The following is a 49002-nucleotide window of genomic DNA, read 5'->3' on the forward strand; positions in this document are numbered from 1 at the left end:
CCGCGTCCGTGCCGTACGCGTACCAGCGGTGGGCCCACAGGGCGTCGCCGCCCTGGACGCCGCCGCCCGCCGACTCGTCCTCGCCCGCGTGGACGATCTGGAAGTGGTCGATGTAGCCGTCGGCCTCGTTGAAGTTGCCGTCGGCGTCGAAGTCGTAGCGGTCCCACTGGTCGTACTGCGCCAGGTCGGCCTTGATCTGGGCGTCGGTGCGGCCCTTGGCCTTCTGGCCGGCGGTCCACGCGGTGACACCGTCGCGGACGGCGTCCCAGACGTTGGCGCAGTTGCTGTTGCCGCAGTAGTTCGAGCCGTAACGGGCCTCGTTGTACTCGACCTTCACCCAGTCCGAGACACCGCCCTCGACCGAGTAGCGGCCCGAGGAGGTCTTCTCGTAGTACGTCTTCAGGGACTGCTTCGGCTGGCCCTTCTTGTCCGTGCCGGTGCCGAAGTACAGGTCCTGGAAGTGCTGCTGGTTGTAGTCCTTCTTCCAGTCCGTCGAGTTGTCCGTCGAACGGTCCGGCTCGGCTATCTGGTTGTGCAGCGGGCCGGGCGTGCCGCCGAACTTCGGCTTCGGCTCGGCGGTGTCGTCGTCGGCGCGGTCGACCAGCGTCGTGTTGTCGACCTTGTCGCCGAACTCGACCAGGATCGTGAAGATCTTGTCGGTCTTCTCCCGGCCCAGCTCGACGTACTTCTTGCTGTCGAGCTTGACGACCTGGGAGCCCCCGCGGCGCTCGACCTTGGTCTCGCCGCTCAGCACCTGCTCCAGAGCGGCCTTGCGCTGCTGCTCCTGCTGCTTGCTGTACGGACCTTCGAGGTCGTGGTCCACCGCCGTCTTGTCCACACCGGCGCCCGGAGCGGGGTCCTGGCGGACCTGCGCGGGATTCATGGTCGAGTGGCTGTCGGCCGAAGCGGTGAAGGTCGAGGCGGTCGCGGCGGTGGCCGCGAGCGCCACGACGACTGCGGACGCTCTGATCGCCCGTCGTCTGCTGGTCACTTGATGTTGTCCTCCCCGGCGCCCGCGACCGCGGACCGGAGGTGGGGTGCTGTCCGCAGGTGGGTACGCGCGTCACAAGTGACGACATTCGACCGGAGTTACTCCTGAAAAGACAGTCCTTGACTTGAACAGACCAACTGCACTATGCAGTAGTCGCTTTCCGGTATCCGGACGGTCACCAGCGCACCGGAGGGGGACATCCGGGGAAACGATGACTCCATGCGCCCCCCGTGCACCCACACCGTGGGTTAGGTCACGCTTACCACCCGTTTCGCCCGGGCATCCACCGTCGTAGAGTCGCTCGGGCGGGGCCCGCCCGGCGCCGGCCAGGGGAGCGACCAGCCGATGCATCGAGGGACGGTAACCGTCATGCCGCGTCCGAACGCCGCACCACTCGCCTATGGCTCGGCCACCGTCGTCGTCTCGACCGTCGCCCTGCTGCTGCTGTCCCGCACCACCAACACGCTGGGCGTCGTCGTGATCTGCGCCGTCGGGCTGCTGCTCGGCGTGCTCGTCGCGAGGACGGTGCCGGCCCGCCGCAAGGCACCCGCCGCGCCCGTGCCGGCCCGCCCCCGGACGGACGAGATCCGGGTACCGACCGTCCGCGTGGGCGCGGGGGCCGATACCCGGATCGGTTCGAACTCGTAGCGCTCCCGGGCTCGTAGCGCTCTCGAACTCGTCGCGCTCCCGGGCTCGTAGCGCTCTCGAACTCGTCGCGCTCCCGGGCTCGTAGCGCCTCTTCTACGGCTGCGCGGAGACCACCACGGTCTTGGCCGCCTTGTCGTGCAGGCCCTGCTTGTAGGGCTTGTCGACCAGGATCAGGATGAGCAGGAGCAGCGGCCACAGGCAGGCGCAGCAGATCAGCGCGGGCAGCCAGAGCACGACGGCGCGGATCAGCGAGGCGTTCATCGGCGGCGTGGAGCCGTCGTTGAGCATCGCGACCCGCAGCTTCATCCACTTCTTGCCGAGCGTCCGGCCCTTCTTGGCCGTCATCAGGGTGTCGTAGGCGACGTACGCGACGATGGTGATGAGCTGGAAGACGAGCCCGCTGCCGGTGCTGGTCGCGCTGATCGCGTCACCGAAGTCGTCGTTGTCGGTCGCCCGGTCGTAGACGTCGAACGGGATGCCGATGATCGCCAGCGGGATGGCGACGAGCAGCCAGTCGATGATCCTCGCGAGGATGCGCTTGCCGGAGTCGGCGAGCGGCGGCATCCCGGCGAGCGGATCCACCCCGCCGTAACCACCGCCGCCGTAGGGCTGCGAGCCGTACGGCGGGGGCGGCGGGGCGTTGCCGTACGGCGACCCGCCCGGCGGGGGCGGCGGGGGCGGCGGAGGTCCACCGGGGGGCGGGCCGCCCGGCGGCGGGCCTTCCGGCGGAGGCGGCTCACTGCCGTACGGAGAGCCCGCCGACGGCGGCGTGGGCTCCTGCGGCTTCTTGAGGAACGGATCGTCCTCGGGCGGCTGGCCGGGCGTCGGCTGGTCGTTGCTCATGGGGGCAGTGCATCCCGGGCGGCAGTCGCCCGCAAGGAATCGCCCCCCGTTCGAGGGACCGCCGTACGGGACGTCCGCCGGTCGGGTCAGCCCGCCACGAAGGTGTGGGCCGCCTTGTCGTGCCAGCACTGGCGCCAGGGCCGGTCGAAGAGACACCACAGGACGTTGACCACGCCCAGCACCAGGAGGCCGAGGACGCTGTAGACGAGCCAGCGGCGCAGGGCCGCGCCGAACGTCGGCGGCTCGTGCGCCTCGATGTCCCGCACCTGGAGACCGCAGAGCTTCTTGCCGAGCGTACGGCCCCACTTGGCGGTGGGCACCGCTTCGTACAGGACGCCGAGGACGAGGAGGGCGGCGAGCGTGATCCCGAAGTTGAGGGAGGTCGTGCCGTCCAGGAGATAGACCTGAACGGTCACACCGGACTGCTTCGCCGCCTCGATCTTGGCGTCGATGTGGTCGAGCGCGGTGGTGACGAAGGGGAACGCCGCCGCGCCCGCGAGGGCGCCGAGAACGAGGGTGTCGATCAGCCGGGCGACCAGCCGCTTCCCCGGTCCGGCGGGCCGCGCGGCGGCCTGGGCCCGGGCGGCCTGCAGGAACGGGTCCTCGACGGGCGGCTTCCAGGGCACGACGGGCGGCTGGTCGGCCTCGCCGGGAGCGGCCGACGCGGCGGACGGACCGGCCGGCCCGGACGTGGTGGCCGGCTGCGCGAGCTGCTGCACCTGCTGCGGCCAGGACGCGGCCCCACCGCCGGGCCCGGCGGCCAGCGGGGCAGGGGCCGGTGCGGGGGCCGGAGTCTGTGCGGGGCCTGGTGCCGGGGCGGGCGCGGGGGCCGACGCGGGGGTCTGCCCGGGAACGTGCGCGAGCGGCGCGGCCTGCGCGGCGGACAGCCCGGGCTGCGGGGCGACGGGGGCCTGCGCGCCGTGGGAACTCTGCGGGGCCTGGGCGCTCTGAGGGCCGTGGGAACTCTGCGGGACCTGGGCGCTCTGAGCGCCGTGGGAGCCCTGTGGGGCGACGGGCGCATGAGAGCTGTGGGACGCGGCGGCGGCCTGCGCGCCGTGCAGCCCCGGCAGGGCCTGCGGGCCCTGCGCCGCAGAGGGCCCGTGGGGGCCGAAGCCGCCCTGCGGGCCTTGGGGTGCGGTCTGCGTGCCCTGGGCGCGGATGGTCATCGTGCCCTCGGGGGTGGGCGACTGGGGCCGGCGTACACCCGGAAGCGCGCCGCCCGTGGGGTCGGCGGACTGCGACGCCGGGGTCACGGGCATCCCGCCCAGCCGGGCCTGCGGCCCGAGGTCGGCGGACAGCCGGGGATCACGCGCCCCGGGCACGGGCCCCGCGGACGAACCAGCACCCGGCACGGGACCCGCAGACGAGCCGGAGCCCGAGCCGGTGCCGAGCGACGAGCCGGGCCCGGAGTCGGAGCCGGAGCCGGAGCCGGTTCCGAACGACGGACCCTGCCCGGGGCCGTGCCCGGGGCCGTATCCCTGGCCCTGGCCCCGGCTCTGCCCCTGGTCCTGGCTCCCGCCCTGCCCCTGGCCGGTCGGCGGTGCGGTCCGGGTCGGGTCCTGTTCCGGTTCCGGCGCGCCCCAGGAGACCTTGCGGTCGCGCTCGCCGCCGAAGCCCGTCTGCCGGGCGACGTCGGCCTGCCAGGCCGACGCCGGCTCGGGTTCGGTCGCGGCGGGCTCCTCGTCGAAGAAGTGCGGTCCGGTCTCCTCCACGGCGGGCACCACCGGCGCGGGCGCCGGGTTGGGGGCGAGCGCGGGACCGGCGGGCGGCGCCGTGACGGGCGCGGCGGGCGGGAGTTCGCCCTCCTTGGGCGCGGGCCGGCTCGTCCCGGGTACCCAGGCGCCCCCGTTCCAGTACCGGATGTATCCGGGAATGGAGGGGTCCGGGTAGTACCCGGCCTGCGGTACCTCCCCGCCGGCTCCAGGAGGAGTAGCCACTGCCCCGACTCCGTTCCGTGACGACGCTCGACGACGCTTCGACGACGCTTGTACGACTCAAGGGCCCCTCGGCCCAAGGAGGACAGTAACGAAGAACGGCGCCGCAAGAAGAAAGAGGCGGCGAGAAACCCGCCTTCGAGCGACATACCCACAGAACCCGCGACTCACCGTCACGTTCAGGCCGACGATCCTCGCTCGGCCGCCCCTCCGGAAAAAAACCTTCCCGAAGTCGCGTCATGGCCGGCGACCACCGCGCTCTCTCCCTGCGCGGGCCCACCCGGGCCCCGTACCGGCACCGGAGAGGACGTCAGGCCATGCGGAACACCGAGAACACCGTCGTCGAGCGCGAGCTGGAGCTGAAGCTGGTGCTCTCCCCCGAGCGCTCCATCCCCGTCCCGGCCCGCCTCGCCTACCGCACCGACGACCCGTACGCCGTCCACATCACCTTCCACGTCGGCTCGGAGTACCCGGTCGAGTGGACCTTCGCCCGCGAACTGCTCGTCGAGGGCGTCTTCCGGGCGTGCGGTCACGGCGACGTCCGGATCTGGCCCACGAAGGTCGACGGCCACGACGTCGTCCTGATGGCGCTCTCCTCCCCCGACGGCGACGCGCTCCTGGAGACGCCCGCCGCGCAGGTGTCCGCCTGGCTGGAGCGGACCCTGCGGGCCGTCCCGCCGGGCACCGAGTCCGAGCAGCTCTCCCTCGACGACGGTCTGGCCGAACTGCTCGCGATCACCTCGGTCGCCGACGACCTCTGGCCGCACGACCCGTGGCCCTCGGACGACTCGCAGGACGGTGAGGCGTGAGCCGGGCCCCGGCGGGTCGGCGGCGCCCGGCTCAGAGCACTTTTCCCGGTTCAGGATCCCCGGCGGGTCGGCGGCGTCCGGCTCAGAACACCTTTCCGGGGTTCAGGATCCCCAGCGGGTCGAAGGTCCGCTTGATGCCCCGCTGCATCTCCAGCCCCACCGGTCCCAACTCCCGCGCCAGCCACTCCTTCTTCAGGACACCCACCCCGTGCTCGCCGGTGATCGTGCCTCCCAGCTCCAGGCCGAGCGCCATGATCTCGTCGAAGGACTCCCGCGCCCTCCGCGACTCGTCCTCGTCCTCGTGGTCGAAGCAGACGACGGGGTGGGTGTTGCCGTCGCCCGCGTGCGCGCAGACGCCGATGGTCAGGCCGTACTTCGTCGCGATGGCGGCCGTCCCGTCGAGCATCGCGGCCAGCTTCGTCCGGGGTACGCACACGTCGTCGATCATCGTCGCGGTCTTGACCGTCTCCAGCGCGGTGAGCGACAGCCGGCGGGCCTGGAGCAGCAGTTCGGACTCGGCCGCGTCCTCGGCGGGTACGACCTGGGTGGCCCCGGCCGCCACGCACAGCTCCCCGACGGCGGCCAGGTCGGCGGCCGGGTCGGGGGTGTCGAAGGCGCACAGGAGCAGCGCCTCGGTGGTGGTGGGCAGACCCATGTTCGCCAGCTGGTTGACGGCACGGATCGTGGTGCCGTCCATCAGCTCCAGCAGGGACGGCGTATGGCCGCGCTCCATGATCGCGCAGACGGCTTCGCAGGCGGCCGCCGAAGAGGGGAACTCGGCGGCGAGCACGAGCTGCCGGGGCGGTCGCGGCCGGAGCGCGAGGGTCGCTCCGACGATGACGCCGAGGCTGCCCTCCGAGCCGACGAAGAGCCGGGTCAGGTCGTATCCGGCGACGCCCTTGGCGGTGCGCCGGCCGGTGGAGAGCAGCCGCCCGTCGGCGAGGACGACGTCCAGGCCGAGGACGTACTCCGCCGTCACGCCGTACTTCACGCAGCACAGCCCGCCGGACGCGGTGCCGATGTTGCCGCCGATCGTGCACATCTCCCAGCTGGAGGGGTCCGGCGGGTAGGAGAGGCCGTGGGCGTCGACGGCGCGGGACAGGACGGCGTTGACGACGCCCGGTTCGACGACGGCGATCCGGTCGACCGGGCTGATCTCCAGGATCCGGTCCATCTTGACCAGGGACAGCACGATGCAGCCGTCGGAGGCGTTGGCGGCGCCGGACAGACCGGTGCGCGCGCCCTGCGGGACGACGGGGACGCGCAGCGCGGTCGCGGTGCGCATGACGTGCTGGACCTGTTCGACGGTGCGGGGGAGCACGACGACCGCGGGGGTGCCGGCCGCGCAGAAGCTCGCCATGTCGCTCGCGTAGGAGGCGGTGACGTCCGGGTCGGTGATCAGCGCCTCGGCGGGAAGGCCCGTACGCAGGTCCGCGTGGAGCCTCGTCAGAAGATCGTCCATGCGTCCAGCGTGGCACCCGGGGCCATCGGTGTGAACCCGCCCGCCGTGCCCGTTCGTGTGCTCTTCGTACAGGCGTGTACGGGCGCAGAGTGAGCGGCATGAAGACGGAGAACGTGTCGCGGTCGGTCCTGGCCGCCGGCGTGGGTGCGGTGCTCGCGGCGACGGCGCTGCTCTACGCCCCCGATCTCGCGCCCGGCCTGTTCGACCAGGGGCCGCCGCGCCCGCCCGGCCCGGCGGACCGCGCGGTGCTGGCGGCGAACGCGGGGGCGCAGGCCTCGCTGCCCGATCTGGCCGCGCTGATCGGCGACCGGGAGAAGTGGCTCAAGGACCATCCGGCGGACGAGGCGTCATGGGCGGTGCTGGGGACGGCGTACGCGGAGCGGGGCGTACGGCTCGCCGACACCGCGGACTTCCCGCGGGCCGAGCGCGCCCTGAAGCGCTCGCTGGAGGTGCGGCCCGCCGCGCGCGGGAACCTCGACGCCCAGCTGGGGCTCGCCGCCCTGGCGAACGCGCGGGGCGACTGGCGGACGGCCCGAACCTGGGGTGAGGCGGTCCGCAAGGAGGACCCGAAGCGCTGGTCGGCGTACCCGCCGCTGATCGACGCGTACAACGGGCTCGGCGACTACAAGGCGGCCCAGAAGGCGGTCGCCTCCCTGGAGGAGCTGCACTCGGGCGCGGCGGTGAGCGCGCGGACGGCGCAGATGTACCGCAACCGGGGCTGGCGCGAGGACGCGTCGGCGGCGGCGTTCGCCTCGGTGGGGCACGCCGAGCCCGGCGCGGACAAGGCGGCGGCCTACGCACGGCTCGGAGACCTCGCGTGGGAGCGGGGCGAACCGGCGGACGCGGTGACGCAGTACGGCTCGGCGCTGCGGCTCGTCCCGGACCACGGTCCGTCGCTGGCCGGGCGGGCCAGGGCGCTGGCGGCGCTCGGCCGCACGGACGAGGCACTGGTCGACCACCGGGCGGCGCTGGCCGGGCTGCCGCGCCCGGAGTACGTCCTGGAGGCGGGCGAACTCTACGAGTCGCTGGGCCTGGACGGGGACGCGCGGAGCCAGTACGAGCTGCTGCGGACGCGGACGTGGGTGGGCGCGGAGGTCGTCCTCGGCCTCTTCGAGGCGGACCACGGCGACCCGGCGGCGGCGGTGCGGCGGCTGAAGGCGGAGTGGGCGCGCGGGCACCACTCGGTGCAGGCGGCGGACGCGCTGGGGTGGGCGCTGTTCCGGTCCGGGGAGCCGAAGGAGGCGCTGGAGTACGCGAAGAGGGCGACGGACGAGGGCCTGCGCAGTGCGCTCTTCTCGTACCACCGGGGCGAGATCGAGCGGGCGTTGGAGATGGACGGTCCGGCGCGCCGGCATCTGGCGGAGGCGCTGCGGATCAACCCGGACTTCTCGCCCCTGCTGGCCCCGAAGGCCCGCGAGGCGGTGCGGGCGCTCGGCGACCCGCCGGACGAGCTCCCGGAGGAACTCCGTCCGGAGCCGACCCCGCCGCCGGAGACGGCCGCGCCGGCTCAGGTCCGCACGCCCGCGACGAGCCCCCCGAAGAAGCAGCCCGCCACGAAACCGGAGCAGAGCAAGAAGCCCTGAACCGGGAGCAGAGCAAGGCGCCCTGAGCCGGAGCAGAGCAAGAAGCCCTGAGCCGGGACCAGTCCAAGGCGCCCTGAGGCGCGGGCTCGCGCCTCAGGAAACCCTGAGGCGCGGGGCGCACGCATGCCGAGGGCCCCGGGCGGCCCGCCCGAGGCCCTCGGCCGACGCGTCCCCTTTACAGGTTGCCGCGCTTCTCCTGCTCGCGCTCGATCGCCTCGAACAGCGCCTTGAAGTTCCCCTTGCCGAAGCCCATCGACCCGTGCCGCTCGATCATCTCGAAGAAGACCGTCGGCCGGTCCTGGACCGGCTTCGTGAAGATCTGCAGCAGGTACCCGTCCTCGTCGCGGTCGACCAGGATCTTCAGCTCGCGCAGCGTCTCCACCGGCACGCGCGTCTCGCCCGCCCACTCGCCGAGCGTGTCGTAGTACGAGTCCGGCGTGTCGAGGAACTGGACGCCCGCCGCCCGCATCGAGCGCACGGTCGCGACGATGTCGTTGGTCGCCAGCGCGATGTGCTGGACACCCGCGCCGCCGTAGAACTCCAGGTACTCGTCGATCTGCGACTTCTTCTTCGCGATCGCCGGCTCGTTGATCGGGAACTTCACCTTCAGGGTGCCGTCGGCGACCACCTTCGACATCAGCGCCGAGTACTCGGTCGCGATGTCGTCGCCCACGAACTCCTTCATGTTCGTGAAGCCCATGACCTTGTTGTAGAAGCCGACCCAGTCGTTCATCCTGCCGAGCTCGACGTTGCCGACGCAGTGGTCGATGGCCTGGAAGGTGCGCTTGGCCGGCGGCTCGACGATCGGTGCGGCGGCGGTGAAGCCCGGCAGGTACGGCCCGTCGTAGCCCGAGCGCTCGACGAGGGTGTGGCGGGTCTTGCCGTAGGTGGCGATGGCGGCGAGGACGACGGTGCCGTGCTCGTCCTTGACCTCGTGCGGCTCGGTGACGCCCGTGGCGCCGTGCTCGACGGCGTAGGCGTACGCGGCACGGGCGTCGGGCACCTCGATCGCCAGGTCGACGACGCCGTCACCGTGCTCGGCGACGTGCTCGGCGAGGAAGCGGCCCCGGTCGGTGGAGGCCTTGATGACGGAGGTGAACACGAAGCGGGCGGCGCCGTTCGTCAGGACGTAACTGGCCGTCTCCCGGCTGCCGTTCTCCGGTCCGGAGTACGCGACGAGCTTCATGCCGAAGGCCGTGGAGTAGTAGTGCGCGGCCTGCTTGGCGTTGCCGACGGCGAAGACGACCGCGTCCATTCCCTTCACGGGGAAGGGGTCGGCCTGCCGCGCGGTGGAGGGGGAGGGATCGATGATCATCGAGTTGTCTGCCATGACGGCAGAGTCCCGCCGATCGGCAAGCTGCGCAATAGTTCGCCGGAGCACTGGGCAATCTGTGCAGCGACGGGCCACCATGGCCGGAAGACTTGTACAGGATGACCATGGGGAGAACGCTGTGGCGATCGATCATCTGGACGGCCGGCTGATCGTGCTCCTGGCACGGGAGCCGAGGATCGGGGTCCTGGAGGCCTCCCGTCGGCTCGGGGTGGCGCGCGGCACGGTGCAGGCGCGCCTGGACCGGCTCCAGGCGAACGGGGTGATCCGCGGATTCGGCCCGCAGGTGGACCCGGCGGCGCTGGGCTACCCGGTGACGGCGTTCGCGACCCTGGAGATCAAGCAGGGGCAGGGGCCGGACGTACGGGGGCACCTGGCGACCGTCCCCGAGGTGCTCGAACTGCACACCACGACCGGCCACGGCGACATGCTCTGCCGACTGGTGGCCCGCTCCAACGCCGATCTCCAGCGGGTCATCGACCGGGTCGTCGGCTTCGAGGGGATCGTGCGGGCGTCGACGGCGATCGTGATGGAGAACCCGGTGCCGCTCCGGATCATCCCGCTGGTGGAGCAGGCGGCGGAGGACGGAGCGGAGTAGCCGACCGGAGGCACCGGTGACAGAGATACAAAGAAGTAGTTGCAAAGAATCCTTGCAACTACTTCTTTGCACGCCTACGCTCCTGCCATGCCCGCCCCCGAGAAGCAGCCGCGCCGGCCCCAGCGGCAATCCACCCCGCAATCCATCCCGCAGCCCGACCCGCAGCCCGACCCGCGGCTGAGCCGCCCGCTCGACCCGCGCTCCCTGCGCGGACTCGCCCACCCCCTGCGCATCCAGCTGCTGCGCGCCCTGCGCCACCACGGGCCCGCCACCGCCTCCCAACTGGCCCAGCGGCTGGGCGAGTCCAGCGGCGCGACCAGCTACCACCTGCGCCAACTGGCCGTCCACGGCTTCGTCGAGGACGACCCGAGCCGGGGCAAGGGCAGGGAGCGGTGGTGGAAGTCGGCCCAGGAGGGCACGACGTTCGACGAGTCCCTGCACCACAACCGGGACCCCGAGGTGCAGGGCGCCGTGGAGGTCTATCTGCACGAGATCGCGACCATCCACACCCAGGAGCTGAACACCTACATCGGCACCCGGCACGACTGGGACGAGACCTGGCTCGGCGCCTCCGACATGAGCGACTTCACGCTGCGGCTCACCCCGGCGGCGCTGCGCGAACTCGACGAGAAGCTCCACGAACTCATCGACAGCTACCGGGACTCCCCCGCCGCGCAGGAGCCGGACGCCAACCGCGTACGCGTCCATCTGCACGCGTTCCCGCAGGCCGAGGACTGACAAGCACGACGATCCCATCGCCACCCACCCGCCACCGGAAGGGTCACGAAGCCATGCACGCCGACGTCCACCTCATCCTCCACGACCTGAGGGCCGCCGAACTCCACGGCCTCGCCACCGACACCCGCGCCCACACCGTCCCCCGCAACCCGGTCCGGGCCCAACTCGGCTGGGCGCTGGTCACCTTGGGCCTGCGGCTCGCGCTCCCGGGCAGGGGAAGCGGCACCGCCCGGCCGGTCACCCTCGCCGCGTGAACGCGCCGGGGGGACGCGTACCGCGAAGGCCCGCACGGTCGGCGCGCGGTCCGCTGGCCACCGTCCTGGCCGCCAACGCCATCTCCGTCACCGGCAATTCGCTCACACTCATCGGGGTCCCGTGGTTCGCGCTGGACACCACGGGCAGCCCCGGCAAGGCGGGGCTGGTCGCGTTCTGCGCCGCCGCCCCCGTCGTCGTCTCCGCGATCGTCGGCGGCCCGGTCATCGACCGGATCGGGCGCCGGCGAATCAGCGTCGCCTCCGACCTCGTCTGCGCGCTCGCGCTGGCCGCGATCCCGTTCCTGCACGACGCGGGCCTGCTGGAGTTCTGGATGCTGTGCGCGCTGATGGCGGTGACCGGCCTCTTCCACGCGCCCGGCGAGACCGCCCGTTCCGTCCTGATCCCCGACCTGGCGAGCCACGCCCGGACCCCGCTCGCCCGGGCCGCGAGCCTCTACGACGCGGTCTCCCGGGGCGCCCGGATGACCGGCGCCGCCCTCGCGGGCGTCCTCGTCGCGGTCCTCGGCGCGGACACCGTCCTGTACCTCGACGCCGGCACCTTCGGGCTCTCCGCCCTGCTGGTGCTCGTCGGCCTCCGGGGGCTGCCGGCCGCCGCGCCCAGCAAGGACCCGGCCCCGTTCTCCCTCCCCGCCTACCGGGCCGAACTCCGCGAGGGCTACACCTTCGTGCTCCGCTCCCGGCTGATCCTCGGCATCATCCTGCTGGTGATGGTCACCAACGGCCTCAGCCAGGGCTGGAGTTCGGTCCTGCTGCCGGTCCACGCCCGGGAACACCTCGGCGGCCCGGCCGCCCTCGGCCTGTTGGTCTCCGTCTTCGGCGGCTGCGCGCTGCTCGGAGCGCTCACGTACGGAGTCGTGGGGCACCGCTTCCCGCGCCGGGCGGTCCTCGCGGGCGGCTTCCTGCTCTGCGGCGCGCCACCGTACGTCGTCGCCGCCGTCACCGACACCACGGCGCCGCTGCTCGTGGTCATGGCGGCGGGCGGCTTCGGGGCGGGGGTGCTGAACCCGATCCTGACGACGGTGAAGTACGAGATCGTCCCGGCCGAGCTGCGCAGCCGGGTCTCGGGGGTGTCCACGGCCGGGGTGCTCCTGGCCACCCCGCTGGGCGGCCTCGCCGCCGGGCAGCTGGTCGAGCGGGCCGGCCTGACGGCGGCGTTGCTCGGGTTCGGCGGGGTCTACTTCCTGGCCACCCTCGCGCCGATGGTCTTCCCGTCCTGGCGCACGATGGAGCCACCGACACCGCCGGGACCGCACGGCCGGACGGGCCGGGCGGGAGCGGGCGGGACCGGCCGGGCGGGCCAGGCGGGCCTGGCGGCGGCGGGCGGGACAGGCCGGCCGGGCCGGCCGGACCAGGCGGGCCGACCGGGCCCTTCGAGCCGTTCGAGCCGTTCGGGTCGTTCGAGTCGTTCGGAACGGGCCGATCAGCCGCTCAGCAGCTCGGAACCTTCGCCTCCTGACCCTGCTCCAGCGCCCGGAGGGAGTCCACCGCGGCGCTGAGCGTGGTGACCGGGATCAGCCGCATCCCCTTCGGCAGCTCCGCCTGCGCGTCGGAGCACTCCGCCTTCGGTACGAGGAAGACGCTCGCCCCGTCCCGCGCGGCGGCCTGGGTCTTCAGCGAGACCCCGCCGACGGCGCCGATCGTGCCGTCCGGTTCGATCGTGCCCGTACCGGCGATGGTCCGCCCCCCGGTGAGATCGCCGCCGCCGTTTCCGCCGCCGCTGCCGTCGTCGCTGCCGCCGCCGTCGAGCTTGTCGACGATCCCGAGCGAGAACAGGAATCCGGCGCTGGGCCCGCCGATGTCGGCGAGGTGCAGCGTGACCTTCACGTCCTTCGGGTCGAGCTTCAGATAGCCGAGGGCGGCCAGGGTGGCGGCGTCCTGCGACTCCTTCATCTCGCCGAGGTTGTGCTTCTCGACCTCGGCGTCCGACTTGCCGGGCGGGTAGACGGAGTCGCGCGGCAGCACGGCCTGGTCGGTACGGAACCAGGCGTCGGCGATGTCACCGAAGTCGTTGTCCACGCTCGGCCCGGTCGCCACGATGGTGGTCATGAGCAGCTTGCCCTCCGTCGCCTGGACGGGCGCGCCGCTGATCGTGATCACCGGCTTCCCGTCGACGGCGCCGAGGACGTCGGCGGTCGTACCGGGCGAGGCGATGGCGAACGGCAACGGCGCGAGCCCGACGACGGCGAAGAGCGCGGCGACGGGCAGGGCGCAGAGCGCGAGCGCACGGTGACGCGAGAGACTGGAGAGCACGCCCCCAATCTACTGGTCGCCCCCGGCGGGCCGCCGGGGGCGGCGTGGTCGACGGCTCGCTCCCCGCAGGCCGCAGACGGCGGCTCGCTCCCCGCAGGCCGCAGACGGCGGCCTGGTCGGCGGCTCGCTCCCAAGGGCCGCAGACGGCGGCGTGGTCGGCGCCCTGGATCTCCGTAACCGCGACGCCGCCGCCTAGCGCAGGGCGTCGGCCACCTCGCGGGCCGCGTCGACGACCCTCGGGCCGACCCGCTCCGGGACCGCGTCGGCGAGCATGACGACGCCCACGCTGCCCTCGATGCCGGTGATGCCGACCAGCGGGGCGGCGGCGCCGCTCGCGCCCGCCTCCAGTTCGCCGTGGGTCAGCGTGAAGCCGGGCTCGATGAGGCTGCCCTGCCGGGCCGCGAGGATGGCGCGGCCGGCCGCGCCCCGGTCCAGCGGGTGGCGGAAACCGGCCCGGTAGGCCACGTGGTAGTCCGTCCACGTCGGTTCGACGACGGCGACCGCCAGCGCGTCCGCGCCGTCGACGAGGGTCAGATGGGCGGTGGCGCCTATGTCCTCGGCCAGCGAACGCAGCGCGGGCAGCGCGGCCTCCCGTACGAGCGGGTGGACCTGGCGGCCCAGCCGCAGCACGCCGAGGCCCACCCGGGCGCGACCGCCCAGGTCGCGTCGGACGAGCGCGTGCTGTTCGAGTGTGGCGAGCAGACGGTAGACGACGGTCCTGTTGACCCCGAGTCGGTTGGACAACTCGGTGACGGTCAGGCCGTGGTCGGTGTCGGCGAGCAGTTTGAGGACCCTGAGGCCCCGGTCGAGCGTCTGGGAGGTTTCCGCGGTCACGACGCCCTCTCCTTCGGAGTGAGTGACGGCGGACCTTCAAACGACAGCAGCGGCGCCGGTCCCGCGGCGACACACGTCAGAGGCCGCCGGCAGGCCATGCGCACCGGCTGCGCTCCGCGGCGGCGCTGCCACGGGGCGATTACATGTGCGGGGACATTAGCGAGCCACTCCGCTCAGCGGAAGACCTCGTCCAGAATCCGGGCGCGGGTGACCCGATACGGCCGGTTCGGGTCGTAAGTCGGCCGGTCGCGGGAGATCACGGGACAAGCTCGGCTTTGTCGTACGAACGATTCAGGCCATGGAGGTCGGGACCTTCAGGGCCTCACCGCATCCGCGTGGCCCACTCCTGCACCTTCTTGATCCGTTCGCGGATCTGCCCGGCCGTCGCCTCCGCGCTCGGCGGACCGCCGCAGACCCGGCGCAGCTCGGTGTGGATCACGCCGTGGGGCTTGCCGCTCTGGTGGACGTACGCACCGACCATCGTGTTGAGCTGCTTCCGCAGCTCCAGCAGCTCCTTGTGGGAAACAACGGGCCGACGCTCCGCAGGAAGCTCCAGCAGGTCCGCCTCACCGTCCGGCTTCTTGCGGCTGTGGGCGATCTGGCGGGACTGCCGCTTCTGGAGGAGGAGCTGGACCTGGTCGGGTTCAAGGAGCCCGGGAATGCCGAGGTAGTCCTGCTCCTCCTCGCTGCCCGGGTGCGCCTGCATGCCGAATTCGGCGCCGTCGTAGAGGACGCGGTCGAAGACGGCGTCGGACTCCAGCGCCTCGAAGGACAGCTGGTCCTGCTCGCCGGTGTCCTCGTCCTGCTGCCGCTCGGCCTCCGCCATCTCCTTCTCGGACTCGGCGTACGGGTCCTCCTCGCCGTTCTTCTTCGGCTTGTCGAGGACGTGGTCGCGCTCGACCTCCATCTCGTTGGCGAAGCCGAGGAGGTTGGGGATGGTGGGAAGGAACACGGAGGCGGTCTCGCCGCGCCTGCGCGAACGTACGAAACGTCCGACGGCCTGGGCGAAGAAGAGAGGGGTCGAGATGGTCGTCGCGTACACGCCGACGGCGAGGCGGGGGACGTCGACGCCCTCGGACACCATGCGGACGGCGACCATCCAGCGGTCGTTGTTCTCGCTGAACTCGTCGATCCGCTTGGAGGCGGCCGCCTCGTCGGAGAGTACGACCGTGGCCTTGGTGCCGGTGATCTCCCGGATCAGCTTGGCGTAGGCACGGGCGGATTCCTGGTCGGAGGCGATGACGAGCCCGCCGGCGTCCGGGATGCCCTTCCTGACTTCCGTCAGACGCTGGTCGGCGGCGCGCAGGACGTTCGGCATCCAGTCGCCGCGCGGGTCGAGGGCGGTGCGCCAGGCCTGGGAGATGGCGTCCTTGGTCATGGGCTCGCCGAGGCGGGCGGCGATCTCGTCGCCGGCCTTGGTGCGCCAGCGCATGTTGCCGCTGTAGGAGAGGAAGATGACGGGCCGCACGACGCCGTCGCCCAGGGCGTTCCCGTACCCGTACGTGTAGTCCGCGGAGGACCGCCGGATGCCGTCGTTGCCCTCCTCGTACGTGACGAAGGGGATGGGGTTGGTGTCGGAGCGGAAGGGCGTACCGGTCAGGGCGAGGCGGCGGGTCGCCGGGTCGAAGGCCTCCAGGCAGGCCTCGCCCCAGGACTTGGAGTCACCGGCGTGGTGGATCTCGTCGAGGATGACGAGGGTCTTGCGCTGCTCGCAGCGGTTGCGGTGGAGCATGGGTCGCACGCCGACACCGGCGTAGGTGATGGCGACGCCGTGGTACTCCTTGCTGAGCGGCCCGGCGCTGTAGTCGGGGTCGAGCTTGATCCCTATCCGCGCGGCGGCGGCGGCCCACTGCTTCTTCAGGTGCTCGGTGGGCGCGACGACGGTGACCTGCTGCACGACGTGGTGGTGCAGCAGCCAGGACGCGAGCGTCAGCGCGAAGGTGGTCTTTCCGGCGCCGGGCGTCGCGACCGCGAGGAAGTCGCGGGGCTGCTCCTGGATGTATCTCTCCATGGCGCCCTGCTGCCAGGCACGCAGCTTGTTGGCGGTGCCCCAGGGAGCCCGGCCGGGGAAGGCGGGAGAGAGGTGATGGGAGGAGGTGGCGGTGGTAGTCACGGTCTCCGGTTCGACGCTCGTCCAGATATGACAACCGGGCCACCCTACCGGTGCGGCCACCGCGGATCGGGCGGGACAAGGCCGTGCGGGGGTGCCGTGAGACGGTCCTCACAACCCCGACGGCAGGCCGACGGCCCCCGGAACGTCGGCGAGGACACCGTCGGCCACGTCGCCGACCAGGCCGTCACGCACCCTTCGACCTCTCTACGGCGACCCCGGCCCCTATGGTCTCCCTCCTCGCCTACGCTCCCGCGCTCCGCAGCCGCGTAGCCACCCACGCCCCGGCGAGGGCCACGCCGGCCATCGGGAGGAAGACGGCGGCGAAGGCGGCGGGGTGGGCGCTTCCGGTGGACGCGGTCGTGGCGTGGCCGACGGCTCCTCCACCGAGCGCCGCGAACGCCGCGCCGCCGGCCGCGAGCAGCAGGACGTTCGACAGGCCGTCCGAGATCTGCAGCGCCGCCGAGTTCGCGCCCGCCTCCTCCGGTGCCGAGAGCTTGAGCAGCAGCACGCTCGTCGAGGAGATCACCAGGCCCATGCCCAGACAGCCCCACGCCCAGGCGCAGGCGACGATCCAGGCGGGTACCCAGGCGATCAGGACGGTCGGCGCGGTCGCGATCGCCGCGGCGACGAGCAGCATCCCGATGACGACGAGCCGTTCGCGGTACGGCTCGGTCCACGGCCGGGACTGGACCCAGGACCCGAGCGCCCAGGTCGCGCCACCGACCGCGAGCGAGAGACCGGCGAGGGTGGGGCTCAGGCCGCGCTGGGTGACGAGCATGAGGGGGACGAAGGACTCGGCGGCGATGAACGAGCCCGCCGCGATCCCCCGCAGCAGCACCACCGACGGCAGGCCGCGGGCGGCCCGGTAGGTCCCGCGGGGCAGCAGCCCGAGCATGGCGGGCACGAGCAGCGCCACGCCGACGGCGGCGGGCAGCAGCGAGAGCCAGCGCAGCTCCTGCCCGGCGAACTGGAGGAGCCCGGCGCCGGCGGAGAGGGCGAGCGCGAGCCGGATGCGGCGCCGGTCGTACGGCGGGAGGGGCGCGCCGGCGTCGGCGGCGCCGGAGGCGGTACGGCGGATCGCGGGCAGCGCGAGCGCGAGCGGGAAGACGACGAGGACGGGGATCCCGACGAAGACCCACCGCCACCCCAGGTGCTCGGTGATGGTCCCGGAGGCGAGCGGCCCGACGACGGAGGGGACGACCCAGCTGGCGGCGAAGGCGGCCATGATCGCGGGCCGCAGCTGTTCGGAGTAGGCCCGGCTCACGACCACGTACAGCGCCACGATCACCAGCCCGCCCCCGAGCCCCTGCACGGCCCGCCCGAGGATGAAGAGCCACATCGTGCCGGCGGTCCCGGAGAGCAGCAGCCCGGCGGCGAAGGAGCTGATGCCGACGGCGAGCGGGGCGAGGGGCCCGCCGCGGTCGGACCACTGCCCGGACAGGACCATGGCGAAGAGGCTGGTGGTGAAGTACGCGGAGAAGGCGAAGGCGTAGAGCGGGATGCCGTTCAGCTCGCGCGCGGCGACGGGCATGGCGGTCCCGACGGCGGTCGCCTCGAAGGCGATGAGCAGCACGACGGAGACGATCCCGACGCTGAGCGCCCGATGCTCCCGATCGAGCACGGACCCGCCGCCCGGGGCGGGGGCGGCGGCGGTCGGCGGCGCGAGGTGGGTGTCGCGGGGTTCGAGGGCGCTCATGCCCCCAGAGTAAGAGGCATACCCCTGGATGACCCCTGTCCGAAGTCGTACGGCGTCCTGATCCTTCGGCCGTACGACCATGAACGCGCCGTGTCAGTCATGTTGCACGCCCCGGCATTTCCTTGAGCCCCGGCCCCACCCCGCCTACGGTCGTACTCGTGCACAACACGGCCGTGTGCCCGAGTGGTTCAGGGGCTCGCCTGCAAAGCGAGTTACGCGGGTTCAATTCCCGCCACGGCCTCCACAGGATCTTCACAACGCCGCGCAGGTGTGCCAGAGTCCGGCCATGACGGACACGGGCACAAGACGCCGCCTGGGCGCCCTCGTCGGAGCCGCCCTCGCCGGCGCCCTGCTCCCGGGGGTGACCCTGGGCGCGGACACGGCGGACGCGATCCTCTCGGTCGTGATCGCGGGCGTGGTGATCGCCGTCCTCACCCAGCTCATCCACGTCGGCCCGTCGGCCCCGGTCCCGCCCCTCGCCCTGTTGGCCTTCGCGGCGGCGGGCTTCGTCCAGGACGCCTTGATCTGGTGGCTGCTGTCCTGGCTGGGGGGCAGGATCGCCCCGTTCGAGATCACGGGCGTCACGACCATCCTCCTGGCGGCCCTGATCACCCGCGCCTCGATCCTCACCCTCTCCCTGGCGGGCGCCTCCCGCGCGACCGAGGACGCGTAGGCACGGACGTCCTCGTGTCACGACCCGTCAGGACCCGCCGCTCTCCGGCACGCTGACCGGGAGACGGGGGTCCTGACAACCAAGCTGTGCGGCCACCTTGCGCGCCGCGGCGTTGACCAGGGTGATCTGGTCGTCCCGCAGACCCTCGTGGTCCGCTCCGTTCTCGTCCGCGCGCTCGAGCTCGGCGGCGACGACGATCTCGTGGGCGGGCGGCTGCATCCTGCAAGGGAAGTAGATCGCGGCGTACGAGTCGGAGGACGTGGCCAGGGCACCGGTGGCGTAGCCGGTGACGCCGTCCGCGGCGGCCTGGCCCGACGGAAGGGCGAGCGCCTCACGGAAGGTGAGGGAGAGAACGTTCCGCTCGTCGCCTGCTGTCTCCAGCGTGCAGAAGGGGATGCCCGGAGTCCGCGACTTGCCCGACTGGGGCTTCAGGCCGGCAGCCTTGAGATCGCGGAGGACCCTCTCGGGCTCGGCGCCGCTGCTCGACAGAGCGACGCCTTGCCCGGCGATCGCCTCCAACGCCGATGCCACGACGGGCTGTCCGGCGAAGCCGTCGCAGACTTCCGCCGCAACCTCTCCCCGGCCCTCGGCCGCGTCCTCGCCGCCGGAGCACGCTGTCGTCGTGACGAGCAGGACCACCGCCACGGGCAGCCAGAGCCCTCGCCCGGCGCTTCTCATGTCACCTTCCCCGATTTCTTCAGCACCGCCCGGTCCGGCAGCCCCGCGTTGTTCCCGCAGCCGAGCCGCTTCACGAGAGCAAGGGTCGCCGCATGGAGCGCCGTGAGGTTCGCCTCGCGGATCGCCACGGTGTCCGGCGGCCAGGGCGGGTCGAGGTCCAGTGTTCCCGCGACACGGACGGGCACCTCCTGGGAGCCCTCGATCCGGGGGCTCACACAGTCGACGTAGAGGAACGCGGTCCTGAACCCGGCGTGCACCTCACGGCACATCCCCTCGTACGGATGCAGGTGGGCCACGCGCGTCTTCCCGATCAGGTCGACAGGGTCGTAGAGTCGGAAGTCGACCTTCAGCGCGGCCCGTCCCGTCTTCGGCCGCGCCGTACACATGTCTTCATGCCACGCTGCCTCGCCGCGCGCGTAGTCCGAGGCCACCTCGTCCGCTGCCCGCTCGAGACCACCCGTCGGCGCGTGCGTGAACGTATCGGTCCGCAGGACGGTGGTCAGCGCCCCGGCCGCCTGCGGGGACAGCACTTCGTCGCACTGCTGGGCGGCATGGACGCGCTGTCCGCTCTGGCCCCCTCCCCCGGCGCAGCCGACGAGGAGGCCGCAAGCGGCCAGCCCCGCAGCGACGGAAGCGATTCGCGTACCCCTCAGGCCCCTCATCCGGTCACCGGGGCGTTGCCTCGAACGACACAGCTACCTCCCCCGTCGGCACACGCAACGTCCGTCACCCTAGCGAGCGGTACCGTCACCGCCTGTGCCCGGGGGCGGGTTCCGGCCGGCGGACGCCCGTCACGCCGTTGGGGCGCCCACCGCTGCCTGGGGGCGGATCGGGAGGCGGTTGATCGGGCGGCCCGTGGCAGCGCGGACCGCCGAGGCCACCGCTGCCGGGGAGGTGACCACCGGGACCGCGCTCGCCGGTTTCGCGCCGAAGGGGGCCACCACGTCACGTTCCTCGACGAGTTTCACCAGGCGGATGTCGGGGGCGTCCAGGGACGTCGGCAGGGCGTAGCCCGTCAGGTCCGGGTGGCGCAGCACGCCGCGGGCCGTACGGAGGTTCTCCGTGAGGGCCGCGCCGACCCCCTGGGTCACGCCCGCCTCGATACGGGCCGCCAGCTGGGCCGGGTTCAGGACGCGGCCGACGTCCTGCGCCACCGCCATCTCCACCACCCGCACCGAGCCCAGCTCGATGTCCACGTCCACCACCGCGCGGATCGCGCAGAAGGCCAGGCCCACGAACGCGTCGCCCTGGCCCGAGTCGTCCAGCGGCTCCGTCGGGTGCGGGCGGCACTGGGCCGTGGCCCACAGTTCCTTGCCGTCCATCGCCTCCGTGACCGTGGTCGACAGGACACCGTCGTACGACGTGATCTTGCCGTCCGTGATCTGGAGCAGTTCGGTGGACATGCCGAATTTGTGGGCCAGGGGTTGCAGCAGCTGCGTACGGACCATCTTCGCCGCGCGCTCCACCGCCCCGCCCGACACCCAGGTGTGCCGGCCGTGCGTCGCCGGGCCCGCCGGCGGCTGGTCCGTGTCCACCGACGCGACGTGGACCTCCTCGAGGCCCAGCGTCTCCTGGACGATCTGCCGCGCCAGCGTCGAGAAGCCCGAACCCGTGTCGACGGCCGCGCAGATGACCGTCGCCACACCGTCGTGGACCTTCACCGTCGCCGTCGAGACCTCGTCCGCGCCCTCCGCGCCGAGCATGTGCACCATGCCGAGCGCGTAGCCCACGCCCCGGCGCACCGCCCCCGGTTCGCCCGCGCCCTCCGGCCCGCCCGGCAGCAGCCAGTCCTCCTCCGGCGTGTCCATCGGCAGGGAGGGGAGGGGGAAGTCGCGCACGGCCGCGAGGAGTTCGGCCACCGGCGCCGGGCACGTCACCGTCTGGCCCGTCGGGAGGATGTCCCCGGTCGCCAGGACGTTGCGCATCCGCACGTCCACCGGGTCCATGCCCAGCTTCGCCGCCAGCTTGTCCATCTGCGCCTCGTACGCCGCGCACACCTGCATCGCGCCCTCGCCCCGCACATGGCCGGACGGCGGGTTGTTCGTACGGACCGCCCAGCCCTCGATGAAGGCGTGCGGGACCACGTACGGGCCGCAGGCGAAGGCCACCGCGGCGGCGAGCGACTCCGAGGACGCGTCGGCGTACGCGCCCGCGTCCAGCAGGATCTGCGCCTCCACCTTCACCAACCGGCCCTCCGCGTCCGCGTGGTGGCGGTAGCGCAGCAGCGTCGGGTGACGGTGGGCGTGGCCGAGGAAGGACTCCTCGCGCGTCGCGGTGAGCTTGACCGGGCAGCCGGTACGCAGCGCCAGCAGGCCCAGCGGGATCTGGAAGCCCGGGTCCTCACGGTCGCCCGTCGCGCCCGGTACGCCCGTCACGACCACCTTGACCTGATCGGGCGACAGGCCGAAGCAGGCCGCCGCCAGGTCCCGGTCGGTGTGCGGGTCGGTGGAGGCCGTGTAGAGCTCGACCCCGCCGTCGGGGCGCGGCACCGCGAGCGCGGCCTCCGCGCCGATGGGCGCCGGGTCCTGGCGGCCGATCCGGTACAGGCCCTCGATCACGACCTCGCCCGCCGCCTCCGCGTCGCCGAACCGCAGCGGGATATGCCGGATCAGGTTCCCGTCCGGGTGCAACGCCTCGGCCGCGAAGGCCTTCTCGGGGTCCGTGACCGGCTCCAGGACCTCGTACTCGACCGCGATCGCCGCCGCCGCGAGGCGCGCCGTGTCCGGGTGGTCCGCGGCCACCGCCGCGATCGCCTCACCGTGGTGGCGGACCAGGTCGGAGGCGAAGACCGGTCGGTCGGCGACCGTTCTGCCGTACGTCGCCTCCCCCGGCACGTCCGCGTGCGTCACCACGGCCCGTACCCCGGGCATGTCCGCCGCCGCGCTCGTGTCGATCGACACGATCCGGGCGTGCGGGTGCGGCGCGCGCAGGATCGCCGCCCACAGCAGGCCCTCGGCCCACAGGTCGGAGGCGTACGGGAACGTGCCCTCGGCCTTCGCCCGGGCGTCGGCCGACGGCAGGGAGGTGCCCAGGCCGTGGGCGGCCGGCTCCTGCTCCAGGGTGTCGACCGTGGTGGTGGCGGTGGTCGCGTCGCTGCTCACGCCATGCCTCCGTCGTGCGGGTGCGGGATCTGGTGCGGGATGCGCGCCTCGTCGGCCGACGCGGCCGCGTGCGCCTCGCGTTCGGTGACGACCTCGCGCACGGCGTCGAGCACTCCCCGGTAGCCCGAGCACCGGCAGAGGTTGCCGCAGAGCGCCTGGCGGGTCTCCAGCTCGGTCGGAGCGTGGTTCCCCTCCAGCAGGTCGTGGACGGTCATGGCCATGCCCGGTACGCAGTAGCCGCACTGGACGGCCCCGCACCGGGCCAGGGCCCGCTGCACGTCCGACGGTTCGCCGTCGGTGGCCAGGCCCTCGACCGTACGCACCTCACTGCCGGCCGCCGTCGCGGCGGGCACCAGGCAGGAGGCGACGAGCCGGCCGTCGACCTGGACGTTGCAGGCGCCGCACTCGCCCTGCGAGCAGCCGTCCTTGGCCCCGGCGAGGCCGAGCCGCTCGCGCAGGACGTAGAGCAGCGACTCGCCGATCCAGGAGTCCGTCACGGGGCGGTCGGCGCCGTTCACGCGCAGGACGTACGAGATGTGCGGATGCTCGTCGCTGTCCGCGCTGTTGCCCGTGGAGCCACCGACGGCCTCCTCGGGCGCTTCCTCGAAGGGAGCTGCGTCGAGGGGCGCCGCGTCGAAGGGCGCCGCGTCGAGGGGCGCTTCCTCGAAGGGCGCGCCCTCAAGATCCTCGCCGGGTGCCTCTTCGGCGGCCTCCGCGCGTACCGCCTCCGGTGCCGGGGCCGCCTCCGCGGCCGGGGCCTCCTCGGGCGCCGACGGCTCGGGCGCCGCCTCCTGGCCCGGCGCCTCGGCCGCCTCGGCCGCCTCGGCCTCCGGCTCCTGGACCGCCCACGGCGCCGGTGCGCCGCCGGGCAGGGTCGCCGGGGCGCTGCTCGCGTACTGCGTCAGCATCGACGTCGTGTACTCGCCCGAGTCGTCGGAGGCGTCCACGCCCTCCGTCACCACGGGGATCGACCACTGGCCGGTCGCCCCGGGGTCGGCCTGATCGGCGTAGCTCCACCGGACCGTCGCGTACGGGTCGTGCTCCGCCGGGCCGGGCACCGGTTCGGACGCCCCGGGGAAGGCCCACTGCCCCGTCGCCTGCGGGTCGGACTGCCCCAGGGGATCGGACTGCCCCAGGGGGTCGACCTGCTCGACCGGCTGCACCGGCTGCACCGGCTCCGCCTCCGTCGGCACCTGCACGACCCACTGGCCGGTCGCCGCCGGGTCGGTCCCCGCCGCCGGGGTGAGCGGGGTCAGCGGCATGATCATCGGCGGTACGTAGCCGTGGCCCGGGGCCTCCAGCGGGACGCCGTCGAGCATGAACTCCGGCGGGAGGTGGACGAACGCGGTGGCGTCGCCGTCGTACCCCTCGCTCTGCGGGATGGGCTCCCACCCGCCGGCGGAGCCGCTCCCGTGCCCGGAGCCGCTCCCGTGCCCGCTCGCGTTCCCGGTCTCGTTCTCGTTCGGTTCGTCGCTCACGACAGCGCCCTCCCCAGTGCCCGTCGAGCCAGCGCGGCGACCGTGCGCCGCAGGTGCAGTACGGCCGGTGGCAGCTGCTCGTCGCCCGGCGGGTCCGGGATGCAGGCCGCCGCCACGTACTCGCCGAAGGCCGTCAGCGCCTCCGGGGCGAGCCCCCGGTCGCCGTCCCAGTCCACCAGCGAGGCGATCCAGTGCTCGGCCTCCAGGGGCCGCAGCGGCATCGGCGCGATCGCTCCGACGGCGCAGCGCACGCCCCGCCGGGCCGGGTCGAGGACGACCGCGACGGAGGCGGTGGCGCGGGCCGGGCCGGTGCGGCCGGTGGCCTTGAGGAAGACCTGGGGGGCGTGCAGGAGGGGTACGCGGACGAACGCGACCAGCTCGCCGGGGGCCAGCAGGTCGCGGCCCGCGAGCAGATGGGAGACCGGGATCTCGCGCGTGCCGAGCGGGCCCATGACGACGAGGTCGGCCTCCAGGGCGGCCAGGACGGGCAGCGAGTCACCGGTCGGCGCCGCGGTGACGACGTTGCCGCCGAGGGTGCCCGCGTTACGGATCTGGGGCGGTCCGGCGGCCCGCGCGGCGGCGGCGAGGGCGGGGATGAGGGCCGCGAAGTCGGGGCGGCCCATCCGGGCGTGGGTGAGACCGGCGCCGAGCAGGGCGTGGCCGTCCTGGTACTGCCAGCCGCGGATCTCGTTGATCCGGCCGAGGCCGACCAGTCCGGCCGGCCTGAGCTGGCCCTTGTTGACGGCGGCCATCAGGTCCGTGCCGCCCGCGACCGGTACGGCGGCGGGCATGGCGGTCAACGCCGCCACGGCCTCGTCGAGCGAGGCCGGCAGCGTCACGGACTGCGCCGTCTGTGGTGCGTGCGTGGTCAACCCGCTGCCCCTTCCCGGTGTCCCCCGGCGGTCCCCGACTCGTCCCCGGCTGTCGTGCCTGTGTGGCCGTACCGTACGTGCTCACAGGCTGGACGTGGCAACTCTGGCACATCTTCCGAGCCGTCCGACGCGAGGGTCCGCGAAGGACGGTTCCGTCCAGGAAGACCTACCAGAGACGGTAACTTCCGTTTTGCCGCTCTTGGGTGACGTGGGGACGCGAGGTGCCTCACACGTTCGGGGGCGCCCCCTCGATGGGCCTGCCGAGGACCCCGGGGCGCTGCTGCCAGGGCAGCGGCCCGGCGGGCGGCCGGTAGTCGACGCCGAGGGCGTCCAGGCGCCGGTAGTGGGCGGTCATCCGGCGCTCGAACGCCGCGAAGTCCCGCTCCCCCGGCTCGGGCAGGGCGGACCAGGCGACCTCGGCGAAGGCGGCGAGGCGCGGGAAGACCTGGTAGTCGACGCGGGAGCGGTTCTCCATGACCTCCGTCCACACGTTGGCCTGGGTGCCCAGGACGTGGGCGGCGGCCTCGGGGCTCAGGCCCGGCGGCACCGGCTCGAAGCGGTAGACGTCCTCCAGGGTCCGTACGAAGCCGATGGGCATCGGCTCGTCCTCGCCCGGCGCCTGACGGTGGTCCAGGTACACCTGCTGCTCGGGGCACATGACGACGTCGTGGCCCGCCTCGGCGGCGGTGACGCCACCCGCGTACCCCCGCCAGGAGGAGACGGCGGCCCCGGGCGCGAGGCCGCCCTCCAGGATCTCGTCCCAGCCGATGAGGCGGCGGCCCCGGTCGGCGAGCCAGCGGTCGAAGTGGCGGATGAACCAGGACTGGAGCTCGTGCTCGTCGGCGAGGCCCAGCTCCTTGATGCGGGCCTGGGCCGTCGGGGACTGCTTCCACTGGTCCTTGGGGCACTCGTCGCCGCCGACGTGGACGAAGGTGGACGGGAAGAGGTCGAGGATCTCCTCGAAGACGCCCTCGTAGAAGCGGAGGGTGGTGTCGGTGGGGGCGAGGACGTTCGGGTTGACGCCCCAGGTGTCCCAGACGGTGAGGGCGCCGGTGTCGACGACGTCGGCGTTGCCGAGTTCGGGGTAGGCGGCGATGGCGGCCTGCGAGTGGCCCGGCACGTCGATCTCGGGGACGACGGTGATGTGCCGCTCGGCGGCGTACGCGACGATCTCGCGGATGTCGTCCTGGGTGTAGAACCCGCCGTGCGGCGTCTCGTTCCAGAGCGGCGACGCCCGGTGCCCCCACTTCGTACGGGCCCGCCAGGCGCCGACCTCGGTGAGGCGCGGGTGGCGCTTGATCTCGACGCGCCAGCCCTGGTCGTCGGTGAGGTGGAAGTGGAAGACGTTGAGCTTGTGCGCGGCGAGCAGGTCGAGCTGGCGCAGGACGTCGTCCTTGGGCAGGAAGTGCCGCGCCACGTCGAGCATGAGCCCGCGCCACCGGAAGCGGGGCGCGTCGGTGACGGTCTGGCCGGCCACGGCCGCGACGGCGTCGGGCCGGGGAGCCCTGCGGAAGGCGTCGGGGCCGAGGAGCTGACGCAGCGTCTGGGCGCCCCAGAAGACACCGGCCGGACCGCCGCCCACGATCTCGACACCGCGGTCGGCGACGACGGTCAGCCGGTACGCCTCCGGCCCCAGGGTGTCGTCGACGCGCAGGGACACGTTGTTCGGCGTGCCCAGCGGCGTGTCCGGCGGCGTGCCCAGCGGCGTGTCCTGCGCCGTGTCCAGCGGCGTGCCCAGTGGCGTGTCCTGCGCCATGTCCGGCGCCGTGTCCAGCGGCGCGGGCCGCAGCGGGAGCCCGAAGGCGGCGCCGAGGGTGGCGCGCAGCCACCGCTCGGTGGACTCGGTGCCGGGCGCGGCCGTGAGGGTCGTTTCGCCGTCGAGGAGGAAGGCGCCGGCGTGGGGGCCCTCGACGTGCGAGGGCGCGGGAATGAGGTCCTTGTCGGACATGACGTCAGTCCTTCACCGCCCCGCCCAGTCCGGAGACCAGGCGGCGCTGTACGAGTACGAAGAAGACGAGCACCGGGATCGTCATCACGGTCGACCCGGCCATGATGCCTCCCCAGTCGTTCTCGTCCGGCTTGAAGAAGACCAGCAGCGCCATCGGGAGGGTCGACTGCGAGGTGTCGCTGATGAGGAACGACTTCGCGAACAGGAAGTCGTTCCAGGTGGAGATGAACGAGAAGACGCTGGTCGCGACGAGGCCCGGGAAGACCAGCGGGAAGAGGATCTGCCACAGGAAGCGGGTCCGGCTCGCGCCGTCGATCGCCGCCTGCTCCTCCAGCGCCTCCGGCACCGCCTTGACGAAGCCGCGCAGCATCCAGATCGCGAACGGCAGCGAGAAGGCGATGTGCGGCAGGATCAGCGAGCCCAGCGTGTTGAGCTGGCCGAAGTCCCTCATGAGGAAGAAGAGCGGGATGGTCAGCGCCTCGATCGGCACCATCTGGGCGACCAGGAACATGATCAGCAGGGTGGTCCGGAAGCGGAACCGGAACCGGGTGACCGCCGTGGCCGCCAGGAAGGCGATGAGCGCGGAGGCGAGGACCACCGTGCAGGCGACGACCAGCGAGTTGAGGAAGTACCGGCCGAACTCCTGCTGTTCGAAGACGCGCCGGAACGAGTCGAGGGACGGGGCGAGGGTCCACGGCCGTGGCTCGGTGGACTGGATCTCGCCGGCCGGCTTGAAGGCCGAGAGGACCATCCAGTACAGCGGGAAGGCGACGACGGCCGCGACCAGGAGGGCGACGGCCTCGGCGGCGAGCCGCCCGGGCCGCCGGATGCGGAAGGTGCTCACAGTTCTTCTCCCTGGCGGCGCAGCAGACGGAGGTACACCAGCGTCACCGCCAGCAGGATCAGCAGCATGACGACGCCGATCGCCGAGCCCAGGCTGTACTGGGAGGAGGCGAAGGCCTTCTGGTACGCGTACACGTTGAGGACGAGGTTCTGTCCGGCGATGCCGCCGCCGCCCGTCATCACGTAGATCTGGGTGAAGACCTTGAAGTCCCAGATGATCGACTGGATCGTGACGACGACCAGGATCGGCCGGAGCATCGGCGCCGTGACCGAGCGCCAGATCCGCCACTGCGAGGCTCCGTCGAGGGCGGCGGCCTCCAGGACCTCGGACGGGATGGCCTTGATGCCCGCGTAGACGGTGACCATCACGAACGGGAACGAGCACCAGACGACCTCGAAGAGGACCAGGGCGAAGGCGCTGTAGCGCCCGTACGTCCAGGAGAAGTCGCCGAGCCCGAGCAGCCGGTTGACCGGGCCGAAGTCGGGGTCGAAGAGGAAGACCCAGACCGTGGAGCCGGTCACGGCGGGGGTGGCCCAGGCACCGAGCGCGGCGAGCATGAGCGCGAGCCGGGGCAGGGCCCGTACGCGGGTCAGGAGGACCGCGAGCGCGCAGCCGACCGCGAGGGTGGTGACCACGCAGGCGGCGGCGAAGAGGACCGTGGCGAGGAGGACCTGCCAGAACTGCGGGTCGGAGAAGAGGGCGGCGTAGTTGCCGAAGCCCTGGAAGGAGGTCGGCTCGCCGCCGCTGACCTGGGCCTGGGTGTACTCCAGGAAGGAGATGAGGCCGAGTTGGTAGATCGGGTAGACGAGGAGCCCGCCGATGACGACGAGGGCGGGGAGCAGGTAGAGCCAGGGCGTCCAGCCGGCGCGGCTCCGGGGCCTGCCGGGGCGGCGGGGGCGGACGGCGGGCGCCGTCTCCGCCCCCGGCGTCTTCGGGGCGGTGGTGAGGGTCATGCCGGTCAGCCCGCGGCCGCGAACGCCGCGTCCATCTTCCTCGCCGCCTCGTCAGAGGCCGTCTTCACATCCTTACGGCCGCTGACGATCTCCTGGAACATCGTCGGCAGGACGAGCGAGGCGTCGATCTGGCCCCAGCCCGGGGACGCGGGGACGAACCTGGCGCCGGCGCCGAGCGTGTCGATGAAGGGCTTCACGAAGGGTTCCTTCCGCGCCGCCTGCGCCCGCACGTCGGTGTACGTCGGCAGGAAGCCCATCGCGTCGAAGAGCTTGCCCTGCGTCTCCTTGCCGGTGAGGAACTTCATCAGGTCGACGGCGAGGGTCCGGTGCGAACTGCTCTTCATCAGACCGATGTTGTTGCCGCCCGCGAAGGCGGGGGCGATCGAGCCGGGGGTCAGACCGGGCAGCGGGACGACGGCGTACTTGCCCTTGACGGCGCCGGCCTCGACGGCGGCGTGGCTGAAGTCGCCGCCGATGGCCATGGCGGCCTTGCCGGAGGCGAAGGCGGTGACGGTGGCGTTGCCGCCCATCTGGGCGCACTTGGCGGCCGGGCAGTTGTCGTCGCCGAAGAGGGAGGTGTAGGCGGTGATCCCCGTCCGGGCGGCCTCGCTGTTGATGGCGGAGCTGTACGACGTGCCGTTCCGGGTGGCGAGTTCGCCGCCGGCCGCCCAGATGAACGGCATCGCGCCATAGGTGTAGGCGCCGCCGACGGCCATGCCGTACAGCTCGGGCCGCTCCTTGTGGACCTTCTTCGCGGTGGAGATCAGCTCGGCCTGGGTCTTGGGGGCGGAGAGGCCGAGCTCCTTGAAGACGTCGGTGCGGTAGTAGAGCGCGCGGACGCCGACGAAGAGGGGCGCGCCGTAGATCTTGCCGTCCACGGTGACGGAGGTCCTGGCGGTGGCGTCGGTGTCCTTGGCCTCGGCCCAGGCACCGAACTCGGCGCTGATGTCGGCGAGTCCGCCGTCCTTCACGTAACCGGCGGTGTCGGTGTTGCCGTACTCGATGAGGTCGGGCGCCGACTTGGGGTCGTTGAAGGCGGCCTTGACGCGCTGGGCGCGGGTCTCGACGGGTATGTACTCGACCTCGACCTTCGCGCCCTCGTTGCGCTTCTCGAAGGCGGCGACGGCGTCGTCGACCACCTTCTTCTTGGGCGCGTTGTCGACCTCCTGGAAGAGCCAGACGCGCAGGGTGCCGCTCTTCTCGTCGGTCGAGGCCTTGCCGTCGGAGGTCTGCGGGGCGCAGGCGGTGGCGGTGAGGCCGGCGAGGACGAGGGCGGTGACGGTGGCGGCGATGGGGGTGCCCCCTGCTCGACCGAAGCCGAGAGCTTGGGGGAGGGCAGGAAGCTTCATGGCGGATCCCCTCCGAAGGTGTTGCAACATACGCAACGAGCGTTTCGTGCTGCACAACACGCGTGAGATTAGGGGCGGACCAACTCCCGGACAAGTGGTCTCAACCACTCTGTGACCGGCCGATGCACCCCGTGCAACGCCGGACACCCGCCGACACGCCCCGCCTCCCCCGACAGGCGAAACACGAACGGCCGTCCACCCCGCGCCGGAAACCGGCACCGGAAACGCGGACGGCCCCCGGCGCACGCACCGAAGTGCGCGCGCCGGGGGCCGTCCGACAGCGGGGCCGTCCCGGAGGACCGTCTCCCAGGACCGTCCTACTTCTTGTCCTTGCCGCCGCCCTTGCCCTTGTCCTTGTCGCCGCCACCGGCGCCCATGGACTCGTAGATCTCCTTGCACATCGGGCAGACCGGGTACTTCTTGGGATCGCGGCCCGGAACCCAGACCTTCCCGCACAGCGCCACCACGGGAGTGCCGTCGAGGGCGCTCGCCATGATCTTGTCCTTCTGGACGTAATGGGCGTAGCGCTCGTGGTCGCCGTCACCATGGGACACCTGCGGCGTCGGCTCGACGAGGGTCCCCGTACCTGCCCCGCGCTCGGGCTCGAGAGTGCTCATGGCACCCAGGGTACTGAAGAGCGCCGGGGTCAGTTGAGCGAAGGGTCGTCCGGGTATGTCGCCACCATCGCCAGGTCGCTCCGTTGGCGGCGGAGGACCTCGCGCCAGAGGGTCTCCGGGCGCGGGGAGGAGACGTCGCCGGGCTCGGACTCGACCACGTACCAGGCCCCGTCACCGAGCTCCGTCTCCAGCTGACCCGGGCCCCAGCCCGCGTAGCCGGCGAAGATACGGAGGGAGCCGAGGGCCGGGCCGAGGAGTTCGGGCGGGGTCTCCAGATCGACCAGGCCGATCGCGCCGAACACCCGGCGCCAGCCCAGCGGGCCCTCGTCGCCGGGGATCACCGCCACGCCGAGCGCCGCGTCCAGGGAGACCGGGCCGCCCTGGAAGACCACGCCCGGCTCGCCCGCGAGATCGGCCCAGGGGGCGAGGATGTCGCCGACCGTGACGGGGGTGGGCCGGTTCAGGACCACGCCGAGGGAGCCCTCGTCGTCGTGGTCGAGGAGGAGCACCACCGCGCGGTCGAAGTTGGGGTCGGCGAGGGCGGGGGTGGCGACGAGCAGCCGTCCTGTGAGCGAGGACACCTCGGTCATGCGACACATGATCCCGCATCTTCGGTCTTCGCGGGGGCAGAAGGGCACAGTGCGGACAGACCGGCGAGCCGCGCAGTTCAGGGCGGGGGTGGCGGGTTCGTACGGACACAAACGGACGGTAACGCTCCGCAAGATCACATGAACAGAGGGTGTTGTGCCGAATTCATTACATCTGTCGAGCCCCGTTGGACTTCCGAGCGGGGGGTGGACGAGCCTTACCCTTTTCCCTGGCCCCCTGCCCGACCTCTCCGGAACGCGAGATTCATGACCGGCACAGACGATGTACTGCTTGTCCACGGCGGAACCCCGCTGGAGGGCGAGATCCGCGTCCGCGGCGCGAAGAACCTCGTGCCCAAGGCGATGGTCGCCGCCCTGCTCGGCAGCGGGCCGAGCCGGCTGCGCAATGTGCCCGACATCCGTGACGTCCGTGTGGTCCGCGGACTCCTCCAGCTGCACGGGGTGACCGTCCGCCCCGGCGAGGAGCCGGGCGAGCTGGTGCTCGACCCGACGCACGTCGAGTCCGCCAACGTGGCCGACATCGATGCCCACGCCGGTTCGTCGCGCATCCCGATCCTCTTCTGCGGTCCGCTGCTGCACCGCCTCGGCCACGCCTTCATCCCGGGCCTGGGCGGCTGCGACATCGGCGGCCGGCCGATCGACTTCCACTTCGACGTGCTGCGCCAGTTCGGCGCGACCATCGAGAAGCGGGCCGACGGCCAGTACCTGGAGGCCCCGCAGCGGCTGCGCGGCACGAAGATCCGGCTGCCGTACCCCTCGGTCGGCTCGACCGAGCAGGTGCTGCTGACGGCCGTTCTGGCGGAGGGCGTCACCGAGCTCTCCAACGCGGCCGTGGAGCCCGAGATCGAGGACCTGATCTGCGTCCTGCAGAAAATGGGCGCGATGATCTCCGTGGACACCGACCGGACCATCCGGATCACCGGTGTCGACAAGCTCGACGGCTACACCCACCGCGCGCTCCCGGACCGCCTGGAGGCGGCCTCCTGGGCGTCCGCGGCGCTGGCGACCGAGGGCAACATCTACGTCCGCGGCGCGCAGCAGCGGTCGATGATGACGTTCCTCAACACGTACCGGAAGGTGGGTGGCGCCTTCGAGATCGACGACGAGGGCATCCGCTTCTGGCACCCGGGCGGCTCGCTCAACGCGATCGCCCTGGAGACGGACGTGCACCCCGGTTTCCAGACCGACTGGCAGCAGCCGCTGGTGGTGGCGCTGACGCAGGCCGCGGGGCTCTCCATCGTCCACGAGACGGTGTACGAGTCGCGGCTCGGCTTCACCTCCGCGCTGAACCAGATGGGTGCCCACATCCAGCTGTACCGCGAGTGCCTGGGCGGTTCGGACTGCCGCTTCGGCCAGCGCAACTTCCTGCACTCGGCGGTCGTGTCGGGCCCGACGAAGCTCCAGGGCGCGGACCTGGTCATCCCGGACCTGCGCGGCGGCTTCTCGTACCTGATCGCGGCGCTGGCGGCCCAGGGCACCTCCCGGGTGCACGGCATCGACCTGATCAACCGCGGCTACGAGAACTTCATGGACAAGCTCGTCGAGCTGGGCGCGAAGGTCGAGCTCCCGGGCAGCGCGCTCGTGTGACCTGTCCCCCCGCGTGGTGAAGAACCCCCGGCGCCCCCTAGGGGCCCGGGGGTTCTCGCGTGACGGGTGGGGGCGCCGGGGTGCTCCCGTACGGGCACGGCGCGGCGGCCCCGGGGCGCTCCCGTAGGAGCACGGCCCAGCGGCGCCGGGGTGCTCCCGTACGGGCACGGCGCGGCGACAGGCACAGCCCGCCCGCACGCGGGCGAACGGAAGGGCGGCCACCCCCTGACAGGGTGGCCGCCCTTCCGTCGCTCCAGGCCCGCTTCCAGGCCCTTCGCGCCTTACTTGCCCTTGGCGGCTTCCTTGAGCTTCGAGCCCGCGGAGACCTTCACGCTGTAGCCGGCCGGGATGTTGATCGGGTCGCCGGTCTGCGGGTTACGAGCGGTGCGAGCGGCACGGTGGGTGCGCTCGAAGGTCAGGAAGCCGGGGATGGTGACCTTCTCGTCGCCCTTGGCGACGACCTCACCGACGGTCTCGGCGAGAGCGGCCAGCACGGCGTCGGCGTCCTTGCGGGTCACCTCGGCGCGGTCGGCCAGGGCGGCCACCAGCTCACTGCGGTTCATGTTGTTACTCCCGTGTTCTTCTTGCCTGTGAGGCGTGCCACGCGGCGGAGCCGCATAGTGGGCACAGCGATGCCGATGCTGCCAGGGCCCTCGGACAGTCCCCGGACCCGGGTCTGCTGACAGACCCTCGCGCCCGAATAGGCATCCTGCCCCCACCAGCGGCGGGAACGCCAATCCAGCGCTCCCTGGGGTCACACGAAAAGCGCCACGACCTTGGCGTGGTGACGTTCCGTCGACTCCGCAGAAACTCTTTGGAGCCGAACATCCACCCTAGGGGCGGGTTTACCGCCCCACGAGGCGCGACGCGCCGTTCCGGGGACGAACGTCGGGCCGTCACCGGCCCGACGCCGCCCCTGAGGACCTGTTCAGAGCCCGTTGGTCCCGTTGTCCGCACCCGCGCCCGCGGCCTTCGCCGCCGTGCGCACGGCGCCCGCCACCGCGGGGGCGACCTTGTCGTTGAAGACCGACGGGATGATGTAGTTCGGGTTCAGCTCGTCCTCGGTGACGACGTCGGCGAGCGCCGAGGCGGCCGCGAGCATCATCTCCGTGTTGACCGTGCGGGACTGGGCGTCCAGGAGGCCGCGGAAGACACCCGGGAAGACCAGCACGTTGTTGATCTGGTTGGGGAAGTCCGAGCGGCCGGTGGCCACCACGGCGGCCGTCTGACGGGCGATCGCCGGGTCGACCTCGGGGTCGGGGTTCGCGAGTGCGAAGACGATCGCGTCGTCCGCCATGGCGGCGACGTCGTCCGCGCCGAGCAGGTTCGGGGCGGAGACGCCGATGAAGACGTCCGCGCCGACGACGGCCTGCTTGAGGGTGCCGGTGACGCCCTCGGGGTTGGTGTTGTCGGCGATCCAGCGCAGCGGGGTGCCCGGCGCGGCCTCGACCAGGTCCTCGCGTCCGGCGTGCACGACGCCGTGGATGTCGGCGACGACGGCGTGCTTGACGCCCGCGGCGATGAGCAGTTTCAGGATGGCCGTACCGGCCGCGCCCGCACCGGACATGACGACCCGTACGTCACCGACGCTCTTGCCGACCACGCGCAGCGCGTTGGTGAGGGCGGCGAGGACGACGATCGCGGTGCCGTGCTGGTCGTCGTGGAAGACCGGGATGTCGAGGGCCTCGCGCAGCCGGGCCTCGATCTCGAAGCAGCGGGGGGCGGAGATGTCCTCCAGGTTGATGCCCGCGAAGCCGGGGGCGATCGCCTTGACGATCTCGACGATGGCGTCGGTGTCCTGGGTGTCCAGGCAGATCGGCCAGGCGTCGATGCCGGCGAAGCGCTTGAAGAGGGCCGCCTTGCCCTCCATGACCGGCAGGGCGGCCTTGGGGCCGATGTTGCCGAGGCCGAGGACGGCCGAGCCGTCCGTCACGACTGCGACGGAGTTGCGCTTGATGGTGAGGCGGCGGGCGTCCTCGGGGTTCTCGGCGATCGCCATGCAGACCCGCGCCACGCCCGGGGTGTAGATCATGGAGAGGTCGTCACGGTTGCGGATGGGGTGCTTGGACGCCATCTCGATCTTGCCGCCGAGGTGCATCAGGAACGTACGGTCGGAGACCTTGCCGAGGACGACGCCCTCGATGGTCCGCAGCTGCGCGACGATCTCGTCGGCGTGCGCGGTCGAGGTCGCGGCGATGGTGACGTCGATCCGGAGCTTCTCGTGGCCGGAGGCGGTCACGTCGAGGCCGGTGACGGAACCGCCGTGGGACTCCACCGCCGTGGTGAGCTGGGAGACCGCGGTTCCGCTCGCGGGAACCTCCAGCCGGACCGTCATCGAGTACGAGACGCTGGGCGCCGTTGCCATGGCCGAGTTCCTCTGCTTTCCCTGAGCTTCGTTGCTACGCCGCCCCGGCTGGTTGCCCCGGCGGCGCCCTCCGATCGTCGCACCTACCCGCCGGTAGCAGGTAATGCGGTCATTTCGTTTTCGGAAAGTAGTTTCCACCATACGAGAACACCGGGGGAAACAGAAGAGGTCCGCGATCACCCGGGGGTGACGCGGACCTCTTCTGTATGTACGAACAAGGTGGCACCGACCCGCCATGCTCGCCTCGCGGCAAGTGGTCCCTCTAAGGGACGAAGGTTGGGCCCGGGGGCTTGGATCGAGCCGGTGCCATAGACAGGCTAACAAACCACTCTGGTAAGTGATTCCTGCGACGCAGGTTGACCTGAAATCAGCCTCGGACCGCAGCCGCCCCTCAGCCGCCGAGCAGCCGCCCCTCAGTCTCTGAGCAGGTCGGGGACCCCCGCCGCGTCCGGTACGTCACGGGCGCCCGAGACCACCGTCAGCTGCTGGGTGGCCCGCGTCAGCGCCACGTACAGGACCCGCAGGCCCGCGGGCGACTCGTCCGCGATCTCGGCCGGCGAGACCACCACCGTGGCGTCGTACTCCAGCCCCTTGGCCTCCAGGGAGCCGAGCGCCACCACCCGGTCGCCGAGCTCGGCCAGCCACCCGGCGGCCTGCTCGCGACGGTTCATGGCGACCACGACACCGACCGTCCCGTCCACCCGTTCGAGCAGCCGGCGCGCCTCCGCCCGTACGGTTTCGGCCAGATCCTCCTTGCCGGGCAGCGCCACGAACCGGGGCTCCACGCCCGTCGAGCGGACCGCGCGCGGCGACTCCTTGCCGGGCATGGCGAGGGCGAGCACCTTGGCGGCCAGTTCGGCGATCTCGGCGGGGTTGCGGTAGTTGACGGTGAGCTCGAAGTGGCGGCGCGGGCGCCTGCCGAGCGCCTCGTCGCGGGCCTCGGCCGCCTCGTCCGGGCTCGACCAGGAGGACTGCGCCGGGTCGCCGACGACCGTCCAGGTCGCGGTCCGGCCGCGCCGCCCGACCATCCGCCACTGCATGGGCGTGAGGTCCTGGGCCTCGTCGACGATGACGTGGGCGTACTCGGTGCGCTCCGCCGCGAGCCGTTCGGCCCGCTCGCGCTGCGTCTCCTCGCGTACGGGCATCAGCTCCTCCAGGCCCGTCAGCTGGTCCAGCGGGTCGTACTCCCGCTTCTTGCGCGGCCTGGCCGGGGCGCCCAGGAGGGTGTTCAGCTCGTCGAGGAGCGCCACGTCGTGCACGGAGAGGCCGTCCCGGCGCAGCGAGCGGGCGAGCCGGCGGATCTCGCCCTGGTTGAGGACGCGCCGCGCCCAGCGGCCGAGGCGCTTCTCGTCCGCCATCGCGGCGAGGACCTGGCGGGGGGTCAGCTCGGGCCACCAGGCGTCGAGGAAGCCGAGGAAGGCGTCCTCGGTGGAGATGTCCTCGTCGAAGGAGGAGCGCAGCTCGGCGGCGAGCTCGGGGTCGCTGTGCCGCCCGACCGCGCCGGACTTGGCGTACAGGGCGTCGAGCAGCAGCCGGCGGGCGCGCGGACGCAGCAGGTTGACGGGCGCGGAGCCGCCGAGGACGTTGTGGCGGATGCGCTGGAGCTCGTCGGCCTCCAGCTCCAGGCGGCGCCCGAAGGCGACGACCCGCAGGCGCGTCGGGGTGCCGGCGGGCGCCGGGGCGGCGTCCTCCTCTTCGCCGAGCACATCGCCGAGCGCCAGCTGGGCCTGCGTGGGGGCGGGCCTGGGCGCAGGGGTCTCCAGGGCGCCGCGGGCCGCCCTGCGGAGCACCGCGAGCATCCGCGAGGAGCCCTTGACGCGGGCGACCGCCGGCTCGTCGTACGTGGTGGCCTCCACGCCGTCCACGAGCGAGCCGAGGGCGCGGATCGCGACCTGCCCCTCCTCGCCCAGCGACGGCAGCACGCCCTCGGTGTACGAGACGAGCAGCGGTGTCGGGGAGACGATCAGGATGCCGCCCGCGTACCGGCGCCGGTCCTGGTAGAGCAGGTAGGCCGCCCGGTGCAGGGCGACCGCCGTCTTGCCGGTGCCCGGGCCGCCCTCGACGTACGTGATCGAGGCGGCGGGCGCGCGGATGACCAGGTCCTGCTCGGCCTGGATGCTGGACACGATGTCCCGCATGGTGTGGCTGCGGGCCTGGCCGAGCGCGGCCATCAGGGCGCCGTCGCCGATCACCGGCAGCGCGCGCCCGTCGAGCGTCGCGGTCAGCTCGGGGCGCATCAGGTCGTCCTCGACGCCGAGGACCTTGCGGCCCTTGGAGCGGATGACGCGCCGGCGCACCACCCGGCCGGGGTCGACCGGCGTGGACCGGTAGAAGGGCGCGGCGGCCGGGGCCCGCCAGTCGATGACGAGCGGCGCGTAGTCGGAGTCGAGGACGCCGATGCGGCCGATGTGGAGGGTCTCGCCGATGTCGGCCGTGTTGTCGGGCCGTACGGCGTCCTCGGCGGGCTCGACGGAGGTGTACGCGCCGTCGGGGCCCTTCTTGCCGTCCTTGCCGTAGAGCAGGTCGATGCGGCCGAAGAGGAAGTCCTCGAACTCGTTGTTGAGCCGGTTGAGGTGCACCCCCGCCCGGAACACCTGGGCGTCCCGCTCCGCGAGCGCGCCGGGGGTGCCGACCTGGCCGCGTTTGGCGGCGTCGTTCATCAGGAACTCCGCCTCGTGGATCTTCTCCTCGAGGCGGCGGTAGACCTTGTCCAGATGGTCCTGCTCGACACCGATCTCACGGTCGCGGACCGTATCGGTGGCGTCCATGGTGGCGTCCATGGCCTCCACGGCTTCCTGCGCGGCCACTGAGGCCCCCTTCTGACGTGCTGGGCAGCCGTCGAGCGTACGCCACAGGGGGCCGAAATGTCAGGCCTCGACCTCCACGAGGCGTTCGCCGTCGAAGGTCCGCACCTCGAAGTGGTCGATGTCGCCCCGGTCCATGGCCGCGCCGCCGTGGACGTAGAGCGGGTTCTTGGCGGACTCCTGGGTGGCTCCGGGGATGCCGTACCCCCACTTCGGGACGGCCCAGGAGGTCACCGTCTCCTCCTCGCCGCTCTTGGAGACGGCGACGAGACGGCACTTCAAGGGGCCCTTGACGTTCTTGAGTTCGAGGACGGTGTGGGTGCCCCAGCCCTTCTTCTCCATGCCCACGGTGGCGCTGACCTTGGTCGTCGGGTCGGTGGCCTGGAGCTTCTCGTCCATGTGGTGGAAGAAGGCGTCCTCGGCCGGGCTGGTGGGGTGCGGTTCCACCGCCCTGTTCTCGTGCCCGCCGCCGGAGGTGGCGACGACGGCGACGGCGGGACCGCCGACGACGAGGACGGCGGCGGCCGCGACGAGGGCGAAGGTGCGGCGGCGCCGGGCGGCGCGCTTGGCCCCGACCTCGTCGATGAGCCGGCCGAGGAGCTCAGGACCGGGCGCGGCGGCGGCCTCGACGGGGGCGCGGCGCGGCCCGGGCGGCCCGGACGGCGCGGGGGGCCGGGGGGCGAAGGCGTCGAAGACGTCGTCGGCGGACGGTGGGCCGTGGTGACCGGGCGGGCCGGCGTAGGGACCGGCCGACGGACCCGCGTAGGCGCCCGGGGACGAACCGGCGTAGGGGCCGGCCCACGGACCCGCGTAGGGGCCCGGCGACGGACCGGCACCGGCGGGCGGGCCGGCGTACGTGTCGCGTCCCGGCGGGCGGGGTGCGCCCTGGGCCTCCGCGTCCGCCAACAGGGCGAGCATCGGCTCCATCCCGGCGAACTCCTCCACGTGCGCGGCGCACAGGTCGCAGGTCACCAGGTGCGCCTCGAAGGCGGCGGCGTCGGCGTCGTCCAGGATCCCGAGCACGTACGCGCCCGCGGCGTCGTGCGGCGGTGTCGTTCCCCTGCTCATGCCGCTGCTCATGCCGATACCCCCCTCTCCTCCAGCGCGAGCTTCATCGAACGCAGTGCGTAGAACACCCGGGAACGCACCGTCCCGGCGGGGATGCCGAGGGTCTCGGCCGCCTCGTTGACCGTACGCCCCTTGAAATAGGTCTCGACCAATACTTCCCGATGGGCCGGGCTCAAATCTTCGAGCGCGTCAGAGAGCGTCATCAGCCAGAGCGCCTTGTCGATCTCGTCCTCCGCGGGCAGGACCTCGAGCGGTGACGGATCCACCTCCTGCGGCCGGGCCTGCCGGCTTCGGTGGCCGTCGATGACGATGCGCCGGGCGACCGTCACCAGCCAAGGTCGGACGGAGCCGGTCGCCCGGTTGAGCGCGCCGGCGTTCTTCCAGGCACGGATGAGCGTCTCCTGCACGACGTCCTCGGCGCGCTGGCGGTCGCCGGCGACGAGACGGAGTACGTAGGCGAGCAGGGGACCGGCATGTTCGCGGTAGAGAGCACGCATCAACTCCTCGTCGGGGGCGCCGGGGCGGCCCTTCGACGCCTCGCTGCGATGCCGGGCCCGATGCGGACGTTCATCGGCCACGGCCGCATCCTCGCGCACCTGAACCTCCCCGGTCGAGTCCCTGTTGTCGTGCAGGGGTACGCGGCGGGATGCGGGTTCGACTCAACGGCGCGCGAAGTTTTTCCCGGGACGCCGGCCGGGTTCTCAGACAGCGGCGTCCGCCCTCCGCGCTGCCCGATGCCGGGCAACGCGCTCCCGGTTTCCGCACGCTTCGCTGGAACACCAGCGGCGACGGCGGCCGCGCGAGGTGTCGAGGTAGCAGCGGCGGCAGTCGTCGCGCTCGCAACGGCGCAGCAGCGCGCGGGCGGTGGGGTCGGTGAGCAGGTCGACGGCGTCGCGGGCGACGGCGGCGAGCAGGGCGCGGCAGTCGGGTTCGGCGTACAACGCCCTTACGAGTCCCCCGGTTTCGGTGCGGACGGCGCGGGGCGCGGGCGGTGGGGAGGCGGCGGCGAGGGCGTTGAGCCGCTCCAGGGCGCGGTCGGCGGCGCGGTGGCCGTCGAGCTGGGCGTGGGCCAGTTCGCCGACGCAGTCGCGCAGTTCGCGGAAGCGGACGACCCAGAGCGCGTCGAGACCGCGGAGCGGGGTGGCGGCGGGGACGAGCCCGGCGCCCCGCAGGAAGTGGTCGAGCGCCCGGGTGTCGCCGAGCGGTTGGGCGGCCAGGTCCAGACTGATCCGCCCGGAGTCGAACCGTACGGTCATGCCCCTGTCACCACCTCGCGATCGGAAGCAGTCGTCCCGACCAGAGTGCCGAGCGGGGGCGGGTCCTGCTAGACCTGGGGAGGGTGGTCGTCGTGGAGAACGCGTTGGAAGAGGTGGTGGTCGCGCCAGGCGCCGTCGATGTGGAGGTAGCGGGGCGCGGTGCCGATCTGTTCGAACCCGCTCTTGCCGAGGACGCGTTGGGAGGCGTGGTTGTCGAACATGGTGCAGGCCTCGATCCGGTGCAGGCCGAGTTCCTCGCGGGCGGCCCGGCAGACCTCGTCGACGAGCCGGGTGGCGAGCCCCTGCCCGGTGTACCGGCCGTCGACCCAGTAGCCGAGGGAGGCGCTGCGGAAGGGACCGAGGACGATCCCGGAGAGAATGGCGCAGGCGACGAGCTCCTCCCCGTCGACGGCGAACCACCGCCGGCCCCCGTCCGCGAGACGCTCCGCCTGCCCCTCGGCGGTGTAGTACGCCTCGTTCCGGTACGGCTCCCGGGCCCGCATGTGCGCGCGGTTGCGCAGCACGGCGGCGGCGAGGGCGGGGGCGTCGTCGGGGGCCGCGGGGCGGATCGTGATCACCCGGCCACCGTAGTAGCCGGGGCGGCGAAGCTGAACACACCGTCACGGACGGGCCGGACCCGGCCGACCGGGGACGGACGGAGTCCAAGAGAGTCCCCCGGGCCGCGCCCCGCCCGCCCAGCGGCGCACGGCGCACACCGCACGAGCCCGCGGGGACGGCGGTACGCGCCCCGCCCCCTGCCCCGGCCCCCTGCCCGACCAGCGGCGGCCGGCGCACCGCACGAGCCCGCGGGGACGGCCCGTACGCGCCCCGCCCCCTACCCGGCCCCCTGCCCCCGACCAGCGGCGGCCGGCACACCGCCCGAGCCCGCGGGGACGGCCCGTACACGCTCCGCCCCCTACCCGTCCCCGTACTTCGTGTCCGCCGCCGGGTCGAGCGCCAGTCGGTACCCCCGTTTGACCACCGTCTGGATCAGCTTCGGCGTGCCGAGGGCCGTCCGCAGCCGGGCCATCGCCGTCTCCACCGCGTGTTCGTCCCGGCCCGTGCCGGGCAGGGCGCGGAGCAGGTCGGCGCGCGAGACGACCCAGCCGGGGCGCCGGGCGAGCGTGCCGAGCAGGGCCATTCCCGCGGGCGGCACCGGGCGCAGCGCGCCGTCGACGAGGACCGCGTGGCCGCGGATCTCGATCCGGTGGCCGGCCACCGGCAGGCTCCGCGCCCGGGCGGGCAGCTCCTGGCAGAGCAGCTGCACCAGCGGGCCCAGCCGGAACCGCTCCGGCTGGAGGGTGGCGATCCCGTGCGCCTGGAGCGGCAGCGCCGTCACCGGCCCCACGCACACCGTCAGCACCTCGTGCCGCAGCGCTTCGAGGAGCGCGGGCAGCACGCCCCGGTGTTCCGCCCGGGAGAGCAGCGAGGCGGCGGCCGGCGCGCTGGTGAAGGTCACCGCGTCCAGCGTGCCCGCCAGGACCCCGTCCAGGAGCCGGTCGAGCGGGCCGATGTCCTCGGGCGGCATCCACCGGTAGACCGGCACGCCCACGACCTCCGCGCCGCCCGCCGTCAGCGACTCGACGAACCCGGGCAGCGGCTCCCCGTGCAGCTGGAGCGCGATCCGCCGCCCGTCCACCCCCTCGGCGAGCAGCCGGTCGAGCACCTCGGCCATCGACTCCGACGACGGCGACCACGACTCGGTCAGCCCCGCCGCCCGTACCGCGCCCTTGACCTTGGGGCCGCGTGCGAGCAGCTCCACGCCCCGCAGGCAGTCCAGGAGTTCCTCGCCGTGGCCCCAGCCCTCCGCCGCCTCGACCCATCCCCGGAAGCCGATCGCCGTCGTGGCAATGACGACGTCCGGGGCGTGGTCGATGAGTTCCTTGGTCGCGGCGAGCAGTTCCGTGTCGTCCGCGAGCGGCACGATCCGCAGCGCGGGGCCGTGCACCACGGCCGCTCCCCGGCGGCGCAGCAGCGCGCCCAGCTCGTCCGCGCGCCGCGCGGCGGTGACCCCCACGGTGAACCCCGCGAGGGGCCCCTGCTCTTGCTCGTACATGACGACCGAGCCTGACGGCGGTGCGTGACGGATGCGGTTCACCTGGATTTCCTGCCCGTTACGGACCACTCCGGTTCACACCTCGGCGTAACCGGGCTGCCGGGCCGGGTCCTCGGCGCCCTCCGCCGTGTCCGGTACGGAGGCGGGTCGGCGAAGGTATACCGCCCAGGTCACGGCCATGCAGGCGGCGTAGAAGAGCAGGAAGCCGACGAAGGCCCCGGTGCCGGTGCCCGCAGTCTGGAAGGACTGTCGGAAGGCCAGGTTGATGCCGAGCCCGCCGAGCGCCCCGACGGCGCCGATCAGCCCCATGGAGGCCCCGGAGAGCCTGCGGCCGTACGACTCCGCCGCCTCGCCGGACAGTCCCCGGCGGTGCCCCTGCGCGAGGAAGATCGCGGGGATCATCTTGTACGTGGAGCCGTTGCCGAGGCCGCTGAGGACGAAGAGCCCGATGAAACCGATGAGGAAGACGGTGAGGGACTCCGCGACCGAGGCGTAGACCACGACCCCGGTGGACAGGGCCATGGCGGCGAACGTCCACAGCGTGATGCGGGCGCCGCCGTGCCGGTCGGCGAGCGAGCCGCCGACGGGCCGGATCAGCGAGCCGAGCAGCGGCCCGATGAAGGTGAGCGAGGCGGCCTGGAGCGGGGTGCGCCCGAACTGGGTCTGCAGGACGAGCCCGAAGGCGAAGCTGTAGCCGATGAAGGAGCCGAAGGTGCCGATGTAGAGGAAGGCCATGATCCAGGTGTGGCCGGCCCGCACGGCCTCCTTGGCGGCGCCGGTGTCGTTCTTCACCGGGGCGAGGTTGTCCATGAAGAGCGCGGCGCAGAGCGCGGCGACGACGACGAGCGGGATGTAGACGCCGAGGACGATCCGCGGGTGGGCGGCGCCGGCGGTGCCGATGACGAGCAGGCCGACGAGCTGGACGACGGGGACGCCGATGTTGCCGCCGCCCGCGTTGAGGCCGAGGGCCCAGCCCTTCTTCCGCAGCGGGAAGAAGGCGTTGATGTTGGTCATCGAGGAGGCGAAGTTGCCGCCGCCGATGCCGGTGAGCGCGGCGACCAGCAGGAACGTGCCGTACGAGGTGCCCGGCTCCATCACGGCGTAGGCGACGCCCGTCGGCAGCAGGAGCAGCAGCGCGCTGACGATCGTCCAGTTGCGGCCGCCGAAGCGGGCGACGGCGAAGGTGTACGGGACGCGGATCAGGGCGCCGACGAAGGTGGCGGTCGCGATCAGGAAGAACTTGCCCGCGGGGTCGATGCCGTACTGCGGCCCCATGAACAGGACCATGACCGACCAGAGGCTCCATATGGAGAAGCCGATGTGCTCGGAGAGCACGGAGAAGAGCAGGTTGCGCCGGGCGATCCTCTCGCCCTGTTCGCGCCAGAAGGTCTCGTCCTCCGGCTCCCAGCGTTCGATCCACCGGCCGCCCATCAGGTACCTCCACGGTGTCGGGTCCGAGCGTCCAGATCTTCCGGACCTCTGGGGGAAGACCCTAGAGAGGCCGCGTTTCGGGGCGGTGGCCGGAGGTGTCGGGAACGGAACCTTGCTCTCACCGGACCCGCACACCTGGTGTGAGCACATGACAGAGGCCCGGCGGTCGTCGGTGACGACTGCCGGGCCTCTGCCCACATGGGATGAGTGGAGATGGCGGGAATCGAACCCGCGTCCAACGGTGCAGAATCAGGGCTTCTCCGTGTGCAGTCCGCTTCGATTTTCTCGGCCCCGGAGATCACGCGGACAAGTCTCCGACGGGCTCAGTCACTGTTTGATTTCCTTCTGGGCCCCGTGACCGGGTCTAGAAGTTTAGATCCCTTGATGATGCCAGGATCCGGGTCGGGATCACCCCCGGGCTGACACTTCGCAAGTCGCTACTTAGGCAGCGAGGGCGAAGGAATCGCGCTTGGTGTTGGCGATTATTGGTTGCGACATATGGTTTACGAGATCATTGCCGCTTCCTCGACACGCTTCCCCTGCTTCGACATCCGCTGTCGAAACCGATCATCCCCATGTTGATTTTTCAAAAGCGCACCCGCTGTGAGGTGCGTGAGCCATTGTACGCGACGACCGCGCACGGGTGCCAGCGACTTAAGCGGAGGCCACGGCCGGCCCTACGCGGACTGGGCCGCCCGCTGGCGCCGCTTCGCCGCCGCGATCGCCCGGCTCGTCTCCCGGGTGTCCTGCTTCTCCCGCAGCGTCTGGCGCTTGTCGTACTCCTTCTTGCCCTTGGCGAGCGCGATCTCGACCTTCGCCCGGCCGTTCAGGAAGTACAGCGCGAGGGGCACGATGGTGTGACCCGTCTCCTGCGACTTCGCCTCCAGCTTGTCGATCTCGGCGCGGTGCAGCAGCAGCTTGCGCTTCCGCTTCGCCGAGTGGTTGGTCCAGCTGCCCTGGGCGTACTCCGGTACGTGGATGTTGTGCAGCCACGCCTCGCCCCGGTCGATCTGGACGAAGCCGTCGACCAGCGACGCACGGCCCATCCGGAGCGACTTCACCTCGGTGCCCATGAGCACCACACCGCACTCGTAGGTGTCGATGATGTGGTAGTCGTGGCGCGCCTTCTTGTTCTGCGCGATGAGCTTGCGCTCAGGAGCCTTGTCCTGGTCCTTCTTGGCAGGCTTGCCCTGCACGTTCACGAGTCCCTTTGCCATAGTGCGGCCATTTTCGCACTACGAGCCCCCTCCGAGGCCACTCAATACCGTGCGGGCCCGTTCCTCGGCCCGCTCGCCCGTGCTGTCGCTGACCACCAGGTCGGGTGTGATGCCCTGGCCGTCGACGCCGTGCCCGGCGGGCGTGCGGTAGTGGCCGACGGTCAGCTCGGCGACGGAACCGTCGGGCAGCGTGCTCGGCATCTGCACCGAACCCTTGCCGAAAGTGCGTGAGCCGACGGTGACGGCCCGGCCGCGGTCCTTCAGAGCGCCGGTCAGCAGCTCGGCGGCGCTCATGGTGCCCCCGTCGACCAGCGCCACCACGGGCCGGGCGGTGTCCCCGCCACTCTGTGCGTACAGCGCGCGCTGCTCACCGTCGACGTCGTACGTGGCGACCAGACCGCCGTCGAGGAAGGCGGAGGCGGCCACGGTGGCCTCCGCGACCAGGCCGCCTGCGTTGCCGCGCAGGTCGAGCAGGACGCCGGCGCGGGCCGGGGCGTGCCGTACCGCGTCCCGTACCCGCTCGCCCACACCCTTGGTGAAGGCGGACACCTTGATCAGGACCGTGCCGTCGTCGAGGCGCCGTACGGTGACGGCGTCGGTGGCGAGCCGGGCCCGGGTCAGCGGCTGGGTCCAGGCGGCGCGGCCGCGCTCGACGCCGAGGGTGACGGTGGAGCCGGCCTCGGCGGCGCCGTCGCCGCGCAGCAGGGCGACGACCTCGGAGACGGAGAGCCCGGCGAGGGGCCGCCCGTCGACGGTGACGAGCCGGTCACCGGCGCGCAGCCCGGCCTTCGCGGCGGGCCCGCCGGCCTGGACACGGGAGACCTCGATCCGGTCGGCCCCGGCCTTGCGGGCGGAGAGGCCGACGCCCGTGTAGGAGCCGTCGAGGGCCTGCGCGAACTCCTCGAACTCGGCCTTGTCGTAGACCGCGCCCCAGCGGTCGCCGCTGCGGCTGACGAACTCCTCCGCGGCCTGCTTGCCGGACTTGCCGTCGGCCATCGCCTCGGCGGCGGCGCGGGAGAGGTCGGCGGGGTCGACGGTGCCGGCGCGGGAGGGGGCCTGCTGGGCGGCGCGTTTCACGGCGACGGGCTCCTGCCGGGGCAGCGCTCCGGTGGCGGCGGCCGTCGCGAGCACCCCGGCGAAGACCAGCGTCAAGGCGGCCCCGCGGAGGACTCCGCGGGGCCGGAGACAGAGATCCGGGCCGGTAGGCATGGCGCTCACTCTAGGACAAAGCAAAGGCGCCGTACGGTGGTTGACCGTACGGCGCCAAGGGTGACAGAGGGGTCCTTGTCACACCTTCAGGTACTTGCGCAGCGCCACGAAGGCCGCAAGCGACGGCATCAGCAGGCCGATGACGAGGACGAGCGGCAGCACCGAGAGGACGGCGTCCCAGCCGATGAAGTTGACGAGCTGCATCTTCTCGGCGAGCGCGATGCCGTGGTCGATGAGGAAGTACCGGCCGACCAGGAGCATGACGCAGGCGACGGCGCCGCCGAGGAGACCGGCGAACGCGGCCTCCATGATGAACGGCATCTGGATGTAGAAGCTGGAGGCGCCGACCAGCCGCATGATGCCGGTCTCACGCCGTCGGCTGAAGGCGGAGACGCGCACCGTGTTGACGATCAGCATCAGCGCGATGACCAGCATCAGCGCCATCACGCCGAGCGCGGCGACGTTCATGCCGTTCATCAGGTCGAAGAGGTTCTGCAGGATGCCGCGCTGGTCCTGGACGGACTCGACGCCGTCCCGGCCGGCGAAGGCGGTGGCGACGACCTTGTACTTCTCCGGGTCGTCCAGCTTGACCCGGAACGACTCCTGCATCTGGTCGGGCGTGATGACCGAGGCGATGGCGGTGTCGCTGTACTGCTCCTTGTAGTGCTTGTAGGCCTCGTCGGTCGTCTCGTGGTGGACGGTCTCGACGATGTCCATCTTCTTCAGATCGGCCTCGATCTGCTCCTTCTGCTGAGCGGTCACCGCGCCCTTGGCGCACTTGGTGGAGGTGGCCGCGTCGTTCTTGTTGCAGAGGAAGATGGAGACGTTGACCTTGTCGTACCAGTAGTCCTTCATCGTGCTGACCTGCTCGCGCATGAGCAGCGCGCCGCCGAACAGGGCGAGCGAGAGGGCCACGGAGACGATGACGGCGAAGGTCATCGTGAGATTGCGCCGGAGGCCGACGCCGATCTCGGAGAGCACGAACTGAGCGCGCATGGTGTTCTATCCCCTACCTGCTCAGTGCTGGTATCCGTAGACGCCGCGCGCCTGGTCGCGGACGAGGCGGCCCTTTTCGAGCTCGATGACGCGCTTGCGCATCTGGTCGACGATGTTCTGGTCGTGGGTCGCCATGACGACGGTGGTCCCTGTCCTGTTGATGCGGTCGAGCAGCTTCATGATGCCGACGGAGGTCTGCGGGTCGAGGTTGCCGGTGGGCTCGTCCGCGATCAGCAGCATGGGCCGGTTGACGAAGGCCCGGGCGATGGCGACGCGTTGCTGCTCACCGCCGGAGAGCTCGCCGGGCATCCGGTCCTCCTTGCCACCGAGGCCGACGAGGTCGAGGACCTGGGGCACGGCCTTGCGGATCTCGCCGCGCGGCTTGCCGATGACCTCCTGGGCGAAGGCGACGTTCTCGGCGACGGTCTTGTTGGGCAGCAGCCGGAAGTCCTGGAAGACGGTCCCGAGCTGGCGCCGCATCTGGGGCACCTTCCAGTTGGACAGCCGGGCGAGGTCCTTGCCGAGGACATGCACCTGGCCGTGGCTGCAGCGCTCCTCGCGCAGGATCAGCCGGAGAAAAGTCGACTTTCCGGAGCCGGAGGAACCGACGAGGAAGACGAACTCCCCCTTCTCGATCTCCAGGGAGACATCCCGGAGGGCGGGGCGGCTCTGCTTCGGATAGGACTTGGAGACGTTGTCGAATCGGATCACGGATGCACCACGGTCGGCCGGGAGTAGGTGTGCGCGACCTTACGCGACCGGGGATGGGCCGCGCAGTCGCGGTCCCGGCTTGTGTGGTTTATCCTTTTCGCCCTTCGGGGCGGAACGGATGCGTTCCGGGTGGAATCCGGCGGGGCGCGCCGAAACGACGCGGAGCTGGCACAGTGGTAGGGGGAACGCTCGGGTGCCACCGGGCGTTGTCCTTGGTGTGAACCCCGCGTGCGACCCCTGTGCGGGAGGAGGAGAGCGCATGACGTATGACCGACTGGTGTGCGCCAACTGCGCGGCCCCCGTCGCGGAGGGCCGCTGCCGCGTCTGCCGCGCGAGCCGCGAGCGGCTGGACCCGTCGACGGGCCTGACCCCGGCGATGGTGCTGGCACTGGTGATCGCCCTGCTGGCGACGCTGGCGCTGCTGGCGGCGCTGCAGACCGCGTAGGGCTCCGCAGGCGAGCTGGACAGAGGAGAGGGCCGGGGGTTCCACCCCCGGCCCTCTCGTCATGCCTGTACGGCCTTACGGCCTACTCCGGCGCTCCGCTCATCCGCTCAGACGGCGGCGCGCGCACCGCCGACCAGACGCGGCAGCATCCGGAAGCCGATGCCACCGGCGATCATGGTCGCGGCGCCGATGATCAGGAACGAGGTCTCGGCGGCGCCGGTCTCGGCCAGCTCCTCCTTGGCCTTGCCCTGCTCGACGGGCTGCGAGCCGGCGTTGTCGGTGTCGGGGTTGTTGGTCACGCACTCGGCACCGTCGACGTCCACGATGCAGGTACCGGCGTCGTCGCCACCGGTGACGTTGCCACCGTTGCCGTTGCCGCCGTTCCCGTTCTCGCCGTTGCCGTTCTCGCCGTTGCCGTTCTCGCCGTTCCCGTTCTCGCCGTTGCCGTTCTCGCCGTTCCCGTTCTCGCCGTTGCCGTTCTCGCCGTTCCCGTTCTCGCCGTTCCCGTTCTCGCCGTTCCCGTTCTCGCCGTTCCCGTTCTCGCCGTTCCCGTTCTCGCCGTTCCCGTTCTCGCCGTTCCCGTTCTCGCCGTTCCCGTTCTCGCCGTTCCCGTTCTCGCCGTTCCCGTTGTA

44 protein-coding genes, 1 tRNA gene and 1 other RNA gene (1 of these 46 cut by a window edge) are annotated in these 49002 nt (G+C 72.1%); 11 read left to right on the forward strand and 35 right to left on the reverse strand.

Annotation, left to right across the window (positions count from 1 at the left end; translation table 11 throughout):
• Positions 1 to 991, reverse strand: the start of a protein-coding gene (locus tag ACIPPS_RS24210) for an immune inhibitor A domain-containing protein (RefSeq protein WP_401435630.1). It extends 1445 nt beyond the left edge of the window; only the first 991 of its 2436 coding nucleotides appear in the window; the start codon lies at positions 989 to 991; its stop codon lies off the left edge, out of view.
• 369 nt (positions 992 to 1360) lie between these two features.
• On the opposite strand from ACIPPS_RS24210, the gene ACIPPS_RS24215 reads away from it, so the two are divergent.
• Positions 1361 to 1639 (forward strand): hypothetical protein, encoded by a 279-nt coding sequence (locus ACIPPS_RS24215; RefSeq protein ID WP_401435633.1) that lies wholly within the window; start codon positions 1361 to 1363, stop codon positions 1637 to 1639.
• A 93-nt stretch (positions 1640 to 1732) separates the two neighbouring features.
• Here ACIPPS_RS24215 and ACIPPS_RS24220 read toward each other — a convergent pair whose 3' ends face one another.
• Together ACIPPS_RS24220 and ACIPPS_RS24225 are read right to left on the reverse strand one after the other, a co-directional pair.
• Positions 1733 to 2482, reverse strand: coding sequence for an RDD family protein (locus ACIPPS_RS24220; RefSeq protein WP_401435636.1), 750 nt, complete (start codon positions 2480 to 2482; stop codon positions 1733 to 1735).
• Positions 2483 to 2568: 86 nt separating this feature from the next.
• Positions 2569 to 4419, reverse strand: coding sequence for an RDD family protein (locus ACIPPS_RS24225; protein ID WP_401435638.1), 1851 nt, complete (start codon positions 4417 to 4419; stop codon positions 2569 to 2571).
• A gap of 314 nt (positions 4420 to 4733) precedes the next feature.
• On the opposite strand from ACIPPS_RS24225, the gene ACIPPS_RS24230 reads away from it, so the two are divergent.
• Positions 4734 to 5225, forward strand: coding sequence for an SsgA family sporulation/cell division regulator (locus tag ACIPPS_RS24230; protein WP_401435640.1), 492 nt, complete (start codon positions 4734 to 4736; stop codon positions 5223 to 5225).
• 82 nt (positions 5226 to 5307) lie between these two features.
• Here the strand turns inward: ACIPPS_RS24230 and ACIPPS_RS24235 are convergent, their stop codons facing one another.
• Positions 5308 to 6687 carry an FAD-binding oxidoreductase gene (locus tag ACIPPS_RS24235; RefSeq protein WP_401435643.1) on the reverse strand — a complete coding sequence of 460 codons (1380 nt, stop codon included), beginning with the start codon at positions 6685 to 6687 and terminating at the stop codon, positions 5308 to 5310.
• A 98-nt stretch (positions 6688 to 6785) separates the two neighbouring features.
• On the opposite strand from ACIPPS_RS24235, the gene ACIPPS_RS24240 reads away from it, so the two are divergent.
• The gene (locus ACIPPS_RS24240; protein ID WP_401435646.1) at positions 6786 to 8270 is read left to right on the forward strand and encodes a tetratricopeptide repeat protein; all 1485 of its coding nucleotides are present in this window, start codon (positions 6786 to 6788) and stop codon (positions 8268 to 8270) included.
• A gap of 175 nt (positions 8271 to 8445) precedes the next feature.
• Here the strand turns inward: ACIPPS_RS24240 and hppD are convergent, their stop codons facing one another.
• On the reverse strand, positions 8446 to 9585 hold the full coding sequence (hppD, locus tag ACIPPS_RS24245; protein WP_401435847.1) for a 4-hydroxyphenylpyruvate dioxygenase: 1140 nt from the start codon (positions 9583 to 9585) through the stop codon (positions 8446 to 8448).
• Between the two features lie 136 nt (positions 9586 to 9721).
• Between hppD and ACIPPS_RS24250 the strand changes: the two genes are divergently transcribed.
• The 4 genes from ACIPPS_RS24250 (at position 9722) to ACIPPS_RS24265 (ending at position 12707) form a co-directional block, all read left to right on the forward strand.
• Complete coding sequence (locus ACIPPS_RS24250) at positions 9722 to 10198, forward strand: Lrp/AsnC family transcriptional regulator (RefSeq protein WP_401435648.1); 477 nt, start codon at positions 9722 to 9724, stop codon at positions 10196 to 10198.
• 87 nt (positions 10199 to 10285) lie between these two features.
• Positions 10286 to 10936, forward strand: a complete 651-nt coding sequence (locus ACIPPS_RS24255; RefSeq protein WP_401435651.1) for an ArsR/SmtB family transcription factor — start codon at positions 10286 to 10288, stop codon at positions 10934 to 10936.
• Between the two features lie 53 nt (positions 10937 to 10989).
• Positions 10990 to 11190: a hypothetical protein gene (locus ACIPPS_RS24260; protein WP_401435654.1), complete on the forward strand. Its 201-nt coding sequence runs from the start codon at positions 10990 to 10992 to the stop codon at positions 11188 to 11190.
• Positions 11187 to 12707, forward strand: a complete 1521-nt coding sequence (locus ACIPPS_RS24265; RefSeq protein WP_401435656.1) for an MFS transporter — start codon at positions 11187 to 11189, stop codon at positions 12705 to 12707. The genes ACIPPS_RS24260 and ACIPPS_RS24265 overlap by 4 nt, the downstream gene beginning before the upstream one ends.
• Here the strand turns inward: ACIPPS_RS24265 and ACIPPS_RS24270 are convergent.
• The 4 genes from ACIPPS_RS24270 to ACIPPS_RS24285 form a co-directional block, all read right to left on the reverse strand.
• Positions 12640 to 13461 (reverse strand): hypothetical protein, encoded by an 822-nt coding sequence (locus ACIPPS_RS24270; RefSeq protein WP_401435658.1) that lies wholly within the window; start codon positions 13459 to 13461, stop codon positions 12640 to 12642. The genes ACIPPS_RS24265 and ACIPPS_RS24270 overlap by 68 nt on opposite strands.
• A 192-nt stretch (positions 13462 to 13653) precedes the next feature.
• Positions 13654 to 14295 carry an IclR family transcriptional regulator gene (locus tag ACIPPS_RS24275; RefSeq protein ID WP_401435661.1) on the reverse strand — a complete coding sequence of 214 codons (642 nt, stop codon included), beginning with the start codon at positions 14293 to 14295 and terminating at the stop codon, positions 13654 to 13656.
• Positions 14296 to 14617: 322 nt separating this feature from the next.
• The gene (locus ACIPPS_RS24280; protein WP_401435664.1) at positions 14618 to 16408 is read right to left on the reverse strand and encodes a DEAD/DEAH box helicase; all 1791 of its coding nucleotides are present in this window, start codon (positions 16406 to 16408) and stop codon (positions 14618 to 14620) included.
• Between the two features lie 241 nt (positions 16409 to 16649).
• Positions 16650 to 18104 (reverse strand): MFS transporter, encoded by a 1455-nt coding sequence (locus ACIPPS_RS24285; protein WP_401435666.1) that lies wholly within the window; start codon positions 18102 to 18104, stop codon positions 16650 to 16652.
• A 169-nt stretch (positions 18105 to 18273) separates the two neighbouring features.
• Here ACIPPS_RS24285 and ACIPPS_RS24290 point away from each other — a divergent pair.
• Together ACIPPS_RS24290 and ACIPPS_RS24295 are read left to right on the forward strand one after the other, a co-directional pair.
• Positions 18274 to 18348, forward strand: a tRNA-Cys gene (locus ACIPPS_RS24290).
• A 42-nt stretch (positions 18349 to 18390) separates the two neighbouring features.
• On the forward strand, positions 18391 to 18777 hold the full coding sequence (locus ACIPPS_RS24295) for a hypothetical protein (RefSeq protein ID WP_401435669.1): 387 nt from the start codon (positions 18391 to 18393) through the stop codon (positions 18775 to 18777).
• A gap of 27 nt (positions 18778 to 18804) precedes the next feature.
• On the opposite strand, the gene ACIPPS_RS24300 is transcribed toward ACIPPS_RS24295, so the two are convergent.
• The 11 genes from ACIPPS_RS24300 to ACIPPS_RS24350 all read right to left on the reverse strand — a co-directional run bounded on the left by ACIPPS_RS24300 (position 18805) and on the right by ACIPPS_RS24350 (position 31207).
• Complete coding sequence (locus ACIPPS_RS24300) at positions 18805 to 19455, reverse strand: hypothetical protein (RefSeq protein ID WP_401435672.1); 651 nt, start codon at positions 19453 to 19455, stop codon at positions 18805 to 18807.
• Positions 19452 to 19985, reverse strand: coding sequence for a hypothetical protein (locus tag ACIPPS_RS24305; protein WP_401435675.1), 534 nt, complete (start codon positions 19983 to 19985; stop codon positions 19452 to 19454). Before ACIPPS_RS24305 ends, ACIPPS_RS24300 begins: the two co-directional genes overlap by 4 nt.
• 261 nt (positions 19986 to 20246) lie before the next feature.
• Entirely contained in the window at positions 20247 to 22556 is a 2310-nt protein-coding gene (locus tag ACIPPS_RS24310) for a xanthine dehydrogenase family protein molybdopterin-binding subunit (protein WP_401435678.1), read from the reverse strand.
• Positions 22553 to 24034 carry a (2Fe-2S)-binding protein gene (locus tag ACIPPS_RS24315; protein ID WP_401435681.1) on the reverse strand — a complete coding sequence of 494 codons (1482 nt, stop codon included), beginning with the start codon at positions 24032 to 24034 and terminating at the stop codon, positions 22553 to 22555. The genes ACIPPS_RS24310 and ACIPPS_RS24315 overlap by 4 nt, the downstream gene beginning before the upstream one ends.
• Complete coding sequence (locus ACIPPS_RS24320; protein WP_352187423.1) at positions 24031 to 24906, reverse strand: FAD binding domain-containing protein; 876 nt, start codon at positions 24904 to 24906, stop codon at positions 24031 to 24033. The genes ACIPPS_RS24315 and ACIPPS_RS24320 overlap by 4 nt, the downstream gene beginning before the upstream one ends.
• Before the next feature lie 226 nt (positions 24907 to 25132).
• On the reverse strand, positions 25133 to 26854 hold the full coding sequence (locus tag ACIPPS_RS24325; protein ID WP_401435685.1) for a beta-N-acetylhexosaminidase: 1722 nt from the start codon (positions 26852 to 26854) through the stop codon (positions 25133 to 25135).
• 4 nt (positions 26855 to 26858) lie between these two features.
• Positions 26859 to 27698, reverse strand: a complete 840-nt coding sequence (locus tag ACIPPS_RS24330; RefSeq protein WP_401435687.1) for a carbohydrate ABC transporter permease — start codon at positions 27696 to 27698, stop codon at positions 26859 to 26861.
• The gene (locus tag ACIPPS_RS24335) at positions 27695 to 28651 is read right to left on the reverse strand and encodes a carbohydrate ABC transporter permease (RefSeq protein ID WP_401435689.1); all 957 of its coding nucleotides are present in this window, start codon (positions 28649 to 28651) and stop codon (positions 27695 to 27697) included. Before ACIPPS_RS24335 ends, ACIPPS_RS24330 begins: the two co-directional genes overlap by 4 nt.
• 5 nt (positions 28652 to 28656) lie before the next feature.
• Positions 28657 to 30000, reverse strand: a complete 1344-nt coding sequence (locus tag ACIPPS_RS24340) for an extracellular solute-binding protein (RefSeq protein ID WP_401435691.1) — start codon at positions 29998 to 30000, stop codon at positions 28657 to 28659.
• 317 nt (positions 30001 to 30317) lie between these two features.
• Positions 30318 to 30617: a DUF3039 domain-containing protein gene (locus ACIPPS_RS24345; protein ID WP_401435694.1), complete on the reverse strand. Its 300-nt coding sequence runs from the start codon at positions 30615 to 30617 to the stop codon at positions 30318 to 30320.
• 29 nt (positions 30618 to 30646) lie between these two features.
• Positions 30647 to 31207 (reverse strand): YqgE/AlgH family protein, encoded by a 561-nt coding sequence (locus ACIPPS_RS24350; RefSeq protein ID WP_315892273.1) that lies wholly within the window; start codon positions 31205 to 31207, stop codon positions 30647 to 30649.
• 264 nt (positions 31208 to 31471) lie between these two features.
• Here ACIPPS_RS24350 and murA point away from each other — a divergent pair, with 264 nt between their 5' ends.
• Positions 31472 to 32812 (forward strand): UDP-N-acetylglucosamine 1-carboxyvinyltransferase, encoded by a 1341-nt coding sequence (gene murA / locus ACIPPS_RS24355; RefSeq protein WP_401435697.1) that lies wholly within the window; start codon positions 31472 to 31474, stop codon positions 32810 to 32812.
• Between the two features lie 281 nt (positions 32813 to 33093).
• Here the strand turns inward: murA and ACIPPS_RS24360 are convergent, their stop codons facing one another.
• The 14 genes from ACIPPS_RS24360 to ftsE all read right to left on the reverse strand — a co-directional run bounded on the left by ACIPPS_RS24360 (position 33094) and on the right by ftsE (position 47925).
• Entirely contained in the window at positions 33094 to 33375 is a 282-nt protein-coding gene (locus tag ACIPPS_RS24360) for an HU family DNA-binding protein (protein WP_017237029.1), read from the reverse strand.
• A 365-nt stretch (positions 33376 to 33740) separates the two neighbouring features.
• On the reverse strand, positions 33741 to 35177 hold the full coding sequence (locus ACIPPS_RS24365) for an NAD-dependent malic enzyme (protein WP_401435700.1): 1437 nt from the start codon (positions 35175 to 35177) through the stop codon (positions 33741 to 33743).
• Positions 35178 to 35590: 413 nt separating this feature from the next.
• Complete coding sequence (locus ACIPPS_RS24370) at positions 35591 to 37957, reverse strand: HelD family protein (protein ID WP_401435850.1); 2367 nt, start codon at positions 37955 to 37957, stop codon at positions 35591 to 35593.
• Between the two features lie 87 nt (positions 37958 to 38044).
• Entirely contained in the window at positions 38045 to 39061 is a 1017-nt protein-coding gene (locus tag ACIPPS_RS24375; RefSeq protein ID WP_401435702.1) for a zf-HC2 domain-containing protein, read from the reverse strand.
• Positions 39058 to 39645 (reverse strand): sigma-70 family RNA polymerase sigma factor, encoded by a 588-nt coding sequence (locus tag ACIPPS_RS24380; RefSeq protein ID WP_401435705.1) that lies wholly within the window; start codon positions 39643 to 39645, stop codon positions 39058 to 39060. Before ACIPPS_RS24380 ends, ACIPPS_RS24375 begins: the two co-directional genes overlap by 4 nt.
• A gap of 105 nt (positions 39646 to 39750) precedes the next feature.
• Positions 39751 to 40305 carry an ABATE domain-containing protein gene (locus tag ACIPPS_RS24385; RefSeq protein ID WP_401435708.1) on the reverse strand — a complete coding sequence of 185 codons (555 nt, stop codon included), beginning with the start codon at positions 40303 to 40305 and terminating at the stop codon, positions 39751 to 39753.
• Positions 40306 to 40373: 68 nt separating this feature from the next.
• Positions 40374 to 40883 (reverse strand): GNAT family N-acetyltransferase, encoded by a 510-nt coding sequence (locus tag ACIPPS_RS24390; protein WP_401435710.1) that lies wholly within the window; start codon positions 40881 to 40883, stop codon positions 40374 to 40376.
• 338 nt (positions 40884 to 41221) lie between these two features.
• On the reverse strand, positions 41222 to 42361 hold the full coding sequence (locus ACIPPS_RS24395; protein WP_401435713.1) for a uroporphyrinogen-III synthase: 1140 nt from the start codon (positions 42359 to 42361) through the stop codon (positions 41222 to 41224).
• 75 nt (positions 42362 to 42436) lie between these two features.
• Positions 42437 to 43792, reverse strand: coding sequence for a nitrate/nitrite transporter (locus ACIPPS_RS24400; RefSeq protein WP_401435716.1), 1356 nt, complete (start codon positions 43790 to 43792; stop codon positions 42437 to 42439).
• Between the two features lie 205 nt (positions 43793 to 43997).
• Positions 43998 to 44367: a transfer-messenger RNA gene (gene ssrA, locus ACIPPS_RS24405) on the reverse strand.
• Positions 44368 to 44469: 102 nt separating this feature from the next.
• Positions 44470 to 45009: an SsrA-binding protein SmpB gene (gene smpB, locus ACIPPS_RS24410; RefSeq protein WP_401435719.1), complete on the reverse strand. Its 540-nt coding sequence runs from the start codon at positions 45007 to 45009 to the stop codon at positions 44470 to 44472.
• Positions 45010 to 45027: 18 nt separating this feature from the next.
• Entirely contained in the window at positions 45028 to 46218 is a 1191-nt protein-coding gene (locus tag ACIPPS_RS24415; protein ID WP_401435721.1) for a S41 family peptidase, read from the reverse strand.
• Positions 46219 to 46296: 78 nt separating this feature from the next.
• On the reverse strand, positions 46297 to 47214 hold the full coding sequence (gene ftsX / locus ACIPPS_RS24420) for a permease-like cell division protein FtsX (RefSeq protein WP_361962534.1): 918 nt from the start codon (positions 47212 to 47214) through the stop codon (positions 46297 to 46299).
• 21 nt (positions 47215 to 47235) lie between these two features.
• The gene (gene ftsE, locus ACIPPS_RS24425; protein WP_401435724.1) at positions 47236 to 47925 is read right to left on the reverse strand and encodes a cell division ATP-binding protein FtsE; all 690 of its coding nucleotides are present in this window, start codon (positions 47923 to 47925) and stop codon (positions 47236 to 47238) included.
• A gap of 259 nt (positions 47926 to 48184) precedes the next feature.
• Here ftsE and ACIPPS_RS24430 point away from each other — a divergent pair, with 259 nt between their 5' ends.
• Positions 48185 to 48370, forward strand: coding sequence for a hypothetical protein (locus ACIPPS_RS24430; protein ID WP_401435726.1), 186 nt, complete (start codon positions 48185 to 48187; stop codon positions 48368 to 48370).
• Between the two features lie 107 nt (positions 48371 to 48477).
• Here ACIPPS_RS24430 and ACIPPS_RS24435 read toward each other — a convergent pair.
• Positions 48478 to 49002: LPXTG cell wall anchor domain-containing protein (locus ACIPPS_RS24435; protein ID WP_401435728.1), on the reverse strand; the 525-nt coding region annotated here is incomplete at its 5' end.

Source organism: Streptomyces sp. NPDC090127 (assembly GCF_044746945.1).
GTDB lineage: Bacteria > Actinomycetota > Actinomycetes > Streptomycetales > Streptomycetaceae > Streptomyces.

What these genes read in the sequence shown, in the direction of transcription:
- ACIPPS_RS24370 (WP_401435850.1), bottom strand. Translation starts at nt 37,957, where the DNA reads ATGGACGCCACCATGGACGCCACCGATACGGTCCGCGACCGTGAGATC.
- ACIPPS_RS24240 (WP_401435646.1), top strand. Translation starts at nt 6,786, where the DNA reads ATGAAGACGGAGAACGTGTCGCGGTCGGTCCTGGCCGCCGGCGTGGGT.
- ACIPPS_RS24260 (WP_401435654.1), top strand. Translation starts at nt 10,990, where the DNA reads ATGCACGCCGACGTCCACCTCATCCTCCACGACCTGAGGGCCGCCGAA.
- murA (WP_401435697.1), top strand. Translation starts at nt 31,472, where the DNA reads ATGACCGGCACAGACGATGTACTGCTTGTCCACGGCGGAACCCCGCTG.
- ACIPPS_RS24345 (WP_401435694.1), bottom strand. Translation starts at nt 30,617, where the DNA reads ATGAGCACTCTCGAGCCCGAGCGCGGGGCAGGTACGGGGACCCTCGTC.
- smpB (WP_401435719.1), bottom strand. Translation starts at nt 45,009, where the DNA reads ATGGCAAAGGGACTCGTGAACGTGCAGGGCAAGCCTGCCAAGAAGGAC.
- ACIPPS_RS24255 (WP_401435651.1), top strand. Translation starts at nt 10,286, where the DNA reads ATGCCCGCCCCCGAGAAGCAGCCGCGCCGGCCCCAGCGGCAATCCACC.
- ACIPPS_RS24300 (WP_401435672.1), bottom strand. Translation starts at nt 19,455, where the DNA reads ATGAGAAGCGCCGGGCGAGGGCTCTGGCTGCCCGTGGCGGTGGTCCTG.
- ACIPPS_RS24325 (WP_401435685.1), bottom strand. Translation starts at nt 26,854, where the DNA reads ATGTCCGACAAGGACCTCATTCCCGCGCCCTCGCACGTCGAGGGCCCC.
- ACIPPS_RS24430 (WP_401435726.1), top strand. Translation starts at nt 48,185, where the DNA reads ATGACGTATGACCGACTGGTGTGCGCCAACTGCGCGGCCCCCGTCGCG.
- ACIPPS_RS24365 (WP_401435700.1), bottom strand. Translation starts at nt 35,177, where the DNA reads ATGGCAACGGCGCCCAGCGTCTCGTACTCGATGACGGTCCGGCTGGAG.
- ACIPPS_RS24375 (WP_401435702.1), bottom strand. Translation starts at nt 39,061, where the DNA reads ATGAGCAGCGGCATGAGCAGGGGAACGACACCGCCGCACGACGCCGCG.
- hppD (WP_401435847.1), bottom strand. Translation starts at nt 9,585, where the DNA reads ATGATCATCGATCCCTCCCCCTCCACCGCGCGGCAGGCCGACCCCTTC.
- ACIPPS_RS24340 (WP_401435691.1), bottom strand. Translation starts at nt 30,000, where the DNA reads ATGAAGCTTCCTGCCCTCCCCCAAGCTCTCGGCTTCGGTCGAGCAGGG.
- ACIPPS_RS24295 (WP_401435669.1), top strand. Translation starts at nt 18,391, where the DNA reads ATGACGGACACGGGCACAAGACGCCGCCTGGGCGCCCTCGTCGGAGCC.
- ACIPPS_RS24415 (WP_401435721.1), bottom strand. Translation starts at nt 46,218, where the DNA reads ATGCCTACCGGCCCGGATCTCTGTCTCCGGCCCCGCGGAGTCCTCCGC.
- ACIPPS_RS24385 (WP_401435708.1), bottom strand. Translation starts at nt 40,305, where the DNA reads ATGACCGTACGGTTCGACTCCGGGCGGATCAGTCTGGACCTGGCCGCC.
- ACIPPS_RS24335 (WP_401435689.1), bottom strand. Translation starts at nt 28,651, where the DNA reads ATGACCCTCACCACCGCCCCGAAGACGCCGGGGGCGGAGACGGCGCCC.
- ACIPPS_RS24230 (WP_401435640.1), top strand. Translation starts at nt 4,734, where the DNA reads ATGCGGAACACCGAGAACACCGTCGTCGAGCGCGAGCTGGAGCTGAAG.
- ACIPPS_RS24220 (WP_401435636.1), bottom strand. Translation starts at nt 2,482, where the DNA reads ATGAGCAACGACCAGCCGACGCCCGGCCAGCCGCCCGAGGACGATCCG.
- ACIPPS_RS24235 (WP_401435643.1), bottom strand. Translation starts at nt 6,687, where the DNA reads ATGGACGATCTTCTGACGAGGCTCCACGCGGACCTGCGTACGGGCCTT.
- ACIPPS_RS24285 (WP_401435666.1), bottom strand. Translation starts at nt 18,104, where the DNA reads ATGAGCGCCCTCGAACCCCGCGACACCCACCTCGCGCCGCCGACCGCC.
- ACIPPS_RS24215 (WP_401435633.1), top strand. Translation starts at nt 1,361, where the DNA reads ATGCCGCGTCCGAACGCCGCACCACTCGCCTATGGCTCGGCCACCGTC.
- ACIPPS_RS24395 (WP_401435713.1), bottom strand. Translation starts at nt 42,361, where the DNA reads ATGTACGAGCAAGAGCAGGGGCCCCTCGCGGGGTTCACCGTGGGGGTC.
- ftsX (WP_361962534.1), bottom strand. Translation starts at nt 47,214, where the DNA reads ATGCGCGCTCAGTTCGTGCTCTCCGAGATCGGCGTCGGCCTCCGGCGC.
- ACIPPS_RS24400 (WP_401435716.1), bottom strand. Translation starts at nt 43,792, where the DNA reads ATGGGCGGCCGGTGGATCGAACGCTGGGAGCCGGAGGACGAGACCTTC.
- ACIPPS_RS24350 (WP_315892273.1), bottom strand. Translation starts at nt 31,207, where the DNA reads ATGACCGAGGTGTCCTCGCTCACAGGACGGCTGCTCGTCGCCACCCCC.
- ACIPPS_RS24360 (WP_017237029.1), bottom strand. Translation starts at nt 33,375, where the DNA reads ATGAACCGCAGTGAGCTGGTGGCCGCCCTGGCCGACCGCGCCGAGGTG.